The 57671-nt window shown below is 65.2% G+C and carries 47 protein-coding genes (1 of these 47 running past the window's edge); 18 read left to right on the top strand and 29 right to left on the bottom strand.

Annotation, left to right across the window (positions count from 1 at the left end):
* From ribA to ACVOLO_RS11130, 3 genes are all read left to right on the top strand, one after another.
* Positions 1 to 352, top strand: partial view of a GTP cyclohydrolase II RibA gene (gene ribA / locus ACVOLO_RS11140; protein ID WP_481570348.1) — the end only. Its footprint begins 779 nt before the window's first position; the window shows 352 of its 1131 coding nt (coding positions 780-1131); its start codon lies off the left edge, out of view; the stop codon is at positions 350 to 352.
* A 79-nt stretch (positions 353 to 431) separates the two neighbouring features.
* Complete coding sequence (locus ACVOLO_RS11135) at positions 432 to 938, top strand: PH domain-containing protein (RefSeq protein WP_481570347.1); 507 nt, start codon at positions 432 to 434, stop codon at positions 936 to 938.
* Complete coding sequence (locus ACVOLO_RS11130; RefSeq protein ID WP_481570345.1) at positions 935 to 2440, top strand: PH domain-containing protein; 1506 nt, start codon at positions 935 to 937, stop codon at positions 2438 to 2440. Before ACVOLO_RS11135 ends, ACVOLO_RS11130 begins: the two co-directional genes overlap by 4 nt.
* Positions 2441 to 2690: 250 nt before the next feature.
* On the opposite strand, the gene ACVOLO_RS11125 is transcribed toward ACVOLO_RS11130, so the two are convergent.
* Positions 2691 to 3722 carry a CDP-glycerol glycerophosphotransferase family protein gene (locus ACVOLO_RS11125; RefSeq protein WP_481570344.1) on the bottom strand — a complete coding sequence of 344 codons (1032 nt, stop codon included), beginning with the start codon at positions 3720 to 3722 and terminating at the stop codon, positions 2691 to 2693.
* A 104-nt stretch (positions 3723 to 3826) separates the two neighbouring features.
* On the opposite strand from ACVOLO_RS11125, the gene ACVOLO_RS11120 reads away from it, so the two are divergent.
* From ACVOLO_RS11120 to ACVOLO_RS11110, 3 genes are all read left to right on the top strand, one after another.
* Positions 3827 to 4624, top strand: a complete 798-nt coding sequence (locus ACVOLO_RS11120; RefSeq protein ID WP_481570343.1) for a glycosyltransferase family 2 protein — start codon at positions 3827 to 3829, stop codon at positions 4622 to 4624.
* A 231-nt stretch (positions 4625 to 4855) separates the two neighbouring features.
* Positions 4856 to 6145 carry an O-antigen ligase family protein gene (locus tag ACVOLO_RS11115; protein ID WP_481570342.1) on the top strand — a complete coding sequence of 430 codons (1290 nt, stop codon included), beginning with the start codon at positions 4856 to 4858 and terminating at the stop codon, positions 6143 to 6145.
* Positions 6142 to 7038, top strand: a complete 897-nt coding sequence (locus ACVOLO_RS11110) for a glycosyltransferase family 2 protein (RefSeq protein ID WP_481570341.1) — start codon at positions 6142 to 6144, stop codon at positions 7036 to 7038. The genes ACVOLO_RS11115 and ACVOLO_RS11110 overlap by 4 nt, the downstream gene beginning before the upstream one ends.
* Positions 7039 to 7043: 5 nt before the next feature.
* Here ACVOLO_RS11110 and ACVOLO_RS11105 read toward each other — a convergent pair whose 3' ends face one another.
* The 4 genes from ACVOLO_RS11105 to def all read right to left on the bottom strand — a co-directional run bounded on the left by ACVOLO_RS11105 (position 7044) and on the right by def (position 10933).
* Positions 7044 to 7811, bottom strand: a complete 768-nt coding sequence (locus tag ACVOLO_RS11105; protein WP_481570340.1) for a glycosyltransferase family 25 protein — start codon at positions 7809 to 7811, stop codon at positions 7044 to 7046.
* Between the two features lie 143 nt (positions 7812 to 7954).
* On the bottom strand, positions 7955 to 9304 hold the full coding sequence (gene rsmB, locus ACVOLO_RS11100) for a 16S rRNA (cytosine(967)-C(5))-methyltransferase RsmB (protein ID WP_481570339.1): 1350 nt from the start codon (positions 9302 to 9304) through the stop codon (positions 7955 to 7957).
* A 4-nt stretch (positions 9305 to 9308) separates the two neighbouring features.
* Positions 9309 to 10232 (bottom strand): methionyl-tRNA formyltransferase, encoded by a 924-nt coding sequence (gene fmt, locus ACVOLO_RS11095; protein ID WP_481570338.1) that lies wholly within the window; start codon positions 10230 to 10232, stop codon positions 9309 to 9311.
* Positions 10233 to 10417: 185 nt separating this feature from the next.
* Positions 10418 to 10933: a peptide deformylase gene (gene def / locus ACVOLO_RS11090; protein WP_481570337.1), complete on the bottom strand. Its 516-nt coding sequence runs from the start codon at positions 10931 to 10933 to the stop codon at positions 10418 to 10420.
* 131 nt (positions 10934 to 11064) lie between these two features.
* On the opposite strand from def, the gene ACVOLO_RS11085 reads away from it, so the two are divergent.
* The 7 genes from ACVOLO_RS11085 to tsaC all read left to right on the top strand — a co-directional run bounded on the left by ACVOLO_RS11085 (position 11065) and on the right by tsaC (position 19165).
* A complete protein-coding gene (locus ACVOLO_RS11085) occupies positions 11065 to 12189 on the top strand; it encodes a LysM peptidoglycan-binding domain-containing protein (protein ID WP_481570336.1) in 1125 nt (374 codons plus the stop codon).
* 83 nt (positions 12190 to 12272) lie between these two features.
* On the top strand, positions 12273 to 13421 hold the full coding sequence (gene dprA / locus ACVOLO_RS11080) for a DNA-processing protein DprA (protein ID WP_481570335.1): 1149 nt from the start codon (positions 12273 to 12275) through the stop codon (positions 13419 to 13421).
* Positions 13422 to 13465: 44 nt separating this feature from the next.
* The gene (locus ACVOLO_RS11075; RefSeq protein ID WP_481570334.1) at positions 13466 to 13939 is read left to right on the top strand and encodes a DUF494 family protein; all 474 of its coding nucleotides are present in this window, start codon (positions 13466 to 13468) and stop codon (positions 13937 to 13939) included.
* Positions 13940 to 13974: 35 nt separating this feature from the next.
* Positions 13975 to 14685, top strand: a complete 711-nt coding sequence (locus ACVOLO_RS11070) for a GYF domain-containing protein (protein WP_481570333.1) — start codon at positions 13975 to 13977, stop codon at positions 14683 to 14685.
* A 29-nt stretch (positions 14686 to 14714) separates the two neighbouring features.
* Positions 14715 to 15662 carry an RDD family protein gene (locus tag ACVOLO_RS11065; RefSeq protein WP_481570332.1) on the top strand — a complete coding sequence of 316 codons (948 nt, stop codon included), beginning with the start codon at positions 14715 to 14717 and terminating at the stop codon, positions 15660 to 15662.
* A gap of 189 nt (positions 15663 to 15851) precedes the next feature.
* On the top strand, positions 15852 to 18356 hold the full coding sequence (locus ACVOLO_RS11060) for a DNA topoisomerase I (protein WP_481570331.1): 2505 nt from the start codon (positions 15852 to 15854) through the stop codon (positions 18354 to 18356).
* 248 nt (positions 18357 to 18604) lie between these two features.
* Positions 18605 to 19165: an L-threonylcarbamoyladenylate synthase type 1 TsaC gene (tsaC, locus tag ACVOLO_RS11055; RefSeq protein ID WP_481570330.1), complete on the top strand. Its 561-nt coding sequence runs from the start codon at positions 18605 to 18607 to the stop codon at positions 19163 to 19165.
* Positions 19166 to 19195: 30 nt separating this feature from the next.
* Here tsaC and ACVOLO_RS11050 read toward each other — a convergent pair whose 3' ends face one another.
* Positions 19196 to 20113, bottom strand: a complete 918-nt coding sequence (locus ACVOLO_RS11050; protein ID WP_481570329.1) for a hypothetical protein — start codon at positions 20111 to 20113, stop codon at positions 19196 to 19198.
* A gap of 147 nt (positions 20114 to 20260) precedes the next feature.
* On the opposite strand from ACVOLO_RS11050, the gene ACVOLO_RS11045 reads away from it, so the two are divergent.
* A complete protein-coding gene (locus tag ACVOLO_RS11045; RefSeq protein WP_481570328.1) occupies positions 20261 to 20914 on the top strand; it encodes a DUF4124 domain-containing protein in 654 nt (217 codons plus the stop codon).
* Positions 20915 to 20933: 19 nt separating this feature from the next.
* On the opposite strand, the gene ACVOLO_RS11040 is transcribed toward ACVOLO_RS11045, so the two are convergent.
* The 4 genes from ACVOLO_RS11040 to ACVOLO_RS11025 all read right to left on the bottom strand — a co-directional run bounded on the left by ACVOLO_RS11040 (position 20934) and on the right by ACVOLO_RS11025 (position 24790).
* Positions 20934 to 22127 carry a sensor histidine kinase gene (locus tag ACVOLO_RS11040; protein ID WP_481570327.1) on the bottom strand — a complete coding sequence of 398 codons (1194 nt, stop codon included), beginning with the start codon at positions 22125 to 22127 and terminating at the stop codon, positions 20934 to 20936.
* Positions 22114 to 22824: a response regulator transcription factor gene (locus tag ACVOLO_RS11035; protein WP_481570326.1), complete on the bottom strand. Its 711-nt coding sequence runs from the start codon at positions 22822 to 22824 to the stop codon at positions 22114 to 22116. The genes ACVOLO_RS11040 and ACVOLO_RS11035 overlap by 14 nt, the downstream gene beginning before the upstream one ends.
* A 36-nt stretch (positions 22825 to 22860) precedes the next feature.
* On the bottom strand, positions 22861 to 23916 hold the full coding sequence (locus ACVOLO_RS11030) for a type 1 glutamine amidotransferase domain-containing protein (protein ID WP_481570325.1): 1056 nt from the start codon (positions 23914 to 23916) through the stop codon (positions 22861 to 22863).
* Positions 23917 to 24013: 97 nt separating this feature from the next.
* On the bottom strand, positions 24014 to 24790 hold the full coding sequence (locus ACVOLO_RS11025; RefSeq protein ID WP_057632186.1) for an SDR family oxidoreductase: 777 nt from the start codon (positions 24788 to 24790) through the stop codon (positions 24014 to 24016).
* A gap of 93 nt (positions 24791 to 24883) precedes the next feature.
* Here ACVOLO_RS11025 and ACVOLO_RS11020 point away from each other — a divergent pair, with 93 nt between their 5' ends.
* Positions 24884 to 25099, top strand: coding sequence for a hypothetical protein (locus tag ACVOLO_RS11020; RefSeq protein ID WP_481570324.1), 216 nt, complete (start codon positions 24884 to 24886; stop codon positions 25097 to 25099).
* Positions 25100 to 25566: 467 nt separating this feature from the next.
* Here the strand turns inward: ACVOLO_RS11020 and sppA are convergent, their stop codons facing one another.
* From sppA to ACVOLO_RS11000, 4 genes are all read right to left on the bottom strand, one after another.
* Positions 25567 to 27474 (bottom strand): signal peptide peptidase SppA, encoded by a 1908-nt coding sequence (gene sppA / locus ACVOLO_RS11015; protein WP_481570323.1) that lies wholly within the window; start codon positions 27472 to 27474, stop codon positions 25567 to 25569.
* A gap of 69 nt (positions 27475 to 27543) precedes the next feature.
* Positions 27544 to 28908: an MATE family efflux transporter gene (locus ACVOLO_RS11010; protein ID WP_481570322.1), complete on the bottom strand. Its 1365-nt coding sequence runs from the start codon at positions 28906 to 28908 to the stop codon at positions 27544 to 27546.
* A 128-nt stretch (positions 28909 to 29036) separates the two neighbouring features.
* The gene (locus tag ACVOLO_RS11005; protein ID WP_481570321.1) at positions 29037 to 29615 is read right to left on the bottom strand and encodes a DUF3106 domain-containing protein; all 579 of its coding nucleotides are present in this window, start codon (positions 29613 to 29615) and stop codon (positions 29037 to 29039) included.
* A complete protein-coding gene (locus ACVOLO_RS11000) occupies positions 29602 to 30609 on the bottom strand; it encodes a hypothetical protein (protein ID WP_481570320.1) in 1008 nt (335 codons plus the stop codon). Before ACVOLO_RS11000 ends, ACVOLO_RS11005 begins: the two co-directional genes overlap by 14 nt.
* A gap of 424 nt (positions 30610 to 31033) precedes the next feature.
* On the opposite strand from ACVOLO_RS11000, the gene ACVOLO_RS10995 reads away from it, so the two are divergent.
* Positions 31034 to 33229 carry a primosomal protein N' gene (locus ACVOLO_RS10995; RefSeq protein ID WP_481570370.1) on the top strand — a complete coding sequence of 732 codons (2196 nt, stop codon included), beginning with the start codon at positions 31034 to 31036 and terminating at the stop codon, positions 33227 to 33229.
* Between the two features lie 232 nt (positions 33230 to 33461).
* On the opposite strand, the gene ACVOLO_RS10990 is transcribed toward ACVOLO_RS10995, so the two are convergent.
* The 7 genes from ACVOLO_RS10990 to ACVOLO_RS10960 all read right to left on the bottom strand — a co-directional run bounded on the left by ACVOLO_RS10990 (position 33462) and on the right by ACVOLO_RS10960 (position 44985).
* Positions 33462 to 34892 carry a glycoside hydrolase family 47 protein gene (locus ACVOLO_RS10990; RefSeq protein WP_481570319.1) on the bottom strand — a complete coding sequence of 477 codons (1431 nt, stop codon included), beginning with the start codon at positions 34890 to 34892 and terminating at the stop codon, positions 33462 to 33464.
* On the bottom strand, positions 34892 to 37573 hold the full coding sequence (locus ACVOLO_RS10985) for a beta-mannosidase (protein WP_481570318.1): 2682 nt from the start codon (positions 37571 to 37573) through the stop codon (positions 34892 to 34894). Before ACVOLO_RS10985 ends, ACVOLO_RS10990 begins: the two co-directional genes overlap by 1 nt.
* Positions 37574 to 37776: 203 nt before the next feature.
* Positions 37777 to 39012, bottom strand: coding sequence for an AGE family epimerase/isomerase (locus tag ACVOLO_RS10980; RefSeq protein ID WP_481570317.1), 1236 nt, complete (start codon positions 39010 to 39012; stop codon positions 37777 to 37779).
* Positions 39009 to 40004 carry a carbohydrate kinase family protein gene (locus ACVOLO_RS10975; RefSeq protein WP_481570316.1) on the bottom strand — a complete coding sequence of 332 codons (996 nt, stop codon included), beginning with the start codon at positions 40002 to 40004 and terminating at the stop codon, positions 39009 to 39011. Before ACVOLO_RS10975 ends, ACVOLO_RS10980 begins: the two co-directional genes overlap by 4 nt.
* Positions 40005 to 40010: 6 nt before the next feature.
* A complete protein-coding gene (gene fucP, locus ACVOLO_RS10970) occupies positions 40011 to 41318 on the bottom strand; it encodes an L-fucose:H+ symporter permease (protein ID WP_481570315.1) in 1308 nt (435 codons plus the stop codon).
* Positions 41319 to 41362: 44 nt separating this feature from the next.
* Positions 41363 to 42424, bottom strand: coding sequence for a LacI family DNA-binding transcriptional regulator (locus tag ACVOLO_RS10965; RefSeq protein WP_481570314.1), 1062 nt, complete (start codon positions 42422 to 42424; stop codon positions 41363 to 41365).
* A 98-nt stretch (positions 42425 to 42522) separates the two neighbouring features.
* Complete coding sequence (locus tag ACVOLO_RS10960; protein WP_481570313.1) at positions 42523 to 44985, bottom strand: GH92 family glycosyl hydrolase; 2463 nt, start codon at positions 44983 to 44985, stop codon at positions 42523 to 42525.
* 882 nt (positions 44986 to 45867) lie between these two features.
* Here ACVOLO_RS10960 and ACVOLO_RS10955 point away from each other — a divergent pair.
* Positions 45868 to 48999: a TonB-dependent receptor gene (locus ACVOLO_RS10955; RefSeq protein ID WP_481570312.1), complete on the top strand. Its 3132-nt coding sequence runs from the start codon at positions 45868 to 45870 to the stop codon at positions 48997 to 48999.
* A 515-nt stretch (positions 49000 to 49514) separates the two neighbouring features.
* On the opposite strand, the gene ACVOLO_RS10950 is transcribed toward ACVOLO_RS10955, so the two are convergent.
* Together ACVOLO_RS10950 and ACVOLO_RS10945 are read right to left on the bottom strand one after the other, a co-directional pair.
* Complete coding sequence (locus ACVOLO_RS10950; protein WP_481570311.1) at positions 49515 to 50135, bottom strand: glutathione S-transferase family protein; 621 nt, start codon at positions 50133 to 50135, stop codon at positions 49515 to 49517.
* Positions 50136 to 50168: 33 nt separating this feature from the next.
* Complete coding sequence (locus ACVOLO_RS10945) at positions 50169 to 51008, bottom strand: NYN domain-containing protein (protein ID WP_481570310.1); 840 nt, start codon at positions 51006 to 51008, stop codon at positions 50169 to 50171.
* 113 nt (positions 51009 to 51121) lie between these two features.
* On the opposite strand from ACVOLO_RS10945, the gene ACVOLO_RS10940 reads away from it, so the two are divergent.
* Positions 51122 to 52417: an NAD(P)/FAD-dependent oxidoreductase gene (locus ACVOLO_RS10940; protein ID WP_481570309.1), complete on the top strand. Its 1296-nt coding sequence runs from the start codon at positions 51122 to 51124 to the stop codon at positions 52415 to 52417.
* Positions 52418 to 52452: 35 nt separating this feature from the next.
* Here ACVOLO_RS10940 and ACVOLO_RS10935 read toward each other — a convergent pair whose 3' ends face one another.
* The 6 genes from ACVOLO_RS10935 to ftsE form a co-directional block, all read right to left on the bottom strand.
* Positions 52453 to 52854, bottom strand: a complete 402-nt coding sequence (locus ACVOLO_RS10935) for a GFA family protein (RefSeq protein ID WP_481570308.1) — start codon at positions 52852 to 52854, stop codon at positions 52453 to 52455.
* Positions 52855 to 53257: 403 nt separating this feature from the next.
* Positions 53258 to 54133, bottom strand: coding sequence for an RNA polymerase sigma factor RpoH (gene rpoH / locus ACVOLO_RS10930; protein WP_481570307.1), 876 nt, complete (start codon positions 54131 to 54133; stop codon positions 53258 to 53260).
* Between the two features lie 181 nt (positions 54134 to 54314).
* Positions 54315 to 55031: a uracil-DNA glycosylase gene (gene ung / locus ACVOLO_RS10925; RefSeq protein WP_481570306.1), complete on the bottom strand. Its 717-nt coding sequence runs from the start codon at positions 55029 to 55031 to the stop codon at positions 54315 to 54317.
* The gene (locus ACVOLO_RS10920; RefSeq protein ID WP_481570305.1) at positions 55031 to 55873 is read right to left on the bottom strand and encodes a response regulator; all 843 of its coding nucleotides are present in this window, start codon (positions 55871 to 55873) and stop codon (positions 55031 to 55033) included. The genes ung and ACVOLO_RS10920 overlap by 1 nt, the downstream gene beginning before the upstream one ends.
* 7 nt (positions 55874 to 55880) lie before the next feature.
* Positions 55881 to 56828, bottom strand: a complete 948-nt coding sequence (gene ftsX, locus ACVOLO_RS10915) for a permease-like cell division protein FtsX (RefSeq protein ID WP_481570304.1) — start codon at positions 56826 to 56828, stop codon at positions 55881 to 55883.
* 9 nt (positions 56829 to 56837) lie between these two features.
* Positions 56838 to 57524, bottom strand: a complete 687-nt coding sequence (ftsE, locus tag ACVOLO_RS10910; protein WP_481570303.1) for a cell division ATP-binding protein FtsE — start codon at positions 57522 to 57524, stop codon at positions 56838 to 56840.
* Positions 57525 to 57671: the final 147 nt, after the last annotated feature.

Raw genomic sequence — 57671 nt, 5'->3', positions numbered from 1 at the left:
CCTGGACCAGGAAGGCCGCGGCACCGGCATCGCCGCCAAGATGCGCGCCTATGGCTATCAACACGAAGGCCTGGACACCATCGACGCCGATGCGCTGCTCGGTTTCGGCGCCGATGAGCGCCGCTACGGCAGCGCGGTGGCGATGCTGCGCGCCCTGGGCGTGGCACGCATCCAATTGCTGACCAACAACCCCACCAAGGTGCAGCGCCTGCGCAATGCCGGTATCGAAGTGGTCGGCTGCATCCCGGTGACCGGCGACATCACCACCGAGAACGAGCAATACCTGCGCACCAAGGCAGCGCGCGCCGGCCACCACCTGGACGTGGATGCGTTGATCATGGCCGCGCAATAGCGCGGCTGTAAGTGAACCCGGTAGCGCGACCAGACTCCCTCCCCTTCACTCGCTCCTGCGCGGAAGCTATCGTCGGCAGATGACTGAGCCTGCTGAACTCCCCGAACCTGTCGCCGCCGACGCCTCCTGGCACCCACTACCGCCGCGTGGCGCACTGTTTGCTGCCGTTGGCTCCGGGCTGGCCACTGCGCTTCCCTTCGCCGTCGCTGGCGCTGTACTGGCCCACCTCCTGGACTACCCGCACTGGCTGCTTGCTGCAGTAGCCAGCACTGCGGCGGGCCTGTTGCTGGGCGCCTGGCTGGGCTGGCGCCGACACCGGCTGACCTTCTGGCAGTTGGACAGCCAGGCGCTGGGCGTCCGCCGTGGCCATATGTGGCAGAACGAAAGCCACGTACCGATTTCGCGCGTACAGCACCTGGATCTGCAGCGCGGCCCGCTGCAACGCATGGCCGGCCTGTCCACGCTGATCGTGCATACCGCCGGCACCCGCATGAATACCGTCTCCATCGCCGGCCTGGACCAGGCCGATGCGGAACGCCTGCGTGACCAGCTGGCCAACCAGCTCGACCATGATGACGCGCTGTGAGCAGCCCGCTTCCCGACCCCGGCGACAACGAACAGCGGCTGCATCCCTGGTCATGGCTGTTCGTGCTGCAGCAACAGGTCCAGCAACTGCTGCTGCCACTGGTGGCGCTGCTGATCTTCGGCAGCCGCCGCCAGGAAGAGAGCCATTTCTACCAATGGGTGCCGTGGCTTGTGGTGGTTGCGCTGGTCGCCGCTGCGCTGCTGCAGTATCTGACCTACCGCTACCGCATCGGCACTGACCGGCTGGTCATCCGCAGCGGCGTGTTCGAGCGCACCCGTCGCGAAATCCCCTTCGCCCGCATCCACAACGTGGCGGTCCACCAGAGCCTGCTGCATCGCTTGTTCGGCGTGGCCGAGCTGCGCCTGGAATCCGCGGCAGGCGACAAGCCTGAAGCACAGATGCGCGTGCTCAAACTTGCGCAGGCGCTGGAACTGGAGCAGCTGATCCGTCACCGCGGCGATGTCATGGCCGCCGAAAGCGACAGCGCGCCGGCTGCCGATCAACTGCTCGCGTTGCGCCTGCCCGAACTGGTACGGCTTGGTTTGATCTCCAATCGCGCGATGGTCGTGGTCGCGGCGGCCATCGGCGCGCTCTACCAGATGCTGCCGCGTGACATCACCGAGAATTTCATCAAGCAGCAGGGCAAGCAGGCGGTTGGTTATGCCAGCCAGCTGCATCTGGAAACCTCCACCCTGGTCGCCAGCGGCGTCGTATTGCTGGTGACCGTCTTGCTGTTGATGTGGCTGCTGTCCGTTGGCCTGGCGATCATGCAGTACCACGGCTTCCGGCTGAGCGAAGCGGACAGGCGCCTCACCGTCGAACGCGGCCTGCTGACACGCTTGCGCAGCAGCGTCGCGCGTCGTCGCATCCAGGCATGGACGCTGCGCGAAGGCGCGCTGCACCGCCTCTTTGGCCGCCGGCAACTTCGCGTGGATATTGCCAGCGGCGGCGGCAACGAGGAGAAACAAGGCCGCGCACTGAAGGAGCTGGCGCCTCTGGCAACACCGGCAACCTGTGATGGATTGCTGCAACACCTGCTGCCGCAGCTGCAGTGGCCGCCAACACACTGGCAGGCAGTGTCCACACGCGGCTGGTGGCGGCTGTGCCTGCCGGCACTGGTCGTGACATCCATGCTGGCTGCCGCCCTCACTTACAACACCGGGCCCTGGGGTCTGTTGCTGCTGCTGTGGTTGCCGTGGTCGGCGTTCAAGGCCCACCGGCAGGTCACGCGCATGGGCTACAGCATCGATGCACAGCGCGTGGCGGTGCGTGGCGGTTGGTGGAACCGCTGGTGGCGCATCGCCGAGCTGGACAAGCTGCAGGCATTGCGACTGGACCGCTCGCCGCTGGATCGCCGCTTCGGCACCGCCACGCTTACCCTGGATACCGCCGGTGCGTTCGGCGCGCCCGCGCTGCAGCTGCGCTTCCTGGAAGAACAGCGCGCGCGGGAACTGATGGAGCAGCTTGGCCGGGAGATGGCGCGGCGCAAATTGCGCTGGTGAGGGTTGCCTGTTTGTCTCCCCTCTCCCCAACCCCTCTCCCGCAAGGGGAGAGGGGCTCGGACCGCGTCAAGTTGAGGCATTCCATGCAACTGCAGCTTTCAAGCCCCTCTCCCCTTGCGGGAGAGGGGTTGGGGAGAGGGGGAGAGCGAAAGCACTCACCAACAGCGCATCAAGAAATGCGCGCCACATCCCTTCATTGCACACCCCACAGACTCAACAAAGAGCGGCTCAGTCAGCAGCCAAAAAACACTTACGTCCGCGCTGGCCCCCAATAGCCAATGCGCTTGCGCAGCTTGATCTTGCGCCATAGGTTCATCGGCTTGGGCTTGCGGTTGCGTGCGCCCTTGGCGACAAAAGCATCAATGGCGTCGAGGATGCGCTCGCTGGACTTGCCGTCGCGGTACGGGTGCAACTGATCGGCGAACTCGCGCACCGCGGCCATCAGCTCCGGCGGACGCGACAACGCGGTACGGATCGCCCCTTCAAATTGCGCCGGGTCGTCGATGTCGATCAGCTGCGGGCCCGGGCGGCGGTTCTTGAAGGTAACCACCGGCTTGTAGGTCAGCAGGAACTCATTGAGCGCCGATGAAGTGTCCGAGCACATCATGTCCACCTGCGGGAACAGGTCCAGGATGTTGTCGTCATCGGCAAAGCGCAGGTACGGGCCTTCCAGCGCGCGGTACTTGGCCACCACTTCCGGGTCCATCTTCGGATGGAAAGTCACGATCCAGCGCCACTCGCCGGTCTGTGACAGGCGCTTGATCTCGTCATGCAGAATGCCGGCAGCACTCCACGACGGCGAAAACGTGGAGTGGTACAGGATCACCGGCGGCTCGCGGACCGGGTCCGGCGCATCGCGCAGTTGGCTCATGAACGGGTCAATCTTCGGAAAGCCGGTTTCCACCACCGAGAAGTGGCCCTGCTCGCTGGCCAGTGCCGAGAACGCGGCGGTGTCGCGCGGGCCGGTGGTGCAGTACAGGTCGAAGAAGCCACGGATGTAGATGTGGCGCGGCTTGCCGGCATCGAACCCGTGGAAGGTCTCGACCTTCACGCCGGGAAAGAAATGCGGCACGGCATTGGAGGAGGTGATCACCGCATACGGGTTCCAGGCACGCACCTGCTCCACCGTCAGCAGGGTTTCATCCTCGGTCATGTCCTCGGCCCCAGGGCCGTCGAAGAACCATGCCGCCTCGTCACCACGCGCCCGGATTGCCGCCTGCACCGGCCGGAGAATGGCCAGCGCGTAACGCTCGGAGCCGTACAACAGATAGTGGCGTGGCACGGTACAAACTCCTGAATAACCGGGATATGCCGGCGATTATCGCATCGCCAGCCAGCAGCGTCGCTGCTAGGCTTTGGCCCCGGTTCCCACCGCGTACCCTCTGCATGCCCCACTCTTCGTCCAGCTCCCCGAGCAGCCGCCCTCGCGTATCGGCCTGCATCATCGCCTTCAACGAAGCCGACCGGATTGGCGACTGCCTGGCCTCGTTGGCGTTCTGCGACGAGATCGTGGTGGTGGATTCGTTCTCCACCGACGCCACCGTGCCGGTGGCCGAAGCGGCCGGGGCGCGGGTACTGCAGCGTGCCTTTGATGGCTTCCGCAGCCAGAAGGCGTTCTGCGTGGAGCAGGCCCGCAACGACTGGGTACTGTGCCTGGACGCCGACGAGCGGGTCGACCCGGCGCTGCGTGCGGCCATCGAAGCCGAACGCGATGCAGGCTTCCCACGGGCCAAGGGTTACCGCTTTGCCCGCTGCTCGGAGTATTTCGGCCGCTTCCTGCGCCATGGCACCGCCTACCCTGACCGGGTGCTGCGCCTGTTCGACCGCCGCCACGGCGGCTGGCGCGGTGACCGTGAGATCCACGAGGCCGTCTCGGTCGATGGTCCCGTCGCCCTGCTCAAGGGGGACCTGCTGCACCATCCCTATCGCAGCTTCCTGCAGTTGCTGGACAAGAAGCAGAAGTACGCGCGAATGATGGCCGAATACGAATTCAGCCGCGGCAAACGCGCCAGCCTGGGCAAGCTGATCATCTCCCCCTCGTGGCGTTTTTTCCGCAGTTATGTGTTCAAACGCGGCTTCCTGGACGGCTGGCCCGGCCTGATCGAGGCTTTCGTCAGTGCCAACTATGTGCGCCAGAAGGCCATCATGCTGTGGCTGCTGCAGAACAGGCAGCCGTTGGCATGAAGCCCTGCCGTGGCAGATAGATGGTCCGTAGGATACGGGCCTCTTTCCCGGAACACGGCCTGTATGGGGCGTTTGATCAACCGCCTGCCGCATTGAAGACGGCTGGGGCCATCGCTAGAATCCGCAAGCGCCGTGATTCAGAGTCAGACTGGCTGTCGGGTGGCCACTGTTTGGTATCGCTGCCCCCCTTCCAGCGACGCCCTGAGCGTCTTTCCGGTGTAATCCCATCACGTGAATGACCTCCCTGCGCTTTCCCCGACCCCGGCATTGCGGCGATTCCGCGCTGGCCTGCTGACCGCCGGGCAATGGTGCGCCGCCCTCAGCCTGTTTGCTGCCCCCATCAACAAGCCGGCCACCACCGCGCTGATCATTCTCAGCCTGCTTTTTTCGCTGCTGGGTACCGATGTCCGCAGTCGCTGGCAGGCTGCCCTGCGGGAGCCGGTGGTCATCGGCTTTCTGGTCTGGTTTGTCGTGCTGTTCGCGAGCGCAACGCATGCAACCCTTGTCCATGGCAGCGACGCTTACCGCGAATCGTCCCTATGGAGTTGCATCTACCCGGCCTTGATGGCCAGCCTGCTGCACGATTCGCGCTGGCGCTGGCGGGCCCTGTTGGCCTTTGCCATCGCCGCAGGCGTGGTGGTGGTGATTTCGTACCTGATGCAGTTTGGGGTGATTCCCCAGCGCGCGGTCGCCGAGACCCTACCGACGATGCGCAATACGGTTTTCAAGGAATACACCCAGCAGGGTCTGGCAAGCCTGATCCTGACGTCGATGCTGGTGGCCGTCGCATTGCAGAGCCCTTCCCGGCGGCTGCGCGCGACCCTGCTGATGCTGGCGGCCGTCGTGCTGTGCAACGTGGTGCTGCTCATCCAGAGCCGGACCACCTACCTGGTGCTGCTGCCGCTGCTGCTGTACTGGATCTACCGCCTGGTCACCCACTACATCAGTGGTTGGCGCACCCTTGCCGTCAGCACGCTGCTGGCCGTGCTGACCATCTCGGCCCTGTGGTCGACACCCGGCATCCGCGAACGCATGGTCAGCGCCGTCACTGCAGAAGTCGATGGCTACCTGGATACCCAGGAGGCGACCTCCAGCGGCATCCGGCTTTGGCTGTGGGAGCACACGCTGCCGATCATTGCCGACGCCCCCGTGTTCGGGCATGGCCTGAACCAGTGGGAGCCCATCTATCTGGAGCAGATGCGTGCCATCCCGGATTCGGCCCCGTTCATCACCGGCCATCCGCACCAGGAGTTTCTGCTCATCCTGGCCGAGGAAGGTATCGCCGGGCTGCTCGTCTTCACCTTGCTGCTGGCTGGCCTTGCCTACCATGCGTCAACATTGGGTAATCCTCAGAAGGGTATCCTCGCCAGCATCGTGATCATCTATGTCGCTGCGGGCATGGCCAACGGACTGTGGAGCAACTTCACCCATCGACATGTCTTCATCCTGCTGGTGGCCTGCATACCAACAGGTGCGTTCCCCTGGTATCGCAGCGTCAGAGCGAAAGTAACCACGGCATGAGTTCCGGCCCCCACCTCGACGACGTCACTGTTGTATGCGTTACCTACAACAGCGCTGCCATCCTGGAGGCCATGGCCAGCACCCTGGCGCCGTTTCACAACGTCACCATCATCGACAATGCCAGTACCGACGGCACTGTCACGCATGCTGCGCGGCTGATTCCTCATGCCAAGGTCATCGCGCGCACGTCCAATGCGGGGTTTGGCAGCGCCAACAACCAGGCGATGGCCACCGTCCAGACACCTTTCGCACTGCTGCTCAATCCGGACTGCGCCATCGCTCCAGCCGATGTACAACGTCTGCTGGAATGCATGCAGCACCATCCGAATGCCGGCCTGGTCGGGCCACAGAACTGGCGCAGCGACACCGTGCCGCAGATATCCCACCGCGACGCGTTCTTCAAATCCCACAACTGCAACGTCCGCGACATCCCCGATCGTGTCATCCAGGCCGATTGGATCCACGGCTGCTGCCAATTGGTCCGGGTCAGCGCCTTCCGCCAGATCGGAGGCTTCGACGAAATCTTCTTCCTGTATTACGAAGACGACGACCTGTGCCTGCGCATGGCCAAGGCCGGCTATACCTGCCTGCTGGAGCCGGCCGCGCGAAGCCTCCACAAGGGCGGCGCCTCATCCACGTCCAGCCTGCGGACTGAGTTCATCAAGCGCTTCCACTATGCGCGGTCACGGCAGATTGCCATTGGCCGTTATGTGGGAGCCAGCGCCGCCCGCTGGCACCTGGCCAAGCTTCTGACAGCCTCTGTCCCCGCAATGCTGCTGTACAGCCTGCTGCTGCGCCGCAGGCATGCGGTCAAATGGGCCGCATGGGGATGCGCGGCATGGGCAGCGCTGCTCTCCCTCGACTGGATGCCGGGGCGCGATACGCGCGCCTGAAAGCACTACTTGCCGTCGGCGGCAAGAGGCCTTCGCAGGCGGTGGGGCAGATTGTGCAAGAACCATCGCACGCTCAGGGTGGCCCGGTAGAGCTCTCGACTCACCCAACCACGCAGGCCTAGCGATGGCTTCCGTTTGCCCTCCGCGCGGATGGTGGAGTCAAACACGCCTCCCGTGCTGACCACGCCAGGTTTCAGGCCCAGGCAGTCCACGCCGTGCAGCCAGGCCAGATCCATGTAGTCATCCACCGGCAGTATCCAATCCCCTGCATGGCGCAGGAATTTCTCCGCCGCAGAGGGCGCCAGATAGTAACCAAACGCACCAAGCGGGCTACGCCAATAGCGGTGCAGAACAAACTCACCGAACCGCCACCACGGAGTGCTGGGGCGGTTCTTGGCATTCAAGCGGAAATACTCCACTTCCTTCGGTAGCTGAGGCAATGCCCGCAGTATTTCCACCACGACGGAAGCAAGGACGGTGTCGTCCTCCAGCACGATGATCGGCCGGCCGATTTCCACGCAACGCTGCCACAACTGATAGTGGCTGGCCCAACACCCCACCTCACCCGGCCGAAACGCCCGGCCCTTGCAGGCCAGGCGCTTTTTTTCATCGACATGCGAAAACAAGGGATGTGGCTGATGCCCGTTCACCGCCTCGGAGAAATGCATCTCCAGGCCCAACGCTTCCGCCTGGCGCTGCATTGATGCGCGACGATCAATCGATGCGGGCAGGTTGATGACGTAAAACGACAGGTCAGACGAAGGCCGGGACATTCATTCGCTCTAGGGAAAAGGCGAGATGGAGCTATAAAACGCTCCGATCATTCTGGCAGTTGTTTTTAGTACGGCGTCTCCATACAGGATAACGACACACCACAATCACCCTGCAGCCAATCAAAAAAGCAACTACATAAAACTCAGGTTACAAACGACTTCACCAGCCGCGCATAAAAGAACCCATCACCCTCACGCTCACCGGGCAGGCGCTGGCGGCAGCCACCATCTTCATGGCCCAGCACCTCGGCGAGCGGCTCCAGCCGCGCATCCGGCGTACGTGCGAGAAATTCTGAAACCTGTTGTGCGTTTTCACGACGCAGGATCGAGCAGGTCGAGTACAGCAGCACGCCGCCAGGACGCAGCACCTGCCACAGCGCATCAAGCAGACGTGCCTGGAGAGCGGCCAGCGCGGTGATGTCTTCGGCACGCCGGTGCAACAGCACGTCAGGCTGGCGGCGGATGATGCCGGTGGCCGAACAGGGAGCATCCAACAGCACTGCGTCAAACACCTCGCCATCCCACCAGGCGGCGATATCCGCCGCATCGGCGGCCTGCACCTGTGCCTGGGCGCCCACGCCGGTGCGCGCGAAGGTTTCGCGGATGCGCTGCAGGCGGCGCGCATCCACATCCAGTGCCACCAGGCGCAACGCAGGGTCGCGCTCAAGCAGATGGGCCGCTTTGCCACCTGGCGCTGCGCAGGCATCTAGCACGCGCGCGCCCGCGGCAGGCGACAAGGCATCGGCCACCTGCTGCGCGGACAGATCCTGTACCGACACCGCACCCTGCGCGAAACCCGGCAGGCTGGCGACCGGCACCGCAACCGGCAAACGAATCGCATCAGCCGATGCCGGTTCGGCGACTGCTTCGATACCCGCTTCATGCAGACGTGCCAGATAGGCATCACGACTGTGCTGCTGGCGGTTTACCCGCAGCCACAAGGGCGCCGGCTGCAGGCTGTTGGCGAAGATCGCATCGGCATGCTGCGGCCAATCGTGCCGCACCCGTTTCAGCAGCCACTGCGGCCAGGCGTCTTCAGCGCGTGCTTCGGCAAAGCCTTCGCGCTGGGCACGGCGCAGCACCGCGTTGACCAGCCCGGCCTGACGCTCGCGCCCCAGCGCACGCGCCGCATCCACCGTTGCCGACAACGCCGCATGCGCCGGCAGCTGCAGCACGTCCAACTGCGCGAAGCCCGCCATCAACAGGCCACGCAGATCCGCTTCGCGTGGGCCCAGCGGCTTCTGCAGCCATTGCCCAAGAGCTTTGTCGTAGGCGGCACGGCGCCGCAGTGCGGCGAAACAGATGGCTTCCAGCAACGCGCGGTCGCGGCTGTCGTCGAGTTTGGGCAGCGCCGTGGACAGCTCGGCCTTCAGCGAACGGCCACGCCCAAGCACCGCCGCCAGCACCTTGGCCGCCAGCGCGCGGGTCTGCACGCCCGGCGCTTGTGCCGCCCCCCTGTTGCCCCACGGTGTAGACGTTGTTGCAGCAGCCATCCGCTCAGCCCTCGACCTTCAGGTCGCGCCGGGCATTGAGATAATCGGCCGCCGTAATCGCCTTGCCGCCCTCACGCTGCACCACGCGCAGGCGCAGGGCATCCTGGCCGCAGGCGATATCGATGCCTTCGCGCGAAGCGGCAATCACCGTACCCGGTGCCATGCCGGCCTTACCTTCAACGGCGATGGCGCCGTGGATACGGACACGCTCACCGGCCAGGGTCGCCTCGGCGACCGGCCAGGGATTGAACGCGCGCACCTTGCGCGCCAGCGCCGCTGCGTCCTGGCTCCAGTCCAGGCGAGCCTCGGCCTTGTCCAGCTTGTGCGCATAAGTGACGCCCGCTTCCGGCTGCGGACGCGCAATCGGCTTGATACCGGCCCGCAGCAGGCCCAGGCCATCGGACAGCACCTGCGCACCCAGTTCGGCCAGGCGGTCATGCAACTGGCCGCCGGTGTCGCTGTCACTGATCGGCGTGCTCTGGTGCAACAGCACCGGGCCAGTATCCAGGCCCGCTTCCATCTGCATCAGGCACACCCCGGTTTCGGCATCGCCGGCCTCGATCGCACGCTGGATGGGCGCCGCACCACGCCAACGCGGCAGCAGCGAAGCGTGCACGTTCCAGCACCCATGGGTGGGAATGGCCAGCACTGCCTTGGGCAGGATCAGGCCGTAGGCCACCACGATCATCAGGTCCGGCTGCAGGTCGCGCAATTGCTGCTGGGCTTCAGGCGTCTTCAGCGATTCGGGCTGGAACACCGGAATGCCGCGGGCAATGGCATCAAGCTTGACCGGCGAAGGCATCAGCCCACGGCCACGGCCTGCCGGACGGTCCGGCTGCGTATAAACGGCCACCACTTCGTGATGGCGGGCGGCTGCGGCCAGCGAGGCGACGGCGAATTCCGGTGTACCGGCGAAGACGATTTTCATTGAGCAGGGATTCGGGATTCGGGATTCGGGACTGGCAAAAGCACCGCACCGGCGCCGGATGCCAGTCTCGAATCAAAGAAAACAACATGCAGATCAGGGATACAGGACGGAACATCGGAACTGGAAAAGACGCAGCAATGCGCGCCTTCACCCATCCCCAATCCCGGCCTCCCCAATCCCGGCACTCAGGCTACGTGCTTGCGCTGCTTGGCCAGCTTCTTGCGCACCATCTCGCGCTTGAGCGGCGAGAGGTAGTCGATGAACAACTTACCGTCCAGGTGGTCCATTTCGTGCTGGATGCAGGTAGCCAGCAGGCCATCGGCGGCCAGCTCCTGCTCCTTGCCGGCACGGTCGAGGAAACGCACCACGATGGAATCGGCGCGGGTCACGTCGGCATAGATGCCAGGCACGGACAGGCAGCCTTCCTGATAGACACGCCCGCCATCACTGGCGCTGACGATCTGCGGATTGATGAAAACCATCGGAACGTCGTGTTCTTCACTGACGTCGATGACCATGAAGCGCTGATGCACATCCACCTGGCTGGCAGCCAGGCCGATGCCGGGGGCGTCGTACATGGTCTGGAACATGTCATCAATCAGTTGCTGGAAGGCCGGAGTGGTCACTTCGGCAGTCTCGACCAGCGCAGCCTTGGTGCGCAGCCGCGGGTCCGGGAATTCGAGAATGGGCAGGAGGGCCATGGGGAGTACCAATAGACGGGATGCCGCTTATTTCGGCAAGACGTCCCAATTCTACCGCTTGCGCTTGCCCGGCGCCCCGCTTTCTGGAATATAGTGCGCCAACCTGTTGGGGAATCAGGCAGATCGCAATCATGTTGAAACAATTCCGTACGGTCGCCGCCGCGGCGCTGCTGACCGTCACGACCTATGCCGTCGCCGTGGAAATGAACGGCACCCACCCTGACACCTACGTGGTGCGCAAGGGTGACACTTTGTGGGACATTTCGGCCCGTTTCCTGAAAAAGCCGTGGCTTTGGCCGGAAATCTGGCAGGCAAACCCGCAGGTGAAGAATCCACACCTGATCTATCCGGGTGACGTACTGAGCCTTGCCTACCTGGACCGGGTAACCGCCCAGCCCGGCCCGCGCCAGGAAGCACCAATCAACGCCATTCCGTTGTCGGACGTTGAACCCTTCCTGAAGAATCTGACCGTCATGGACAGCTTCAAGCACCTTCCTTATGTGGTCGGGCTGGAAGACAACCGCATGCGCGCCAGTGCCGGGCATCAGGCGTATGTGGTCGGCCTGCAGGACGCACAGCCGGGCCAGCGCTTCCTGGTGGTGCGCCCAACCTTCCGTTACGGCCAATCCAAGCCCAGCGATGACCTGGACGCACGTGGCAACACCACGCCCGGCCTGGGCAGCCTGTGGAAGGACTACGAGGCCACCAACGGCCGCGGTGAATTCCTTGGCTACGAACTGGCACAGGTCAACATCGGCACCGTGACCCATTTGGCCGGCGGCGACACCGAAGCGTCGACCCTGCGCCTGGAAGACAGCGGCCGTGAAGTCCGTGCCGGTGACCGGCTGATGCCGTTGCAGGCCCAGCCCTACGACCTGCAGTTCATCCCGCACGCCCCAGCCACCCCGGTGGCCGATGGCCAGCTGCGCGTCCTGGCGATCAGCGACACGTTCACGTCCGGAGGCCCGCGCGATGTGATCGCCATTTCCGGCGGCGCACGCGAGGGCATCGACAACGGCACTGTGTTCTCGATCTGGCGCAGCGGCAGCCACATCAACGACCGCGTCGCCCGCATGGACACCTCGCGCGCCGATGACGGACTGCGCAAGGGTGCCGGCCGCGTTTCGTTGCCGGATGAATATGCCGGGCATGCAATGGTGTTCCGCACGTTCGACAAGGTCAGCTACGCGCTGATCATGGAAGGCACCAAGCCGACCCGCCTGGGCTACGAGCTGAAGCATCCCGACGCACAGTAAGAAGCACAAAGGGGGGAAACCCCGATGTTGTGAAACGACGGCGCCCGAGGGCGCCGTCGTTGTTTGCGCCAGACCCTGAGCGGATGTCTTCACCCGCCCATGCCAGCACCGCCGCCGCGCACCACACCGCCCTGCTCTCCCTCGTGCTTGTCGGCGGAGCGCTGTCACCCCTGCGCAAACTTCTGGAACAGTTCGACCATCCAGCCGCGGCACTTGCCGCAGGCGTGGACGCCTGGCGCACCGCCGGCTGCTCTGCCGAGCAATGCCACGCCCTTGCCCATCCCGATCAGGCAGCACTGGAAACCGCGCTGACCTGGCTTGCCGCACCCGGCCATCACCTGCTTGGCTGGGCCGACCCGGACTACCCGCCGCTGCTGCGTGACAGCCCGAATCCGCCCCTGGCCCTGTTCATCGCCGGCAACCCCACCTGCCTGTGGACGCCGGCCATCGCCGTCGTTGGCAGCCGCGCCCCCAGCCCTGGCGGCCGCGACAACGCCCGTGATTTCGCTGCCGAACTGGCCCAGGGCGGGCTCACCATCGCCAGCGGGCTGGCAGCCGGCATTGATGCCGCTGCGCATCGCGCCGCGCTGGCCTGCGGCGGGCTCACCTACGCCGTGGTCGGCACCGGCCCGGACGTGATCTATCCACGCCATCACCGGGAACTGCAGGCGCAGGTCGCCACGCAGGGAGCGGTGGTCAGTGAGTACCTGCCCGGCACTCCACCGCGCAGCGGCCAGTTCCCGGCGCGCAACCGGCTGCTGGCGGCTCTCAGCCTGGGAACGGTGGTGATCGAGGCCGCCGAGCGCTCCGGCGCCCTGATCACCGCGCGGCTGGCCTGCGAGGCCGGCCGGGAAGTCTTCGCCCTGCCCGGCTCCATCCACAACCCGATGGCTCTGGGCTGTCATCGCCTGATCCGCGAAGGTGCCTCCCTGGTCGGACGCCCGGCCGACATTCTTGAAGGTGTCGCCAACCTGGCCGGGGAATTGGGCAGTGCCTTGCAAAGCCGCCTGCAAGGCCCCACCTCCTGTGCGTCGGCCGGTTCCCGCCCGACGCCCGCCCTGCCGGATGCCGACTACCAGCGCTTGTGGAATGCACTGGGCTTCGACCCCACCGGTATGGATTCATTGATCGAACGCACTGGATTGACGGCCGCCAGCCTGTCCTCCATGCTGCTGGTCATGGAACTTGAAGGAAGCGTGTCGTCCCTGCACGGTCGTTACACTCGCAACTAAAGTTTCTTCACCTCCACAGCGCCGATGGCGCAGGCCGAGGGGCAATGAAAGAGAGCATTCTGGACGTCCTGCTTTACCTGTTTGAACACTATTTCAGCGAGGACGCCGACCTCATCCGGGACCGCGACTCGCTACAGAATGGCCTGATCCAGGCCGGCTTCAGTCCCACCGAAATCAGCAAGGCATTCGACTGGCTCGACGCCCTGGCCGAACACCGTCCGGCCGTGGCCCAGGGCCGGGTCGATGGGCCGGTGCGCGTGTTCCATGGCCCCGAGCTGGACAAGCTGGACATGGAATGCCGCGGTTTCCTGCTGTTTCTGGAGCAGCAGGGCATCCTGGACGCCGATCAACGCGAGCTGGTGCTCGACCGCGCCATGGCGCTGGATCAGGACGAGCTGGATCTGGACGACCTGAAATGGGTTGTACTGATGGTGCTGTTCAACCAGCCAGGTGCCGAAGCGGCCTACGCCTGGATGGAAACCCAGATGTTCCTTGACGAACCCGAACCCCTGCACTGAGCCTCACGCCATGCATGGACGCATGAGGAAGACCCGTGAGCCAATGGTTCTACGCTGAGGGCAACAGCGAGCGTCGCGGTCCCGTAGCGGCTGACGACTTGCTTGCCCTGTTCCGTGAAGGCCGCATCTCCATTGACACGCTGGTCTGGCGCGAAGGCGCCGCCGGCTGGCAACCACTGCGCGATTTCGCCAGCGAACTCGGGCTGCCCGGCCTGAAGCCGCTGGCCATCCCGGCCACCATGCCGCCGCTGCCACCGCCGTTGCAGGGCCACGCGCCGGCCCAGCCCACGCAAGCACGCAAGCCGGCCAACTCCGGCTGGGTCGTGGTCGGTGTCATTGCCGCAGTGATCGGCCTGGCGGTGCTGACCATCGGCGGGTTGCTGGCCGCCATCGCATTCCCCGCCTATCAGCAGTATGTGCTGCGCTCACGGATTACAGCCGTGGAGGCCCAGCTGCTTCCGTTGAAAATCCAGGTGGCGCAGTTTGTCGCCGACAACGCGCGATGCCCGAACAACCGGGATGAAGGCTTTGACAGCCCGGACAGCTACGCGGGCGAAGGCATTTCGCAGGTCTATTTCGGCGATTTCGTCGGCGGCCATTGCGGGCTGGAAGCCCGCCTGCACATGCCCGACAAGAAAATGCTTGACGGAAAATCCATCTGGCTCGACTACGATACGCAGTCCGCCACCTGGAGGTGCACCTCCGATGTGGCCGACGAACACCTACCTTACGGCTGCCGGGGCTGAGCCGGGCCAGAACTTCTACGGGGACTGAAATGACTGAGTGGTACTACGCCGACGCCCAGCGCGAACGGCACGGGCCGGTGGATGCCGGCGCAATCCGCGAGAAATTCCGCCAGGGCGAACTTGATCTGACCACGCTGGCATGGCGTGAAGGCATGTCGCAATGGCAGCCGCTGTCGGCCGTGGCCGAGGAACTGCAGCTGTTGGTACAGGCGACGACCGGCATTGACCTGCGTGGCGATTACGCCGCCATCGAAAACGGCACCGCGCCGGAGCCGGCAATCCTGTCAGCGCCTACCGCGCACTCCCCGTATGCCGCGCCGGGCAGCATCACCCTGGATACGAGCCATGTGGTGGCCGGTGGCGACATCGTCCATGCCGGCTTCCTGCGCCGCTTCGCCGCTTCGACCATCGACAGCCTGGTCACCGGCGTACTTTCCTACGCACTGCTGATTCCGTTGGCGCTGGTGATGGGCGTGAGCCTGATCAACATGGCCGGCTCGGAAATGGCCAGCGTCAGCGCGATGCTGGTCTTCTACGCACTCTATTACGCCATCTGCATCCTGGTGCCGGCGATCTATTTCGGCTGGATGCAGTCGTCCACCAACATGGCCAGCCTTGGCAAGTTGGCGGTGGGGGCCAAGGTGGTGCGCGCCAATGGCGAACGCATCAGCTTCTGGCGCGCGTTCCTGCGCTACATCGCCATGGCCGGCCTGGCGCTGGTCACCTGCGGTATCGCCATGCTGGTGTCGGCGATCATGGTGGGCGTCACCGAGCGCAAGCAGGGCCTGCATGACATGATCTGCGACACCGTCGTGGTGGACAAATGGGCCTTCACCGAGCACCCGGAGTGGCAGGAGCGCGGCCTGGGCACGGTGACCATCGTGGTGCTGTCGCTGGTCGGCCTGCTGCTGGCGGCCTCGGTGGTGCTGATGATCGTTGCCATCGCCGTCGGCGCCTCCTCCGGCTACAACGCCTGAGCGAAAACGCCGGGCGGCGCTTGACAGCAGCCGCCCCGGCGTGATTCCTCTATAGCCACAAGCTGAACGCCCGGGCCCCTGCCCGGGCGTTGATCTATGCATATCGGCGACACCGGCTTCACTATCGTGCCGGTTTACGCCACCCTAGCGCCCCCACAGGGGCGCTTTCCGCCCCAAGAAAGTACTGACATGCCCAAGCACCTGCTCATCGTCGAATCGCCGGCCAAGGCCAAGACGATCAACAAATACCTCGGCAAGGACTTCACCGTCCTGGCCTCGTATGGGCACGTGCGTGATCTGGTTCCCAAGGAAGGCGCGGTCGATCCGGACAACGGTTTCGCCATGCGCTACGACCTTATTGAAAAGAACGAGAAGCATGTCGAGGCCATCGCGAAAGCCGCAAAGGGCGCCGACGACATCTTCCTGGCGACCGACCCGGACCGCGAGGGTGAGGCGATCAGCTGGCATATTGCCGAGATCCTGAAAGAACGCGGCTTGGCCGACGGCAAGCCGATGCAGCGCGTGGTGTTCACCGAAATCACCCCGCGCGCGATCAAGGAAGCCATGACCCAGCCGCGCGCCATCGCCGGTGACCTGGTCGATGCGCAGCAGGCACGACGTGCGCTGGACTACCTGGTCGGCTTCAACCTCTCGCCGGTGCTGTGGCGCAAGGTGCAGCGCGGCCTGTCCGCCGGCCGCGTGCAGAGCCCGGCATTGCGCATGATCGTCGAGCGCGAGGAGGAGATTGAAGCCTTCATCTCGCGCGAATACTGGAGCATCGAGGCCGCCTGCGCGCATCCCTCGCAGCACTTCAATGCCCGCCTGATCAAGCTGGACGGGCAGAAATTCGAGCAGTTCACGGTGACCGACGGCGACACCGCCGAGGCCGCGCGCCTGCGTATCCAGCAGGCCGCGCAGGGCGCGCTGCACGTCACCGATGTGGCCAGCAAGGAGCGCAAGCGCCGCCCGGCCGCGCCGTTCACCACCTCCACGCTGCAGCAGGAAGCCTCGCGCAAGCTCGGCTTCACCACCCGCAAGACCATGCAGGTGGCGCAGAAGCTCTATGAAGGCGTGAACATCGGCGATGAAGGCACGGTTGGCCTGATCTCGTACATGCGTACCGACTCGGTGAGCCTGTCGCAGGACGCGCTGGCCGAAATCCGTGACGTGATCGCCCGCGATTACGGCATCAGTTCGCTGCCGGACAAGCCCAACACCTACACCACCAAATCCAAGAACGCGCAGGAAGCCCACGAAGCCGTGCGCCCGACCTCCGCGCTGCGCACCCCGGCGCAGGTGGGCAAGTACCTCACCGACGACGAGCGCAAGTTGTATGAGCTGATCTGGAAGCGCGCCGTCGCCTGCCAGATGATCCCGGCCACCTTGAACACCGTCAGCGTTGATCTGTCGGCCGGCAGCGAGCATGTGTTCCGTGCCAGCGGCACCACCGTGGTCGTGCCCGGCTTCCTGGCCGTGTACGAGGAAGGCAAGGACACCAAGAACGCCGAGGACGATGACGAAGGCCGCAAGCTGCCGGCGATGAAGCCCGGCGACCGCGTGCCGCTGGACCGCATCCTGGCCGAGCAGCACTTCACCCAGCCGCCGCCGCGTTACACCGAAGCGGCACTGGTGAAGGCGCTGGAGGAATACGGCATCGGCCGTCCGTCCACCTATGCCTCGATCATCCAGACCCTGCTGTTCCGCAAATACACCGAGATGGAAGGCCGCAGCTTCAAGCCCACCGACGTGGGCCGCGCGGTGAGCAAGTTCCTGTCCAGCCACTTCACCCAGTACGTCGATTACGACTTCACCGCCAAGCTCGAAGACGAGCTGGATGCGGTGTCGCGTGGCGAAGAAGAGTGGGTGCCGCTGATGGAGCGCTTCTGGGGGCCGTTCAAGGAACTGGTCACCGACAAGAGCGAATCACTGGACCGCACCGACGCCGGCAGCGCGCGCGTGCTGGGCCCGGACCCGGTCAGCGGCAAGGATGTCACCGCACGCATCGGCCGCTTCGGCCCGATGGTGCAGATCGGCAGCGTTGAAGACGAGGACAAGCCCAAGTTCGCCTCGCTGCAGCCGGGCCAGAGCATCTTCTCGATCTCGCTGGAGGAGGCGCTGAAGCTGTTCGACATGCCGCGCAAGCTCGGTGCCGACGCCAATGGCGAGGAAGTCACCGTGGGCATCGGCCGCTTTGGTCCGTTTGCCAAGCGCGGCAGCACCTATGCCTCGCTGACCAAGGAAGACGACCCGTACAAGATCGACCTGGCCCGCGCTATTTTCCTGGTCGAGCAGAAGGAAGAAATTGCCCGCAACCGCATCATCAAGGAGTTCGAGGGTTCGGACATCCAGGTGTTGAACGGTCGCTTCGGCCCGTACATCAGTGACGGCAAGCTCAACGGCAAGATTCCCAAGGACCGCGAGCCGGCCTCGCTGACCTTGGCCGAAGTCGAGCAGCTGATGGCCGAGACCGGCAAGCCGGTGCGCAAGGGTTTCGGCAAGAAGGCCGCTGCCAAGAAGACCACGGTGAAGAAAGAAGCCGCGCCGAAAAAGGCTGCCGCCAAGAAGGCACCGGCAAAGAAGGCCGCGACCAAGAAAACGGCAACCAAGAAGGCGACTGCGAAAAAAGCCACCAAGAAGACCGTTGCCAAGAAGGCCGTGAAGAATACGGCCGCCGACGACGCACCGCCGTTCTGATCCAGCGCATCTTCTCCCTCCGGGAGAAGGTGCCCGAAGAGCCTGCCCCCGCGAAGGCGGGGGACGGATGAGGGTTGGCCCAGCTCCCCAGGGCAAGATGCACGGCCACTGCCTTCATCGCCCTTCTCCGCCAACAAGCGGATAATCCGCAGCACCCGCAGCAAGCCGCCCACCGGGCGGCCTTTGCTTTGCGTCCCTTTCGCGGGCCGGTGCGTACCGAACGTATTGGCCCCCCACTGGTTCCGACCATGCTCGAACTCGACCTGCACAGCGTCGTCCCTGCCCTGACGGCCGGCGGCGTGATCGCCTACCCGACCGAAGCCGTCTGGGGGCTGGGCTGTGACCCGGCCAACGAGGCAGCAGTGATGAAGCTGCTGGCGCTGAAGCAGCGGCCAATCGAGAAGGGCATGATTCTGGTGGCCGCCAGCCCGGCGCAATTGGCCGGCTGGGTGCAATTGGATGCACTGGCCGACGAGCGCTACAAGGCCGTGCTGGAAAGCTGGCCCGGCGCCAACACCTGGATCGTGCCGGCCGGCGAACGCGCGCCATGCTGGATCACCGGCAAGCACAGCGGCATCGCGGTAAGGGTCAGCGCGCACCCGCTGGTACAGGCGCTGTGCAATGCCTGGGGCGGCCCTCTGGTGTCGACCAGCGCCAACCTGGCCGGCCAGCCGCCGGCACGCCAGCGTGAGGAACTGGACCCGACGCTGCTGGCCCTGCTGGATGGGTTGGTTGATGGCGCCACCGGCGGCCTGGCCCAGCCCACCCGCATCCGCGTGGCCGCAACCGGGCAGGTACTGCGGGACTGAGTCCCCACGCCCGGGCGGGCGCCGGAACACTCACGCAGACGGCTGCCGCTGCCAACGGTGCCAGAGCAGGACGCCCGTCAACAGCAGCAGGCTGGCCAGCAGCGTGGCCAGTGGCAAGGTCGGCAAGGCGGTTGCTGGCAGCACAAAGGCGAGAAACGGAAAGGCATACGCCGCCGGCACCCGCATCCTGAAAACCGCCAGCAGGGCATGCACCAGCAGCAGGTCCAGCACGGCGATCAGCAACCACGCATCCAACCATGACGGCAGCAGCACGCCGATGCCCGCCGCCAGGGTGAGCACGGCGACCTGCTTGGCCAGCAGGCGCGGCGAATACTGCTTCATGTGCAGCGATTCGTAGACCACCACGGCCAGCGGTGGAATGACCATCAGCTGCGCCTGCCCGACCAGCATTGCCAGGCCCATGCCGATGCCGGTGAGCAGCGCATAGAAAGCCAGCAACGGCAGCCGGGGAGCCGCTGCCTGGCGGCTGTGGTCGCTGGGCAGGCGCCAGGCCACGGCAATGGCCAGTACGGCCGTGGTGAGCAGGATCGCCACCACGAAGAACCAATGCGTGGCGTTGGTCACGATGGGCAGAAAGCCGGTCGCCAGTGCCGGCGCCAGGCTGTAACGCAGCACCAGGAACAGGGCCAGCATGCCCACCAGCACCGTGGCCAGCTTCGCGCCGAGCGGCAGGGACGTCAGGTTGATCGCAAACCCCAGCAGTGCGGTGAGACTGGGCCAGAGAAAGATCTTCTCCGGATGCCGCATCCATTGCGGATCGCGCCAGGCCAGCAACGCCACCGCCATCGCCGCCAGCTCCGGCAGGATGATCTCCCGGTCGTTGAACAGCACCGCCGCTGCAACCATCAACAGGACGAATGCGAATGCAGGCAGATAGGCCTGCAACGGCAGCACGGCGGGCGTGGCGCGGGTCTGTGGTGGGGGCATGTGAACGCAATCGACGGCGTGGGGACGCAGCCGATGCTGGGGCTTGCCACCGTGTCAGGGTCAAGCCGGCGAAGCGACGCCCACCGTTTGTTGGAGCCACCGCCTGGGCCACTTGCGCCCTCACCGTGCAGGGGCAACCATGGCGCCATGTCACACCAAATGCGCCTGCTGTGCCTGCTGACCGCCCTGCCCCTGGCAGCCATGGCGGCAGAACCCGCACCGACGGACAACGTCCGCATCTACCGCTGCGTGGGCGCCAATGGCGCGGTGTCACTGCAGGATGCACCCTGCAAGGGCGACCATCGGCAGCAGGTGCTGGACATGGTCCGTCCCAAGGATGCACCACGGCCTCCGGCGCCAGCCCCGGTCACAGCACCGGCACCTGTGATCGAGCGCGAGGTGCGCATCGTCACCGTGCAGCCACCACAACCCATGTACGAATGCGTGTCGCCCGAAGGCGAGCGCTATATCAGCGACAGTGACGAAGGCAGACCGCGCTGGGTGCCGACCTGGGGATTGGGCTATGCATCCCCGCATCACGGCCATGGCCCACGCCCGCCGCGTCCGCCCGGCGCCGGGGGCGTTCCCTGGCGCCCCGGCATTGCGGTTCCCATGGGCTCGGTGCTGGTGCGCGACGCCTGCCATGCCCTGCCGCCACAGGAAGTCTGTGCACGCTTGAAGGACCAACGCTGGGAGCTGATCCGCCGCTACAACAGCGCGCTGCAGAGCGAGCGCCAGGTGCTGCAACGCGAGCAACGTGGCATCGAGGCGCGGCTGAACCAGGATTGCGGCGGCTACTGAGCCAACCCCCGGCCGGATATCACGCCGGCCAGTGCAGGGTGCTGCGGATGCCCGTGGGCGACTGCTCCATCTCCAGCCGCCAGCCGATGCGCGCAGCAAGCCGGTGGGCGATGTCCAGGCCCAGGCCAAAGCCCGGTGCGTCGGCCAGCGCGGGCTGGTTGCACAGCCGCAACTGCGAGAGATCGGCCTCCAGCGTGATCACTCCCGCGTCGCCGTGCTGGATTGCATTGAGCAGCAGGTTGGCGAGCAGTGTCTCGATCACTTCCCACGGCGCGTGCCAGTACAACTCCGGTGCGATACGCAGAACAAACTGCTGCATGCGTGCCGAAGCCAGCGGCTGAAGTTCATCGACCAGCACCTGCACCGCCGATGCGGCATGGGTATGCGGAACAGCGGCCAGTGCAGCATCGCTGGAGAGCCACAGGATGGCGTTGCCCGCGCGCTCCAACCGTGACAGCGCACGCTGCAGGCGCAGTTGCGCCGGCGATGTCGGCTTCGATTCTTCCATCAGCGCCAGGCTGGTGCGTGCCGATTGCAGCGGCGTGCGCAGTTCATGCGCGAGGAAGGACAGGGTCTGTCGCTCACGCTCAACCGCTTCATGACGACCGCGCCAGACCTCGGCGTGCAGGTGCAGCACGTCAGCAAGTTCGGCGACCGGCTCGGCGTGTGCCAACGCCTCCAGGCTGACCGGATCCGGTGCGGCTCGCACCTGTGCCAACAGGCGCCGTGCATGTCGCTCGGCATTGCCGACAAAGGCGTTGGCCAGCAGCCAGGCGCAGAGCAGGGTCAATGCGAATACCGCGCCGGCATAGGCCAGGCCCACGGGCAGGCCTGCGTTGACGGTGAGTTCGCCGGTCACGTCGTACACCAGCAACGCACGCTGGTCCCCGGCCTGCGGCACCAGCATGGCATGGACGTAGCGGCCATCGTCGCGACGGAATTCAGCCATTGCACCGAGGCGTCGGCCGGCGAACCGCTGCTGCTCCGGCGCGGGCAAACTGGCCACCGGAAACAGTTGGAAATGCTCGGGCAGAATCGCGGCCTGGGCGTTGGCAGGCAACGTCGCGGCCACCGTCCGCAGGCGCCGGTCGATGAAGCTGTCTTCCAGGAGGAACAGCAGCAACAACGTGACCCCTGCGAACAACAGCGACAACAGTGCAGCGAACATCATCCAGCGCCGCACCAGCATCTGCCGCAGGCTACGCCGCCGCATCGGCACCCTCCTCGCAGAAGCGGTAGCCCACGCCACGCACGGTGGCGATCAACGGTACGGCAAAGACCCGCATGCAGTGCTGGCGCAGCTGATAGACATGCATGCGCAGCGGATCGCTGTCGGGTGGCTCGCCCTGCCACAGGCGCTCGCACAGGGCCTGGCGCGATACGAAACCGGGGCTGGCTTCCATCAGTGCGCGCATCAGTGTGAAGCCGCTGGCATGCAACGACAGCGAGCATTCCTGTCGTTGCAGCAGATGACGCTGAAGGTCCAGCACGTAACCGCCCACACGCAGCTGCATGCCACCGCTGGCGGTGGCATGCGCGCTGATCGCCCGCACCCGCGCCAACAGTTCCGCCGGTGCGAATGGCTTGACCATGTAATCCACCGCTCCGGCGGCGAAGGCGGCCAGCTTGTCATCCAGCGCGCCCCGCGCGGTGAGGAACAACACCGGCGAACGCAACCCGCTCTCCTGCTTCAACGCCTGACACAGTGCCAGGCCGTTCTGGCCCGGCAGGTTCACGTCCAGCACCACCACATCGAAACACTGCGCCTGCAGGCGTACATGCGCCTGGACCGCGTTGTAGGCGAAATCAACCACGACGCCATGGCTGCCCAGGTAGTCACCAATGCCGGCGGCGATATCGATGTCGTCCTCCACCAGCAACACTCGCAATGTGGGTGCGTACAGCGTCATCGCATGCCGTTCCGTCAGGTTCCCGAACGAGTGTAATCACCCGTGCGCCAAGCGTTGCAAGTGCCACGCGTCGCCCCAGCGGCCCTGCATCGAAGCCACCAGTGCATGCATCAGCAGCAGGCGTTTGTCGGCATCCGGAGCAGATTGACGGGCGGCCAGTGCGGCCTTGATCCCGCCGGTGCGGTACGCCTCCATCACCTGCACCGCCTGCTCCTCGCCGGAGGCTTCGCGCGCTACCGGCGCATGCCCCAGCGCCCTCACCATCGCCTCGGCCACCGACCAGGTCGACCATGGGTTCTGCCCGGTTACCAGACGAGCGTCGGTCACGGTGTTGTCCAGGTACAGGCCGCCTTCAACGAAACGCGCACCGCGCTGCACCAGTGCGTCCTGCAGCAGCACATCGAAACGCTGACGTGCGTCCTTCATCAGGAACAGCTCCTCGGCGTTGCTGAAGCCGGTGACCTTGCGCCCCTGCAACAGTGCGGTGCCGTCATCGAGGGTGATATCCAGCAGTGCGGCAGGGCCGTGGCAGACCGCCCCGATCACACCACCGCTGCCATGGATGCCACGCACGATCCGCGCGACGGCCGCATTGCCGGGAAAGTCGAACATCGCGCCCTTGCCGCCGACGAAGTACACCGCCGCATAGCGCGACGCATCCACCTGCTCCAGCGGCACGCTGGCAGCGAGCAATGCGCGTGCCTGCGTGTCATTGAGGAACGCGTGATCGGCCGCGACCATGTCCTCCTCGTCCAGCCGCATCGGCGGCGGGCCGCCCTGCGGGCTGGCGATATCCACCGCGTACCCGTTGGCGATGAAGGTGTAGTACGCGCGCGACAGCTCGGTCAGCTCGAAGCCGGCACGCTTGTCGGTGCCGGGGAAGTACTCGGCACTGCTGACCACGGCAAGAATGCGCCCACGCGTCGGTGCGGGTGCGTCGCGCAGGAAGGCCAGATCAGCCGCGCGGCTGCGCGGATCGGCCGCTGGCTGGCTGCCCAGGTCCAGGCTGTACAAGTACAGGCCAATGCCTGCCGCCAGCACCACCAGGGCAACCACGGCCCCCAGCGCCAACCGTTTGATCCAATGCCACATGCGTTGCTCCCCGGTTCACGCCCACGTTCAGGACGTGACCACGGTGAGGCTGCAATGTAGAACCAGGATCAACCCGCACCGGCAACTTACATGCCGCTCAGAACCCGTAGCGCAGGAAGCCCCCGTCCACGGCGATGCACTCGCCGGTGATGTAGCTGGATGCAGGCAGGCACAGGAAGCCCACTGCGGCGGCCACTTCCTCCGGCTCACCAATGCGGCGCATCGGCGTGCGGGCAATCACTTCATCGTAGTAATCCGGGTCGGACAGCGGCCCGGAGGTGCGGCGCGTGCGGATGTACCACGGCGCCACCGAGTTGACACGGATGCCGTCCTCGGCCCATTCGCAGGCCAGGTTGCGGGTCATCTGCTGCATCGCCGCCTTGGTCATGCCGTAGACCACGCCGCTGCGCACATGGGTGATGCCCGAAACACTGCCAACGTTGACGATGGCCGAGGACGCATGCCGGGTGAGCAACGGATAGGCGTAACGCGACAACTCGAAGGCGGAGAACAGATTGCCCTCGAAGATGCCGCGCCATTCGTCTTCGGAATAGTCATTGGCCGGCTTGCTGATGTTGCCGCCGGCATTGTTGATGAGCAGGTTGAGGCCATCGCAGTGGTCTTCAACCCAGTCCAGGATGGCATGGCGGTCTTCGTCATCGGAGACATCGGCGGACAGGCCGTGGATTTCGCGTTCGGGGAAGGCATCGGCCAGTTCATCGCGCGCAATTTCCAGCGCATCGGCGTCGCGGCCGACGATCAGCAGGTCGGCGCCGAAGCCCAGCAGTTCGCGTGCGATCGCCAAACCGATACCGGCACTGGCCCCGGTCACCAGGGCAGTCTGCCCATCCAATCGCCAACGCTGCGGGTTCATTGCGGCTCCTCGTCAAAACCAGAATGCGGCGTCGCACAGGGACGCTGCGGGGGATGGGACTAGGATAGCGCCTGAGTCCCGTGGAGCATGCCGATGATGCGTTATCCCTGTTTGATGCTGTTGGCGCTGCCGTTGCTGGCTGCGTGTGGCAAGCCACAACCACCGGAAACCGAACGGCGCCCGGAACCGCAGGCCGCGGCAATGACGGAGGCCGTTGCCGAGCCGTTGAAGCAGGCCAAGGCTGCAGCGGCGGCCACTGAGGATGCTGCGAAAGCGGAGAAGGCGGCGCTGGATGCGGCCGGGCAGTAGCGAAGAGCGACCCCTCCCCGGCCCTCCCCTTCGCCGTTGGCGAAAGGGAGGGAGCTTGAAAAACAGCCCTTCCCTGTGCGATGCGCAAGGGAGGGAGCTGATCGCCTGATCATCAAACAGCACCAGGTGCTGCCGTTACCCCCTCCCTTGCGCATCGCGCAGGGGAGGGTTGGGGAGGGGTGGCTTTGGATGTTGGCTTGAGGTTTGAGCCCTGCACTTATGGGCTTCGCCCCTGCCCTCACCCCAACCCCTCTCCCGCCAGCGGGAGAGGGGCTTTTGGTTCTGCCTGCCTGAGGGGCTTTTGGTTCTGCCTGCCTGAGGGGCTTTTGGTTCTGCCTGCCTGAGGGGCTTTTGATTCTGCTTGCAGGAAAGGAGCTGTTGGCTTTGCCTGCCGGAATCGGCTTTCCTCGCGCAAACAACAACGCCGCCCGAAGGCGGCGTTGTCTGTCGCGGAAACCGCGGCGCGCTTAGAAACCGCAGAAGCAATACGCCAGCGACTTCACCGGGGCGCCGTTGCGGTCCTTCACGGCGTCTTCGACAAAGCGCAGCTGGGTGTCCAGCTCCGGCATCGAACGGGCCAGCACCATGCGTGCCACGCCCGAGTCGGCCAGCATCCAGGCGCCCATGCGGCTGCCGGCAAAGCCGGTCATGAACTGCGAGAACGGGGTGGCGCCCTTCTCGATGTAACGCACGCGGAACTTGTCGGCGTCACCCAGCTTGGCGCGGTTGGCGGCGTCGGCCACGGCAGCCTTGATGCCGCCAAACTCGTCCACCAGCCCACGCTCCTTGGCCTGTGCACCGCTCCAGACGCGGCCACGGGCCACTTCATCCACCGCTTCGACCGGCTTGTTGCGGGCCTGGGCAACCTTGCCGGTGAAATCGGCATAGCCCTTGTTGATGATCGACTGGATCACCTGGCCCACGGCCGGGTCCATCGGCCGGGTGACGTCAAAGGCGCCGGCAAAACGCGTGGTGCCCACGCCATCGGTGTGCACGCCGATCTTGTCCAGGCTGCGGGCGAAGTTCGGAATCATGCCGAAGATGCCGATCGAGCCGGTGATGGTGGATTCGTCGGCATAGATGCGGTCGGCATTCATGCTGATCCAGTAACCACCGGATGCCGCCATGTCGCCCATCGACACCACCACCGGCTTGCCGGCGGCCTTGAGCGCGTCCACTTCGCGGCGGATCTGCTCGGAGGCGAAGACTTCACCGCCCGGCGAATCCACGCGCAGCACCACCGCCTTGACGTCGTCGTCGTCGCGGGCGGCACGCAGCAGCGCCGAGGTCGATTCACCACCGATGCGGCCGGCCGGCAGGTCGCCGCCGGCGATCTCGCCTTCGGCCACCACCACCGCCACCTGCGGACGCGAATCCACCGGCGAGCGGCGGGCATCCACCTGCATCAGATAGTCGTTGAGTGCGATCTGGCGGAAGCCGCCGTCGGCATCGCTGTCGGCTTCGCCGCGCTCGGTGAGCAGCGCCTGCACTTCCTCGCGGGTCTTCAGCCCGTCCACCAGCTTCTGCTGCAGGGCAAAGCGGGCCAGGTCGCCTTCGACCGCGGCAATGCCTTCGGGCAGGGTGTCGATGCCGGCCGCCAGCTGTGCGGGGTCAAGCTTGCGCGCCTTGGCAATGTCGCCCAGGTAGCGCTGCCACACGTCGTTCATCCAGAACAGGTCCGCTTCCTTGGCCTGCGGCGAAGCGGCGTCGAGCACGTACGGTTCGGCGGCGGACTTGAACTCACCCACCTTGAACAGGTGCACGTCCACGCCCAGCTTTTCCTGCAGGCCGGTACGGAAGTACTGGCGATAGCGGCCCAGGCCCTCCAGCAGCAGGCTGCCCATCGGGTCCAGATAGACCTCATCGGCCTGCGCGGCCAGCAGGTACTGCGACTGGTTGAGGTTGTCGCTGTAGGCAACCACCTGCTTCTTGGCCGCGCGCAGCTCCTGCAGTGCGCTGGCCACTTCGCGCATCGAGGCGAAGCCGCTGGGCTGGAGCTTGTCCAGGTTCAGCACCACGCGCTCGATCTTCTTGTCGTCCTTGGCCGCCTCGATCGCACGGATCAGGTCACGCAGCTGCAGTTCCTCGGCATTGGTGTCACCCAGTGCCTTGGCCAGCGCGCGGCTGACCGGGTCGGTGCTGAACTGTTCGACCAACCGGCCCTGCGGCGCGATGACCAGGGTGGTGCGGTCCTGCAGCACCTTGGTCGACGAGGCGCTCATGCCCATCGCGGCTACGAACACCATCAACAACAGCAGCAACAGGCCGAAAAACACCAGGTTGAGGATCAACCGGCGGGTGAAGTTCATCACGTCCCACAGGCCGATGAAGAAGCTGGCGATGGGGTTGCGGCGTGGCAGCGGTGGGGGGGTCATGGACGCTCCGGAAGGGGCTTGGTGCAAGGCAGGATAACCATAACCGGCAAGGCCGGCATGGCCTTTAAGTCAGGGTGAAGCCTGGAGTATCAAGCGCTGGCTGCTCACCCGCAGGCGCCAGCCCAGCAGGACCGCAGCCACGGTCAGGCCCATGATCAGCCCCACCCACATACCCTGCGGCCCCCAGCCCAGGCCCAGGCCGAAGCTGGCACCCAGCGGCATGCCAACGCCCCAGTACGCAAACATGGCGATGAACATCGGCACCCGCGTGTCCTTGAGCCCGCGCAGCGCACCGGCCGACAGCACCTGGATGCCGTCCGGGATCTGGAAGGTAGCCGCATACAACAGCAGCGTGGACGCCAATGCGGCCACCGCCAGGTCGTCGGTATACAGACGCACCACGGCGTTGTGGCCCAGCAGCAGGCCGGTGATGGACACCACCTGGGTGACCAGGACGATGGCGTAACCAGCCCAGGTGGCGCGGCGCACGCCCAGCGGATCGTTGCTGCCCACGGCATGGCCCACGCGCACGGTGGTGGCCTCGGCCACGCCCATCGGGATCATGAAACACAGCTGCGCCACGTTGATGGCGATCTGGTGGGCGCTGGCTTCGGTCGCACCAATGCGGCCAATCAGCAGTGCGGTGATGATGAACAAACCGCCTTCCATCAGCACGGTGATGCCGATTGGCAGGCCGGTGCGCAGCAGGTCCCAGATGGCACGCCAGCGCGGCAGCTCGAAATGGCTGAACAACTGCAGGTGGGCGAAGCGCTTGGTCGTCCACAGGTAGGTGGCAAAGGCGATCGCCTGCACCCACATGGTCACCGACGAGGCAATGCCCAGGCCTTCGGCGCCCATTTCCGGGAAGCCGAACTTGCCGTTGCACAGCGCGTAGCCCAATGGCCCGAGTACCAGCAACCCGCCGAAGCCGATCAGCATGGTTGGCAAGGTCCAATGCATGCCTTCGCTGAGATAGCGCATGCAGAAATACAGCGTCAGCGCGGGCACGCCCCAGCGGATGGCGTGCAGGAAGCTGGTGGCGCCGGGCACGATTTCCGGGGCGATGCCGAAGGCCGGCAGGAACGCCGGCACCACGCTCAGGAACAGGAACATCAACGCGCTCAAACCGATGCCCAGCCACAATGCCTGGCGGAACAACGGGCCGATTTCACGCTCGCGGCCGGCACCGTGCAGCTGTGACACCGAGGCGGTAAGCGAGATCAACGTGCCGATCGGCACCAGCATGGGCAGCCACAGCAGTGCCGTGCCGATGCTGACCGCAGCAAAGGTATCGGTGCCGTGGTGGCCGGCGATGGTGTTGTCGACGAAAGCGATCAGACCTGTCGAGACGTGGCCAAGCACCAGCGGCAAGGCGAGCAGACCAGTCGTCCGCACTTCCTGCATGAAGCGCGGCGTAGCGGGAGAAGTAGACATAGAACAGAGGGGACGCAGACTGCGGCCGGCGCGGAAAGCGCAGCGATGCCGGGTTGCGGAGCCGCGCATTCTAACGTGGTCAAGCTTCCGCTACGCTGCCCCGTCGATGAACGGCCGGCACGGCCGGGTCAACGCGCCACGTTCTGCTGCAGCCACGCACCGCGCTGGGCGGGCGCCAGCGCCAGCAGTTGGTCGCGCAGGGCAGCCCGGTCCTGCGGCGGCGTGCGCTGCGAGATCAGGCTCAGCTGTTCCAGCTGCGCGGGGTCGAGTTGATGCAGCAGGGCGAGCATCGGCTGCCGCTGCTCGGCAGGCAGGAAACCCAGCAGCGGCTGCAAGCGGGCGTACAGCGCCCCCAGGCGCGGGCCCAGCAGCCAGCCATCACGGTGCATCTGGTCCATGCCCTGGAAGTGCGCCTGCAGGGTGTCGCGTTGCGAAGCGGGCAGTGCCGCCAGCGCGGCAGCGGCCTGCCGGAGCTGCTGACGCTCGGCTTCGGGCAATGCCTGCCAGGCGGCATAGCGGGCACGCAGCTCACGCTTGCGCTGCGGCGTCATCCCTGCCCAGTTCGCCTGCGGTGCCTGCATGCCTGCCGCGGGGGCCGCCGGTTCGACAGGCACCGGCAAGCGCGTCGTCGGCGCGGCGGCATGCGCCGCCAGCGTGGCGGCCAGCAGCAGTGGCAAGGCCAAGCAGCGCAGATCAATTCTCGGCATCGACCGTCTCCAGTGCAGCACCGGCCGGTTCCGGCCGGCTGGGCTGGGGCTGCGATTCGTCCACCGGCAACGGGCCGCCGGCGGCGTACCAGGCCAGGAAATCCGCATCGCGCGCCAGGGCCAGTTCGGCGTCCGCCAACATGGCCGCATCGGCCACGGCATGGGCGTCTTCACCCGGGGCCGGCGGTGTGCCGTCATCGGGCAATTCCTCCACCTGCACCGGCCCGGTATCTGCCAGTCCATTGCCGGTGTTGCTGCCATCGGTGGCAGCCATCGTCTGCGAGCGCCACCACCACACCGCGACCACGGCCAGCAGCAGCAACGGCACACACAGCAGCAGCCAGGTGCGCAGGCTCCAGGGTTGGCGCTGACGACGCCGTGGCGCGGGTTTGCGGCGGTCGTCCCTGAAGGTCAACGCGGGCGCCGGGGTAGGCTTGGCAGGCAGCGCGCCGGTGATCACCGACTCACGCAGTTGCTCCAACTGCTGCAGGCGCGGCTGCGAAAGATCCCGGATGCGGGCCTGAACATCCTCAGCCAGCTGCCGCCAACGGCCTGCATCGGGATACCCCTCGTCATCGCGTGGGCAGGCGCCGGTCAATGCCTGGCGATATGCGTCGGCTTCGACCCCGAGCACCGCCGCAGCGGCCGGCTCGTCCAGGCCGGCGCCGATGCGCAGCAGCATTGCCAGCCGCTCGGCCGGCGCAAGCACCTGCAGGTGCGCCACCGACTCGGGCCAGTGCCCGCCGGCCGGCGGGGCCAGCACATGCGGGGTGCTGCACAGCAGGCCCCAGAAGCGGGCCGGCCAGTCAGCCATCAACAGGTCGGCAGCGTGGCCGGCGAAAGCCCGCATCGCCACCGCTACCGCACGTTCAGCCAGCGCGGCGTCGCCGGTCTGCAATTCGGCCACCACCAGTGCGCGTCGCTCGACGCCCCGCAGGAAGGCGGCCAGTGCATTGGCGGCGGCCGGGGACAGGGGGGCGGTTGCGGCCATCATGTGAACTCCATCATCGTGAGAATGATACCCAGCACATCCTTGGCTGCCGATGCCTGCACATGCCCTTCACACCCCGCCGCTGGGCCTCTGCCGCAAGTTGTGCACAGCGTCAATACCGTGTAACAGCACCCGTGCATGGAGCGCGACGCGCTGACATTTCGTTTTTGTTTCACGGCCAAGTCATTGATTAAGTTGAATTATTCAATGTGGCTATTTTTTGTCCAAGTTGACCCCAAGGCTTGAACCATCGTCCTAAGCGCGTGGAGCACATTGCTCACCCACAGAGTTATCCACAGGAAATGTGGATAAGCCAAAATCCCCAACCGGGGCCTGCGTTTACACGCCATTTATATGCGCGTTCACAACAACACAACGCAAGCCGATGAGCGCTGGCAACCCGTCCGCTGACGCTACACTGCCCGCCATGCCTGCCTGCCCCACCCTGCGCATCGCCCTGCCGGTGCCGCTGCCGCAACTGTTTGATTACCTGCCCCCCGACGGCAGCCCCGCACCGGCACCCGGTGACGTGGGCCGACGCCTGCGGGTGCCGTTTGGCCCCCGTGAACTGGTGGGCGTGGTGGAAGGCATTGGCCAGGTCGAGGACCCTGCCCCGCTGCGTGCGGCACTGGAGTGGCTGGACCCGGCGGCGCTGATCGATGGGGAGCTGGCCAGTTCCCTGCATTGGCTGGCGCGCTACACCCACGCCCCGCTGGGCGAGGTGATCGCCACCGCGCTGCCGGCCCCGCTGCGCCGTGGCGAGGCCTTGCCTGATACCCACGGCTGGGCCTGGCAGCTGACCACCGCCGGCCGCGACGGCCTGGCCAAACTGCGCGCCGGCACCCGCCCGCAACGGCTGGCAGCGTTGCTGGGGGCCGGTGCAGTCAATGAAGACCTGCTGGACGACCAGCTTGAAGACTGGCGCAGCGCGGCGCGTGCGCTGGCCAAGCGTGGCTTCGCCGAGCGGGTGGATGTACCGGCGCTGGTTCCGCAGGCCAAGTTGCAGCCCGGGCCAACGCCCAATCCGCAGCAGCAGACCGCCATTGATGCGATCAACGGCTGCGACGGCTTCCAGCCGTTCCTGCTGGACGGCGTCACCGGCAGCGGCAAGACCGAGGTCTACCTGCAGGCCATCAGCCATTGCCTGCAGCAGGGCCGGCAGGCGCTGGTGCTGGTGCCGGAGATCGGCCTGACCCCGCAGATGCTGAGCCGCTTCCGCAGCCGCCTGGGCATTCCGGTGCATGCGCTGCATTCGGGCTTGAACGACAACGAACGCGCGCGGGTGTGGGCTGCTGCCTCGCGCGGCGAAGCGCGGGTGATCGTCGGCACACGCTCGGCGATCTTCACCCCGCTGCCGCAGGCCGGCTTGATCGTCATCGACGAAGAACACGACGGCAGTTACAAGCAGCACGATGGCATCCGCTATCACGCACGTGATTTTGCGCTGGTGCGCGGCAAGGCGTTGAACGTGCCGGTGGTGCTGGGCAGTGCCACGCCGTCGCTGGAATCACTGCACAACGCACGCAGCACTCGCTACACGCACCTGCGCCTGCAACAACGCGCCGGCGATGCGAAGCCGCCGGGCGTGCGCGTGTTCGATGTGCGCAAGCGGCCGCTGCAGGACGGCTTGTCGCCGGAAGTATTGGCCGGCATTGCGCAGCATTTGAACGCAGGCAACCAGGTGTTGGTATTCAAGAACCGGCGCGGTTATGCGCCGGTGCTGTTGTGCCACGACTGCGGCTGGACCGCGCCGTGCAAACGTTGCAGCACACCGCTGCATACCACACCGATGACCGTGCACGGCGGCGGCCGGCGCCTGCAATGCCACCACTGCGGCGCGCGCCAGCCGGTGCCGCTGGCCTGCCCGGATTGCGCCAGCCTCGCCCTGCAGCCGCAGGGCATCGGCACCGAGCGATTGGAAGAACGCCTGCTGCAGTTGTTTCCGGATTTCCCGGTGCTGCGCATCGACCGTGGCACCACCACGCGCCGCGATGCGCTGGAGCAGACCTTGGCCACGCTCGGCGACCAGCCCGGCATCCTGGTCGGCACGCAGATCCTGGCCAAAGGCCACGACCTGCCGAAGCTGACCCTGGTGGTGGTGGTGGGTATCGACGAAGGCCTGTTTTCTGCGGACTTCCGTGCCAGTGAAAAACTCGCGCAGCAACTGATCCAGGTGGCTGGCCGCGCCGGTCGTGCCGAACGCCCTGGCGAGGTCTGGTTACAGACGCATCATCCGGACAACGCGCTGCTGCACACCTTGGTCAATGGTGGTTACCACGCCTTTGCCGAAGCCGAGCTGGTGCAGCGTGAAGCGGCAGGATTTCCTCCCTTCGCGCACATGGCCTTGTTCCGCGCCGAAGCCAAGCAGGTGGAACAGGCCAATGAGTTCCTGGCGGCGATAAAGCAGTGGGTGCCGGCGCACGGCAACGTCGAGTGCTATGGGCCGATGCCGGCCCCGATGCCGCGTCGGGCCGGATTCCAGCGTACGCAGTTGTTGTTGTCTGCCGAACAACGGCGGCCGTTGCATGGTGTGCTGATGCAGCTGATGGCGCAGGTGTACGCACTGCCGCAGGCAAGACGCGTGCGTTGGTCGCTGGATGTGGATCCGATGGATCTGTATTGAGGTCGAGGCTTCAAGAGCGCCCTCTCCCCAACCCCTCTCCCGTAAAGGGAGAGGGGCTTTGAAGCTGCAGTTGCGAATACTGCTTCAACGTTCCTTGCACCGGGCTCCTCTCCCGTAAAGGAGAGGGGCTTTGAAGCTGCAGTTGCGAATACTGCCTCAGCGCTCCGTGCACCTGGCCCCTCTCCCTTTACGGGAGAGGGGTTGGGGGAGAGGGCGCCTTTTCCGCAACTACTTACCAGGTCTTCCGCAGCGGATGCGCTTCGGTGTTGAACACCACGCCGTTGAAGTCCAGGGTGTTGGCCGGGGCAAACAGCAGGTAGTAGTACTTGAACGTCTCGGCGAACAGGAAACTCTCCATCGAGTCGTCCTTCTCCTTGCTGCGCACATCCTTCAGCGCGGCAAAGCCATGCTCGGTGCGGGTGTGCTTGACGAAGTCCTCGAAGAACTCCTTGCCCATGCCGCGGTAGCGCGCATCGCCGGTGTAGTGGTGCAGGTAATAGGCCGACTCCAGGATTTCAGGGCGCAGGGCATAGCTCGGCGAGCGCACTTCCATCGCGGCGTAGTCCAGCGACTCCGGCTCGATGCCGTGCAGGCGCCACATCTTCAGGTTCGACTCCTGCAGGCGCTTGGCGCGATCAAGATCACCGCCCAGGGCCAACAGGCCCGGCATGAAGGCATCCAACGCACCGTAGGTCGTTGAAGTGCGCTTGCCGGTGTCCATGTCGGCGTGGCCGTACCACAGCTCACCCTCGCGCACTTCGTCGGCCAGGTACTGGTTGACCGGGCCGATGTTCTCGTCCCACATGCGCTTGCAGTCTTCGTCGCCGAACAAGTTCCAGCACTTGAGCAGGTACTCGTAGTACGAGTCGATGCCGCCGGCGATCGAGGCATCCTTGTTGGTCCACTCGCCGGTTTCGACATTGATGTTCAAGCCGACCAGGCCAATCTTGGAGCGACGGTTGTGGGTTTCCACCAGCGCACGCTTGGCCTTGTCGTAATACGCCTGCTTGCCGGTGAGCTTGGCCAGGGTGCCGAATTCCAGCAGCAGCGTGCCGGTCTCGGCCGGGTTGCTGATGATGCCGCTGGTCTTGCCGGTGCGCAGGTTGACGTGCGTGTACGGCAGGCCGGTGGGGCTGTCGAACACCGGCGACAAACGCGTGCCCAGGTCATCGGCGAGCTTGAGCAGGCGCTCGTCGTTGGTCATCTGGTAGGCCGACAACAGCCCGCCCAGCAGGCGGATGGTGACCTCGAAGTTCTGCACCTCGATGTCCTGGTCGAACGAAAGCTGGCTGACGATCAGCTCACGCGCTTCGTTGGCTTCCTTGTCCAGGCCCAGCAGCAACAGCGTGTCCAGCGCATCCACCGGCGACATCAGCAGCGGCACCGGATACCAGTCGCGCGGCTTGCCGCTGATCGGCTTCAGGTCATCGTGGCCTTTGGCGAACTGCATGTAACCCTGCCAAGCGTGGCGGGTGGCTTCACGCACCTGCTCGGCCATGCGCGCGGCTTCGGCATCGTCCACCGCAGGCACGGCGGCATTGGCCGGTACGGCAGCAACGGGCGCCGCCGGCGTGGCTGCCGGGGCGGTAGCCTGCTCGCTGCAGGCGGAAAGCGCCAACATCAGCGCGGCAACAAGGGGGGCGGTACGCAGGGAACGGGTCATCAGTGAATCCTCTCGACGGAAGCGTTGTCTTGCGATGCAACGGGACGGAACTGCAGGGTGTCGCCCAGCGTCTGCAACTGCAGCGCTGTGCGCAGGGTGGAAAGCGGGGTGTCACTGCGCACGGTCAGCGTGCGGGTCTGGCCGGGCAGCAGGTCAAAGGCGTTGTCTTCGAGCGTAGCAGCGGCATTGTTGAAGCCGATCCAGATGCCCCGCACCAGCGTGTCGGCGTGCAGCTGGAGAACGTAGTGGTCGCCCTCGGCGTGCAGCTCGGCGTGCAGCTGTGCCGGCTCCAGGGCCTGCTGTTTGGCAGGCACGAAATAGACCAGCCGCTGCGCAAGAACCGCATCCTCCCGCAGCAGCTCAAACACCGCAACGCTGCGCCGCGGGTCCGCGCCCTGCAGCAGTTCGGCATCACTGAAGCGCGCAACCTCGCTCGCCGACAGCGCAGGCAGGGTGACAGCCTTGTTTTGTTGCTGCAGTGTGCGCCCATCAAAATCCAGCAGCCGCATGCGCCACTGTGCATTCAGTGCATCGCGACCATCATTGAGCAGGCTCAAGCGCGTAACCCCTTCGTCGCGCAACGCGGCCACGGCCACATCGGCGAAGAAGCGGCGGGCATGGAAGTTCAGCGCCTTCCAGTTTCCGAAGTAGTCCATGCTCGACCACGACGCACCCGGCCATACATCGTTGAGCTGCCAGTACAGCGAACCCATGGTGTACGGACGCGAGGCGCGGTGATGCAGCGCGGCCAGTGCGATGCCTTCGGCCTGCATCATCTGGCTCAGGTAGACGAAATCCGGGAACGAACGCGGCGTGCCGAATTCCATTTCGATGTAATGCAGCAGCCGCTCGTTGCCCTTGCCGGCCAGGAACTTCTGGTGCGCCTGGATCACCGGGCCATCGATCCGCTGTTCGTCCGGCGCGGCAAACGCATTGATGGTGGACAGCTGTGGCCAGGCCTGCAGGCCGTACTCGGACATGAAGCGCGGTGTTTCCTTCAGGTACGCGGTGGGCGGCAATGCCGGGTTGCCCCAGACTTCCCAGTAATGCTTGTCACCGCGGCGCGAGTCGTTGGCCTTGCTGTCCAGGTCATTACTGGGCGAGCTGGACCAGTACGGCACGCCCAGCCCTTCTTCGGCGACAACCTTGCGCAAGTCGTTGCCGAACAACTCCACATAGCCCTGCCAGACCTTGGCGGCAAACGCGGGATCCGCCTCCTGCAGCGTCTTGCCGTGGCCCCAGTCCTTCCACGCGGTTTCTTCTTCGTTGTTGCCACACCACAGCACGATGCTGGGGTGATGGCGCAGGCGGCGAATGTTGTCGCGCGCCTCGGCCACCACGCTTGCACGGAACGCCGGATCGTAGCCCGGCTGCATGCCACCGCCGAACATGAAATCCTGCCAGACCAGCAGGCCGAGTTCGTCGGCAATATCGAAGAACGCATCGTCTTCGTAATAACCGCCGCCCCAGTTGCGCAGCATGTTCATGTTGGCGTCGCGCGCGCCTTGCAGATCGCGGCGCAGGCGTTCGCGGGTTACCCGCGCCGGGAACGCATCGAACGGAATCACGTTCGCGCCCTTGGCGAATACCGGCACGCCGTTGATGACGAAGCCAAAGCCCTGCCCGCCGTCGGTGTCCTCTTCGCGTTGCAGCTGCACCGTGCGCAGGCCGATGCGGATGCGCGACTCCAATGCCTCCTGCCTGCCCTCACCCAAGCGTGCGTGCACGGTGTAACGATCCTGCGCACCATAACCCACCGGCCACCAACGGCGCGGCTTGTCGATCTGCAACGGCAGCGACAGATTGTTCTGGCCCGGCACCAGCGCAATGTCGCGCGTGATCTGCGCAACCGGCTTGCCTTCCGGGTCACGCACATCGATGACGACCTGCCGGGTCGCATTGCCTTCGGCCTGTTCCACCTGCAACAGCACGTTCAAGCGTGCCTTGTCCGCATCCAGCGCCTCGGTGTGCACGGCAAGGTCGGTGATGCGCTGCTGCTCCCAGCTGTCCAGGTGCACCTGCCGCCACACGCCTGCGGTGACATAACGCGGGCCCCAGTCCCAGCCGAAGTGATAGGCCGGCTTGCGCGCGAAGTTGCCGACCATCGCATCCCTGGGTTCATCACCGTAGGGCGAAGGATAGTTGCCGGCGATCTTGTGCGGCATGGCCTGCACCTGCGGCAGCAAGCTGCGGATCGGCGAGCGGAACACGATCTGCAGCTCGTTGCCGGCCGCTTTCAGGCGGCCATCCACGCGTGCACGCCAGGTGCGGTGTGCGTTGTCGGCCTTCAACAGCGGCTGGCCGTTGAGGTGGACCTCGGCGAAGGTGTCCAGGCCATCGAAGCGCAGCTCCGCATGCGGGCGCGCCAGGGTCTGCGCATCAACATCAAAGCGCGCGCGGTATTCCCAGTCGGCCAGGCCAATCCACTGCAGCCCGGCCTCGGCCGCACCCACATACGGATCGCCAATCACACCGGCCGCCATCAGGTCGGTATGCACGCTGCCCGGCACCGTTGCGTGTTTCCAGGCATCCAGGCCCGGATGCGCCTGCAGCTGCGCATCGCCCGGAAGCAGGCGGAAACTCCACTGCGCCTGCAGCGGTGCGGCCAGTGCTGCACTGGAAGTCAGCCACAACGCGCACAGCAGGAGACCGCGGAAAGCGCGTCCAGCGTGAATTTGCATCGATCCAAATTTAGGCTTCGCGTGCTGCATGCTGTTCCCTCCTGCTTGCTGTATCCAACCTGTTGTTACCGCGTGCCAGTGGTCATGCAACCACCCAGGTAAAACAGAACTCAATAGGCGCTGATCTGCGCTGCTCAGGCGGAGAGCCCGAGCAATCCCCGCCTTCGCGGGGATGACGACTGAAACAACACGAACGCTGTTGCTCAGCCCGCGCGCACCACGTTCAACACTTCGTGGCAGGCGCCCATGGTGTGATAGTCGGTCTTGCCGGCCGGGCTCTTTTCGTCGCTGTACTTGCGGTTGTCCGCGTCAAGGATGCGGAACCAGGCGCCATGGGTGTGATCGACCATGTGCGCCCACGAGTAGGCCCACAGCCGCTCGTACCACTGCCAGTAGCTGTCATCGCCGGTGCGCTTGGCCAGCAGCGCGGCGGCGGCCAGCGATTCGGCCTGCACCCAGAAATACTTGTCGTCATCACAGACAAAGCTGTCGTCGCCGATGGCCGCGCCGTCCATGCCGGGCTGACGACGTGCTTCCGGCGCAAAGCCGTAATACAGGCCGCCGCGTGCGTCGTCCCAGGAATTGGCCATCGCCGTGTCGAACAGGTGGCGCGCGGTCGGCACCAGCCAGTCGGCCTGCACGTGGCGGTCCAGGATCATCAGCAGCTTGGCCCACTCGGTCTGGTGGCCGGGCTGGAAACCCCACGGGCGGAACAGATGCTTGGGATTGTCCAGGTTGTAATCCCAATCGATGTTCCAGTCGGTGTCGTAATGCTCCCACACCAGGCCGCCGGCCTTGGCCGCCTGACCACGGGTCATGTTGTCGGCCAGCTGCAGCGCGCGCTCCAGGTAGCGTTGTTCACCACTGGCCTCGAATGCGGCCAGCATTGCCTCGCACATGTGCATGTTGGCGTTCTGGCCGCGGTAGCCGGTGAAGTTCCACTGTGCGTCGGCTTCGTCGCGGTACAGGCCGTGCTGCGGTTCCCAGAAATGGCGCTCCAGCAACTGCCAGGTTTCGTCCATCCACTCGCGGCCCTGCGCGATGCCGGCCTTCAATGCGCAGCTGTAGGCCAGCAGCACGAAGGCCACGCCGTAGCAGTGGTTCATGTCGTCCTCGACCTTGCCATCGCGCAGCGTCCACGCATACCCGCCGGTGGCTGGATTGCGATGCACATTGCGCAGGTAGTCCACGCCGTGCTTCACCGCTTCCAGGTACTCGGCATTGCCATACTCGCGGTAGGCCATGGCGTAGTTGAAGACGAAGCGAGTGCTGCTGACCAGGTGACGATGGCTGCGGTCGTAGATGCTGCCGTCGTCCCGGTAGTAATGGAAAAAGCCGCCTTCGGCGTCGATGCAATGCGGGTGGTAGAAGGCCATCGTGTCGGCGATATGCGCGCGCAGGAAGGCCGGGGAGCGGAAATCGGGAGCGGTGGTGTTCATGCGATGGCCTCCTGTTGCAGCAGCAGTTGTTGCACTTCGTGCGGGCTGGGCATGGCCGCAAACGCGCCCTTGCGGGTGACGGCCAGCGCACCCACGGCTGCGGCAAAGCGCAGCGTGTCGGCAATGGCCTGCGGGTTTTCGCAGAACGCGGCAAAGCCCGCGCCAGCACCGCCGCGCTCGCTGAGCCCCACCAGCACCCCACCGACAAACGCATCGCCGGCAGCGGTGGTATCGACAGCCTCGACGCGGAAGCTGGGCACCTGACCGTTGGCCTGGCGGGTGTACCAGCGCAGCGTGCCGGCGCCGTCGGTGACGATCACCCAACGCGCGCGTGCGCCCAGCAGACGCATCAGCACCTGCACTTCGCCATCCTCGCCCAACGGCTGGGCCAGGTAATCCAATTCTTCGCGCGAGAGCTTGACCAGATCGGCACGTTCCAGTGCCTGCCACAGCCAGGGCGTTGGATCGACATCGGCCGGCCACAGCGCCGGGCGCAGGTTCAGATCAAGGCTGACCACCGCGCCTGCAGCGCGCGCGCGATCCATGCCGGCAAACGTGGCCTGGGCAATGGCCGGCTCGGTCAGGCTGTTGGAACAGACATGGAAGCAGGCGGTGTCGTCGAAACACGCCGGCTGGAAATGCTCGCTGCGGAACAGCAGGTCGGCTGCGGGCGGTCGATAAAAGCTGAAGCTGCGCTCACCGCTGGCATCCAGCGCCACGAAGGCCAGCGCGGTCTTGGCCGCATCGGTGCGCACGATGCAGTCGGTGGCCACGCCGGCCTCTTCCAGGCTTTCCAGCAGGAAGTCACCAAACATGTCACGGCCCAGCATGCCGGCGAAATGGCTGCTTGCACCCAACCGTGCGGCGGCCACGGCGACGTTGGCCGGCGCACCGCCTGCGTACTGCAGGAACGCGCGTGGCGTATCCGGCGTGGCCGGCGGCTGCGCTAGTAGATCGATCAAAATTTCGCCGAAACAAACAATCTTGCCCATCTGGCCTCAGCCCCCCTGGCCGTTGCCGGTACGGGGGCGCGAGCCCACCAGTCCGTAGAAAATGACGTAGCCGTAGCACAGCAGCGGCACGATGAAGGAGTGATGCAGGCCGATGCTGTCCGCCAGCACGCCCTGCAACAGCGGGATCAAGGCACCGCCGACGATGGCCATGATCAGCAGGCTGGAGGCCTTGTTGGTCAGCGGCCCGAGGCGCTCGATGCCCAGCGCGAAGATGGTCGGGAACATGATCGAGTTGAACAGGCCGGTGGCGACGATGCAGTACAGCGCGGTCTGCCCGGATGACATCAGCGTCAAGGTCAGCAACACCACGTTCGCCACAGCAAACCCAGCCAGCAATCTACGCGGCGAAAAGCGCACCAGCAGTGCCGAGCCTGCGAAGCGGCCAACCATCGCCCCGCCCCAGTACAACGAGACATAGTGGGTGGCCTGCTGCTCGGTCAGCCCGCCGATTTCCGGCATCGACAGATAGTTGACCAGGAAGCTGCCGATGGACACTTCCGCGCCCACATAGAAGAAGATCGCCAGCACGCCGAACAGCACATGCGGTTGACGCAGTGCATCCATCAAGGTGTGGTGGCCCGTGTCCGCCTGCTCGGTGGCTTCGGACAACGGCGGCAGACGGAACAGATAAACAAACACCGCCAGCAACACCAGCGCGATGGCCAGGCCAACATACGGGCCCTGCACCGACTGCGCTTCAGCAGCGCGGTACGCCAACTGCTCGGCCGCCGGCAGTGCATTGATCTGCTCGCTGCTCTTGACCGTGGTACCGAGGATCAGCAAACCACCAAACAACGGCGCCAAGGTAGTGCCCAGCGAGTTCAGCGCCTGCGCCAAGGTCAGTCGGCTGGACGCAGTCTGCTCCGGCCCAAGCAAGGCGACGTAGGGATTGGCGGCGACCTGCAACACGGTGATGCCGGTGGCCAACACGAACAACGAGGCGAGGAAGCCTTCGTACACGCGCAGGGTCGACGCAGGCCAGAAGCCCAGCGCGCCGATACCGGCGATCACCAGCCCGGCGACGATGCCATTCTTGTAACCGAGCCGTGCCACCAGCCGACCGGCCGGCAGCGACATCAGGAAGTACGCGCCGAAGAAGGTGAACTGCACCAGCATCGCGCGGGTGTAGTTCAGCTCGAACACGGCCTTCAGGTGCGGAATCAGCACATCGTTGAGGCTGGTCAAAAAGCCCCACATGAAGAAGATGGTGGTGGCCACCGCCAGGGCCATCCGGGGGTTGACCACCGAGGCGGACGAGCCGGTCGTTTTCAGCGGGGTTGATGGTATCGCCATGCGCGTTGCGCCTCAGTGCGGTGTGGTGTGAAAAGGAAAGGAAATCAGGCAGGCCGTGCAGCGCTGCTTTCACGGATACGCAGCTGCACCGGCGCGACAGTGCGCATCGGTGCGGCATCGGGGTTTTCCAAACGCTGCAGCAGCAATGCAGCGGCCTGGCGGCCACGCTCGCGCGGGTCAGCGGTCAAGGTGGTCAACGGCGGCACCGCGACGGCCGCTTCGGAGATATCGTCGAAGCCGGTGACGGCAAAATCGCCGCCCGGGCGGATGCCGCGCGAGGTCAGGCCCAGCATCAGGCCGAGCGCGACGGTGTCGTTGTAGCAGACCGCTGCGCTGGGGCGTTGCGTGGTGCTGAACAACTCACCCGTACGTGCGGCCGCTTCCAGGCGATTGGGCGCCGATTCGATCAGCCAGTCCGCATGCAGCGGCAAGCCCGCCTCACTCATCGCCTGCTGGTAGCCCAGGCGGCGTTGCGCGCAGGAGCTGGACGCCGTATGTCCGCCGAAGAACGCGATGTCACGGTGGCCACGCTCGATCAGGTGCCGCGTGGCCATGTAGGCGCCGTGCTGGTTGTCCAGGGTGAGGAAATCCCATTCCGCGCCCACCAGTTCGCGGTTGAACAGCAGCACGTTGGCATGCGCGCCGAGCACCTGGGTCAACGCCTGCGCGTCACTGCCTTCGGCCGGGGAAAGAATGAAGCCGGTGGGCGTGTGCTCCATCAACGTGGACAACACCGCCTGCTGGCGTTCGGGCGATTCGCCGGTGCTGCCCAGCAGGGTCACATAGCCCTTGCTGCCCAGCGCCTCGTCCACACCGGAGGCAAACTCGGCGAAGAACGGGTTGGAAAGGTCATTGATCACCAGCGCAATCGAGGACGACGTACGACGCCGCAGGTTGGCCGCGGTGCGGTTGTAGACATACCGCTGGCGGCGCAGCTCGGCCTCGACCCTGGCCCGCGTGTCGACGTTGACCAGGGGGCTGCCACGCAGCACCAGCGACACGGTCGCCCGCGACACGCCCACCGCCTGCGCGATATCGGTGACGGTGACGGCCTGCTTGCCGGCCCTGCGCACGCCCTTGCCGGCGCCTGGAGATTTCTCGTTCATCGCTTCCGCTGGTCTGTCTGGATGCGCCAAGCCTAATGGATCACCGGGGCGCGCATCGGCGCCCGGCGGTGTCGTAGCAGGCGTGGCGCGCCTGTTGCTCACTGCAGCGCACTGCCCGGGGTGGCGCAGTACGACACCGGCAGGTCCGACACCGCGGTGCCCCAGCCCTGCTCCGGCGCCTGCGCACCCAGCGCGAAACGCAGCGTGCCGCCCTGGCGCAGCTGCTCCCAGTCCAGCCATACCTTCTGCTGCGGCTTGCCGTTGAACTGCACGCCCTGGATGTACTGCAGGCTGCGGCCATCGGCACCGGGCGCCTGCAACGTCAACGTGCGGCCATTGCCCAGCTTGATGTCGGCGCGGGCGAAACGCGGGGCGTGCAGCAGCAGCTCACCGCTGCCCGGCACCGCGGGGTACAGGCCCAGCGCACTGAACAGGTACCAGGCCGACATCGTGCCCAGGTCGTCATTGCCGGTTACGCCGTTGGGCGCATTGGTGAACAGCTGTTGCGCGGCGCGCACCACGGTGGCGGTCTTCCACGGCTGGCCGATCAGCGTGTACATCCACGGCGCGTGCAGGTCCGGCTCGTTGTTCGGGTTGTAGCGGTACTGGTTGTAATAGCTGTACGGGCCAACCACCCATTCCTTGCGTGCAGCGGTGAGCGGTGCCTTGAGCAGGTCCTCGTAGGCGAAGAATGCATCCAGACGTTCGCCGGCCTTTTCACGGCCATGCATCGCCGCGACCAAGCCCGGTACGTCCTGCTGCGCCAGCCACTGGTACTGCCAGCCGGTGCCTTCGTGGAAGCCGTGCTGCGAGCGCGGGCTGTAATGGCCATCGGCCGGCGTGTACCACTTGCCATGCTCATCGCGCGGGCGCGGGAAACCGCTGAAGCCGGTCTCGGCATCGCGCACGTCCACATCCCACAGCTTGTGCCAGTTGCCGCCGCGTTCGCGCAGCACCTTTGCGTCATCGGCGTGACCCAGGCCATCGGCCATCTGTGCCAGCGCGCAGTCGGCCAGTGCGTATTCCAGCGTGGCCGAGCCACCATGGTGCGGGTCCACGTCCATGCCCTTGGAGGGGAAAGCGCGGTCGTAGGCGACATAACCGTTGGCCAGGTAACTGGCATTGCCCGAGCGGCCGGCAAAGCGCGAGTTCATCGGCGGCATCGAGAACGCATTGCGACGCAGCGCATTCCACGCATCGGCTTCACGGCCGGTCAATGCACCAAAGCGCCACAGGTCCACCAGGAACGGCGTCACCGGGTCGCCGGTCATGATGTTGGTTTCAAAATTCGCATAGCCCCAGCGCGGCAGCCAGCCACCCTGTTCGTCGATGGCCAGCACGCTGCGGCCGATATCGCGCGCCACGTCCGGGCGGGTCATCGCCAGCCATTGGTTCTGCGTGCGGTAGGTGTCCCACAGCGAGAAATATTCGTAGTACGTCCAGCCATCAGCGCGATGGATGGCATCGTCATAGCCACGGTAACGACCATCGGCATCACTGCCGGTCATCGGCTGCAACAACGCGTGGTACAGCGCGGTGTACAGCACGGTGCGGTCGTCGGCATTGCCGCCCTGCACCTGCACCGCGTCCAGCTCCTTGCGCCAGGCCTGTTGCGCCAGCGTGCGCATGCGATCAAAGCCCAGCAGCGCATTGCCCTGCATGCCATCGGCGCGCAGGTTGTTGCGCGCACCTTCGGCATCGACGTGCGAGATGGCGCTGGTGGCGGTTACCGCGCGGCCATCGGCCAGGTCAAAACTCAGCCATGCACCGTTGGGCTTGGCTTCGCCTTCCATGCTGTGACGCGCATTGGGCAGGCCGCCGGCTTCACCCCAGGTGCCATGCGCCTTGAACGGACGGTCGAACTCGATGCGGAACCAGGTGGTGTACTGGTGGCCGCCGCAGAAGCTCTTGGTCACCAGCTTGCCTTCCACCGCGCGGTCGCCGACCACGTCAACCACGCTGCCGATCACCGAATGCCGCTCGTTGGCCTGGCCGACGTTGACCAGCACGTGGCCCTGGCCGCTGCTGGCACTGAAGGTGTAACGCTCGCTGGCCGCGCGGGTGCGCGCGGTGGTTTCCACGTCGATGCCGCCGTAGTTGGTCAGGCGCACCTTGTAGTAACCGGCCTGCCCCACTTCACCGTCGTGGCTGTAGCTGGAGGCGTAATTCTTGTGGTCGAAATGCTTGGCATTGGCCGTGTCGAAATCACCGCCCGGGCCAATGCTGCCGGTCACCGGCAACACCGAGACCTGGCCGCCCTGCTCCCAGCAGCCGGCGCCGGAAATGAAGGAATGCCCGAAGCCCCGGATCTTCTCGTCGTCATAGCGCCAGCCGGCGTAGTGGCTGCCGATGGGGCTGACCTGGATCAGCCCGAACGGTGCCGACGCACCCGGGAAGGTGTTGCCGTCGTCCTTGCTGCCAATGAAGGTGTTGACCTCGCGTTCCAACCCGGCCGGCGCAGCCTGCAGCAGCGGCGCGAATGACAGCGCCAGCAGGCAGGCCAGGCCCGCCAACGGGCGGCGCGCGGGGGGATGGGCGGTAGCGGACGGCATGCGGCTCATGTGCTGGATCCTGTGGGTCGATGTCGATGAGGGCAAAAGGGTGGCCCGGCCGAAGCCGGGCCGCTGATCCCGGCCCATCCCATCGGGATGGGGAGAGAACGCCGGGATCAGAAAAACAACACGCATTCCCCGTACAGGTAGTCAACAGCGTCGATCTGCTTGCAAATGCAGCGCATCACAACGCCATCTCCTTGATCAGAAAGCCTGCAAGGCGCCTCTGGCGGCGCCCCGGACTCCCCTCCCCGGGAATTTAGATCGATTTAAGTAAAGCATGGGTTTTTCCGCAGATGCATTCTGCGGCGCAGCATCGGGGCCGCCGAAAGGCGAATTTCAAGCCGAAGAAGCCGCAGCGATGGGGCGGAGCCATGCCGCGCGGAAGCTTTTTTGGTAACGCCCCTGCCGAGCACGGCTCGGCACTACACGCGGCTCCTACAGCGCAGATCCGCCCCCTCCCTTTCACCAAAGGTGAAGGGGAGGGCCGGGGAGGGGTGCCGTTTCCCCTGGCCCGGATACTCAACGCCAAGCACAAGCGAAAGCTCCCCTCCCCGGCCCTCCCCTGCGCGTTGCACAAGGGAGGGGGGCAAAACCTGCGCCTTACGGCCTGGCCCAAGCCACCACCGACGGCCGCACACCCGCCACAAACCTGGCCATATTGCGTAGCAGCATGCGTCAGCGCCCCCGGCTGTGTTAAAAATTCCCCGCCAATCGTTTAGATCGATCCAAACTGGAAGATCGCGATTGCCGGGAATAATGGAAGACAAAGGGGCTTGGTCGTGACCGGAAGGTCACCTGTCAGGCACCCTGCGCCCACTGAAGTCGGCTTCAAAAATTAGATCGATTCAAGTTTCCGTACCAGCCACGTATTCAATCCAGGAGAGGGGAATGAAACAGAACGCACGCATGCATGGCCGCGACACGCTGTACGCCGCCATCGCCGTTGCACTGTCCGCAGCGATGCTGCCGGCTAGCGCTTTCGCACAACAAGCCAGCACCGCAACGCCGTCGCCCAGCGCCACCACGCTGGACAGCGTCAATGTCACCGGCTACCGCTATGCCATCGAGAAAAGCCTTGAGCAGAAGCGCGATGCCAACGCCGTGGTGGAAGTAATCACCGCCGAAGACGTGGGCAAGTTCCCCGACAAGAACGTGGCCGACGCGCTGCAGCGCGTGCCCGGTGTGATCATCACCCGCAGCGGTGGTGAAGGTAAGTCGGTGAGCGTGCGCGGCCTCGCCCCCGACCTCACCCTCACCCAGTTGAACGGCAACTACGTCGCCTCCTCGGAAACCAACAACGAAGCCACACGCTCGTTCAACTACACGCTGCTGCCGGCCAACATGCTGTCCAGCGCCGAGCTGTACAAGACGCCGGAAGCGCGCATCGACGAAGGCGGCATCGGCGGCACAGTCATTCTGCGCACGCGTCGCCCGCTGGACATGGAAGCCAACTCCGGTTTCGCCTCGATCGAGTACACCGCCTCCGATACCAGCAGTGGCATCGATCCGCAGGCCTCGGCGATGTACTCCTGGCACAGCAAGGACGAGCGCTTCGGCCTGCTGGTTGGCGCAACCCGGCAGAACCGCAACAGCCGCACCATGGAAACCAGCACTGAGGACTGGCAGTGGTACAGCGACCGCGTGGACGCCAACGGCAACATCATCAACGACTACGTCTGGAACCAGGCCGGCACTCCCAGCCACCGGCCGGTGGATGTCCACGGCAATTCGCTGCCGGGCGTCAACAAGTTCTGGGGTGCCTCGGGCATCTACGACCAGAACGGTGGCCACTACTCCGGCTTCTTCATGCCCACCTCGGTGAACTTCGCGGTGAAGGATGAAAAGCGCGAACGCAGCGGCGGCCAGCTGACCTTCCAGTTCAAGCCGGTCGACAACGTCACCATGACCGCCAACTACTTCCGCTTCGAGCTGGAAGGCAATTACACGCAGAACATGCTGAAGGTTCCGGAATGGAACCTGGCGCGCGTGGCCGGCGACGGCAACTGGGAACCGGGACGCCTGCTCAACGGCTTCACCATGGACCACAGCGGCACCATCGTCACCGGCGCCGAATACGAAAAGCTGGCCGGCAAGACCTATATCTGTGACGAAGACCAGGCCAGCGCCGCCGGCTTGCCGGGCGGCGGCTGGGGCCCGGACGACTGCACCATCCCGACCCCGCAGATGACCGGCACCTACAGCCGCGAAAAGGCACTGTCGCAGACCGCCGACCTGAGCGTGGACTGGGACATCAGCCCGCTGTGGAAGGCCTCGTTCAACGGTGGCCGCACCTGGTCCGAAGGTGGCCCGTCGATGAGCTTCCGCACCGCCGCCAAGCCGCGCCGCAAGGTCGGCAGCGACTGGGAAGCCGGCAACCTGTACACCGCGTGGGACATCACCGGCACGCCGTCGGTCACGTTCTCGCCGGACCTGCAGGAAAAGCTGAAGGCAGGCATCGCCGAAATCGATACCGGCTCGACCGATTCGTCCTGGACCCAGACCACCGCCGAGCAGAACCACTTCCAGGCCGATTTCACCAAGCTGTTTGAAGCTGGCTGGCTGGATTCGATCCAGTTCGGCGCCAAGTACAGCGACAGCAAGATCCATCGCAACACCGGCAACACCTACTGGGTGTGCCCGGGTACCGATCCGGCCAACTATGACGACAACCGTTACCAGGCCGGTTGCGACCCCAACGCCAGCGTCGCCCAGCCCGGCTTCTTCCTGTCCAAGCCCGTGGGCAACATCGCCGGTGGCTTCAATGCCAACGTGTTCCCGGGCATCGACTACCCGGCCTACATCCGCTACTTGAATGATCGCTACGGCGGCATGCACAACCGCCGCGAGAGCGACTTCGTCTACAACGTCGAAGAGAAGGTCAACTCCGGCTACATCCAGGCCAACTTCCGCACCGAGCGCCTGCGCGGCAACGTGGGCATCCGCGTGGCACGTACCAAGCAGCATGCGGAATCGAGCGATTCGGTCGAGCGCTTCAACGACTACTTCGCCGACAACGCCAGCGGCGCGCCAATGCTCTGCACCGACCCGGCCGCCGCCGCCCTGGTCGGCCACACCTGCGATGGTGGCTTCGTGCGTCTGCCCGACGCATTGGCTCGCGAAAAGAGCTACGAGCTGGCCTCGCTGGACAAGACCTATACCGACGTCCTGCCCAGCTTCAACATCGCCTGGGACATCACCGACAACCTGGTCCTGCGCGGTGCCGCCTCCAAGGTCATCGCACGCCCCAGCTACACCGACATCGCCTACCCGGGCGGCCTGAGCTACTACTCCGAGGAGTACAGCAATGACCGTCGTGTTGCCGGCGGCGCGCCCAATCCGGGCTGGTACGGCTCGGGCAGCAACAAGGGCCTGGATCCGTTCGAGGCGCTGCAGTACGACCTGAGCCTGGAGTGGTACTTCCAGCCGGGTGCCGTGGCCGGTGTTGGCGTGTTCCGCAAGGACGTGAAGAACTTCATCGTGCCGGTGGTGCGTGACCTGCAGATGGACGTCGGCGGCCAGACGGTCACCGTGCAGAACTACTCGACCGACGCCAACGGCCGCGATGGCGTGTCGCAGGGCGTGGAAGTCTACGGCCAGTACACCTTCGATTTCGGCCTGGGCTTCCAGGCCAACTACACCTACAACGACACCAACATGGCGTCGGTTGAAATCGACGGTGAGAAGATCGGCGAATCACCGCTGGTCGGCAGTGCCAAGAACCAGGCCAATTTCACCGTGTTCTACGAGAACAGCAGGTTCCTGGCGCGTGCTTCGTACAACCGTCGTGGCGAGATTGTCGGCGGCCTGAACAATGGCTTCACCGCCTACACCGAACCCTACGACCAGCTGGATCTCAACGCGGCCTTCAACATCCGCGAGGACCTGACCCTGAGCGCTTCGGTGCTGAACGCTACCAAGTCCGAGCAGCGCGTGCACCTGGGCAACGACACCAAGGCGCGTCTGCTGTCCAACGTGTATTCCGGTCGCCAGTTGTACATGGGCCTGACCTGGAAGTTCTAAGCCTCACCGCCCCGCGCTGAACGCACGGGGCAATCCTCCACGGCAGTCGCGCTGGTATCAGGCGGCTGCCGTTTCTTTTGGCGAACAACCCAACAACAAGCAGACCCAATCCCCTCCCCAGCCTGCGGGGGACGGATGGGGGGCGCCGTTGCTGTTTGCTGTTGGCTGTTAGATTTTTGCTTTGGGCTTTTTGCTTTGGGCTGTGGGCTACAGGCTTCAGCTGACACCCGCATTTGATTGTCCCTTCTCCCGCCTGCGGGAGAAGGTGCCCGAAGGGCGGATGAGGGGCGCTGTTGTCGTTGCTGTTGTCGTTGCTGCTATTGCGAGTGCTCTTTAGCCAAAGCCAAAGCTACCCTCACCCCAACCCCCGCTCCGCGCCCCGGCCCTTGCGTTAACGCAAGGGCGTTCGACGGACACTGAACCAGTGGTTCAAAACCTGTCCGCCTCACCCCGCAAGCGGGAGAGGAGCTTCAAGCAAAGTCCCAAGCAAACTACCAAGCTCGCCCCACGCCCTCTCACGTCAGCGCGGTCATCACACCCTTGCGGTACGCCGGCCGCTGCTTCAGCCGCGCATACCACGCGGCAAGATGCGGCAATTCCGGCCGCTGGATCGGCATTTCAAACCACGCATAGGCAAACGCGCCCAGCGGAATATCACCCATCGCAAACGCCTCGCCCGACAACCAGGGCTGCTGCTCCAACGCGGCATCGGCCAGCGCCAACAGTTCGCCACAACGTTGCAGGGAAGCGGCAATGCGTACTTCATCGCGGTCGGCCGGCGCGGTACGCACGGTGCCCCAGAACACATCACGGAATGCCACGGCAAACGTCGAAGCGGTCCAATCCATCCACTTCTCGCTCTGTGCGCGTTGCACCACCTCTTCCGGATACAGCGTACCCAGCGCGTAACGTGCGCTGAGGTAACGCACGATCGCGTTGGACTCCCACAACGGCAGGCCGTGATCCTCGATCACCGGCACCAGCCCGTTCGGGTTCATCGCGCGATATTGCGGCGTCTGCGTGCCGCCAAACGCACCGCCCACTTCAATCGACTCATACGGCAGCCCAATTTCCTCCGCGCACCACAACACCTTGCGCACGTTGCTGGAGTTATGGCGTCCCCAGATTTTCAGCATCAGTCCTGCTCCTGGATCAATCGTTCACACAGTCTACTGGCGCTCGCTGCGCGCACCCTTGCGTGGCAACGCACGCACGTGCTGCACCTTGCCCACCTTCTTCAACTCGAACAGGCCAATGGCGGTGATCAGGTCACTCAGTTTGCGATAGCCGTAGTTACGCGAGTCGAACGATGCACGGTTGGCAATCTGGTTGCCCACCGCACTGAGCATCGCCCAGCCCTGCTCATCGGCAGCGGCTTCCACCGCACCACGCAACAGGTTGACCAGGCGCGCGTCGCCCCGCAGGTCATTGCCCGAACGCGGCTTGATCGGCTCCGCTGCTGGCGAAGCTGCTGCACTTTCCGCGCCAGCCACCACAGCAGGCACGGCGGCAGGCGTCGCTGCCGGCAATGCAGCCGCCTCCGGCAGGTCCGGCTCGGTATTCCCCAATGCTTCCAGGTAGATGAACTTCGAGCATGCGTTGACGAATGCCAGCGGCGTTTTCTGCTCGCCAAACCCGTACACCTTCAGACCGTCGGTCAACAGCCGCATCACCAGCGGGGTGAAATCCGCATCGCTGGAGACAATGGCAAAGCCGTCCAGGTTGCGCGCGTACAACAGGTCCATCGCATCCACCACCATCGCCATGTCGGAGGCGTTCTTGCCCTTGGAATAGGCGAACTGCTGGATGGGCCGGATCGCGAATTCGTGCAGCACGCTTTCCCATCCCTTCAGGCGTGGATTCTTCCAGTCGCCATAGGCGCGGCGCACATTGGCCACGCCATAGCCGGCCACTTCCACCAGGATCTCGTCGATCTTCGACGCCGGCGCGTTGTCGGCATCAATCAACAGGGCAATTCGCTTCTCGGGCTCGGACACGTGGTGCTCCATGGCAAATGGCTGAACACCAGTATCGCCAATTCGTGTTCACGCCATGTCACATGCAATCATCTCCAGCGCCCGTTGTTGCCATTGGCCGCCTCGTCGGCCCCCAAGGAGAGTCCATGCCACACGACCCAGTTCCCCACCTGGTCATCGTCGGCGGCGGTTTTGCCGGCTTGTGGGCCACCCGCGCCCTCGCCGGTGCCCCGCTGCGCATCACCTTGATCGACCGTCGCAACCACCACCTGTTCCAGCCCCTGCTGTACCAGGTCGCCACGGCCGGGCTGTCATCGCCGGATATCGCCGCCCCGCTGCGGCACATCCTCCGCAAACAGGGCAATGTCGATGTCCGGCTGGGTGAAGTGGTCGCCATCGACAAGCAGCAGCGCCGGGTGCTGCTGGGCGATGCCACATCGGTGGACTACGACCTGCTGCTGGTCGCCAGCGGTGCCACCCACGCGTATTTCGGCCACGACGAATGGGCCAAGGATGCGCCCGGCCTGAAAACCCTGGACGATGCCCTGCTCCTGCGCCGCAAGCTGCTGCTGGCATTCGAGCGCGCCGAGGCCGAATCCGACCCGGACAAGAAAGCCGCCTGGCTCAGCTTTGCCGTGGTCGGCGGCGGCCCCACCGGCGTGGAGCTGGCCGGCACCCTGGCCGAGATCGCCCGCCACACCTTGAAGAATGAGTTCCGCCACATTGATCCAGCCTCGGCCAAGGTAAGGCTGGTCGAGGCCGGCCCGCGCGTGCTGTCCTCGTTCCCCGAAGCGCTCTCGCTCAAGGCCCGCCAGCAGTTGGAAAAGCTGGGCGTGGAAGTACTCACCGGCACGCCGGTGAACAACATCGACGCGCAGGGCTTCCAACTGGGCGATACCTTCGTGCCCACGCGCACCGTGGTCTGGGCGGCCGGTGTCGCCGCCTCACCGCTGGGCCGCACCCTGGACGTGCCGCTGGACCGCGCCGGCCGCGTGCAGGTGCAACCGGATCTCACCATTCCCGGCCACCCGGAGATCTTCGTCGCCGGCGATCTCGCCGCGCTGATGCAGGAAGACGGCCGCCCGGTTCCCGGCGTGGCACCGGCCGCCAAGCAGATGGGCAGCTACATCGCCGAACACATCCGCGCGCGCCTGCACAACAAACCCGTGCCACCGCCGTTCCGCTATCGCGACCAGGGCAACCTGGCCACCATCGGCCGCATGGCCGCCATCGTCCACATGGGCAAGCTGCAGCTGTCCGGCCTGCTGGCCTGGTGGTTCTGGCTGGCCGCGCACGTGTTCTTCCTGATCGGCTTCCGCAACCGGCTGGTGGTGCTGCTCAACTGGGGCGTGGCGTACTGGAGCTACCAGCGCAGCGCGCGCATCATCCTCGGCAGCCCTTACGAGTCGCGCCGGCCGGTTGCTCCCGAATCAACCCAGTGACAGCCGTGCAATGACCGCAATGCCGTCGGCGCGGCTCAGTTCCCGCCGGCGGCAAACTGCTCGAACACCTGCTTGCCGGTCAGCATCGGCGTTTCATTGGCGAGCGTGTAGAACGCCGGCTTTTCGTCGATGAATATCTGGCTGGCCAGCTCGAACGCACTTTCCTGGAACAACCCCGCCGACACGAAGTACTCGCCATCAGGCACCAGCCGGTAATAGAGCGTGCTGCCGCAGGTATCGCAGAACGCACGCTCGGCCCATTCCGAAGAGCGGAACGTCTTCAGCGTACTGCCGGTGAACTGCACCTTGTCATCGCAATGCACCGCAAAGAACGGCCCGCCGGTCCAACGACGGCACATGCTGCAGTGACACAGCCCGATCTCACGGGATGCATTGGCTACCACTTCAACCGCGCCGCACAGGCAATGTCCTTTCATCGTCGTCTCCGCTGGTGGATGCAGGGGCAAAATCTAACCCAATCGTGGCGCAGGAACCGGGAGTTCCCCCGTTGAGCCCCTCACCCACCGGGATCTGATTAGCGTCGAGTCTCAGCTGAGAGCCCCTCTCCCGCGTGCGGGGTGAGGCGGACAGGTTTTGAACCACTGGTTCACTGTCCGTCGAACGCCCTTGCGTTAACGCAAGGGCCGGGGCGCGGAGCGGGGGTTGGGGTGAGGGTCGGGCCCGCCTGCAGTCATCGCCTGCATTCACATACGTGCTTCGGCCAATTTTTCGCGGGAAAGAAGGAGGATGCGAATCCCCTGCTCCGGCCCTCGCCCTTTCAACAACAAAAAGGCCCGGGTTTCCCCGGGCCTTTCATTTATTGCCGCTGTCGCGCCTTCATCAGGCGGCGAACAACGCCTTCATCTTCTTCAGCGCATTGGCCTCGATCTGGCGGATGCGCTCGGCCGACACACCGTACTCATCGGCCAGCTCCTGCAGCGTCACCTTGCTGTCGGCATCCAGCCAACGGCGGGCGATGATGTCGCGCGAACGCTGGTCAAGCTTGGCCAGGCCTTCACGCAGCAGGCTCAACTGGTTGTCTTCGCTGTCCTCGCGCTCATAGGCCTGCGACGGGTCTTCATCGCGCGCCACCAGGTAGGCAGCCGGTGACGGCGGCGCATGATCGTCGTCTTCGTCCGACGGCGCGTCAAAGCCGATATCGCGGCCGGACAGACGTGACTCCATCTCCATCACTTCACGCTCGGAGACGTTCAGGTCCTTGGCAACGGCGCTGACCTCGGCGGCGTTCATCCAGCCCAGGCGGGTCTTGGACTTGCGCAGGTTGAAGAACAGCTTGCGCTGCGCCTTGGTCGTGGCGACCTTGACGATGCGCCAGTTCTTGAGGATGAACTCATGCATCTCGGCGCGGATCCAATGCACCGCGAAGGACACCAGGCGCACGCCCATTTCCGGGTCGAAGCGCTTCACCGCCTTCATCAGGCCGATGTTGCCTTCCTGGATCAGGTCGCCCAGTTGCAGGCCGTAGCCGTTGTAGCCGCGGGCCACATGCACGACGAAGCGCAGGTGCGAATGCACCAGTTCACGGGCGGCGTCCAGATCCAGTTCATCGCGGAATCGACGCGCCAGCTCCTGCTCCTCATCGACCGACAGCACCGGGATCTGGTGCACGGCACCGATATAGGCGTCCAGCGAGCCAAGCGCGCTGGGAATCGGGAGATTGTTTGCCACAAGGGCAGTAGAGGTGTTCAGGTTCATAGGATCTCATCTTAGCAGTCCGGGCTATTGGACTGGCCAGTACAGAAAAAGTTCCAGCGTTCTGTTTTTGTCGAAAAACGCACTTTAAAACATGAATGGGCGACAAAAACGGAGCCGCTCAACCAAGGCGTTTAACCTAGCAAACCTTGTCGCCCACGCATATGACAGCGATCAACCCGATTCAGCCGGCGCTGTCCAATGCCGCCCGTGCCGGCAGGCGCCAGTCGATGGGCGTTTGCCCGCGGCGCTGCAGGTAGTCATTGGCCTGGGAGAAATGACGGCAGCCCAGGAAGCCCCGGTGTGCCGACAACGGCGAGGGATGCGGCGCCTTCAGCACGCGGTGACGGCGGGTGTCGATGACCTTGCCCTTCTGCTGGGCATAAGCGCCCCACAGCAGGAACACCAGGCCTTCGCGCTCGCGGTTGAGCACATCCACCACATGGTCGGTGAAGCCTTCCCAGCCACGGCCCTGATGGGCACCGGCCTTGCTTTCTTCCACGGTCAGCACCGCATTGAGCAGCAGTACGCCCTGTTGCGCCCAAGGGATCAGGCAACCATGGTCCGGGCGCGGAATCCCCAGGTCGGCCTCGATCTCCTTATAGATATTGAGCAGCGACGGCGGCACCGGCACGCCCGGCGGCACCGAAAAACTCAGCCCATGCGCCTGGCCGTAGCCGTGGTACGGGTCCTGGCCAAGAATGACCACCTTGGCCTGCTCGAACGGGGTGGCGTCGAACGCGGCGAAGATCTGCGGGCCCGGCGGGAACACATGCGCGCCGGCCGCCTTGCGCTGGCGCAGGAACGCCGACAACTCACGCATCTCCGGGCGCAGCAGCCAATCGCCGATACGCGCTTTCCAGCTGGGTTCCAGCTGGATCTGCGGTGCCTCCTCGGCCATCACAGGGTGACGGCCGGCTGTGCCAGGCGCGCCAGCCGCAGCTGGAACAACACCTTGGTCACCAGCAGGCGTTCTTCGATGGGTTTCTGCACCAGGTCATTGGCACCGGCCTGCAGCAACGCCGACTGATTGTGCGGGTTGCCGTCGCCGGTCATCACCAGCACCGGCAGGCGGCGCTTGCCGTAGCCGAAATCGATGCGGATGCGCTCGACCACATCGCGCCCGCTCAGCTCGCCCTTGAGCGTCACGTCGGTCAGCACCAGATCCACCTCGCGCGTGGTACGGCCCAGCGACTCGGCGGTGAGCAGCGAGAAGGCATCCTCGGCCGTCAGCACGTGCACCACGTGCAGGTTGTGCCGCTCCAGCATGCGCTTGGTGGCTTCGGCGACCACGCGGCTGTCCTCGACATACAACACCGTGGCATCAGCCATCGGCTCAGGCTGCACATAGCCGCGAATGAAGGCGGCCAAGGCTTCATGGCCCAGCGCCTTGTCGAAATAGTCGGTGACGTATTCGGTGAAGCGGCGCTGCTCCAGGTGCTGCTGGGCATCGCCGGAAACCACAATCACCGGCACGTACGCCTGCCCGGCCGCTTCACGCACGCTGCGCGCCAGCGCCAGGCCATCACCGTCGGGCAGCGCCAGCGAGGTGGTGACCAGGTGCACCGGGCCGGCGGCCAGCGCTTCACGGGCTTCGGCGATGCTGGCGCAGCCGACCACTTCCACGTCGGGCAGTTCGCGCTTGAGTACGTCATTGATAAGGCGACGCACCAGTTTGGAGCCATCGACCACCATTACCCGCGGTGCGTCGCTGATCAGATGCTTGAGCTCTTGCGTGGACATGCCGGCCTCAGGTTTCGGTCGGGCGAGTCTGCCGGAGGAAATGGCCGGTCACCAGCCATGCCCCCAACCAACCCAGGATTGTCGTGGCGACCAGCACCATCGAAGAATGGAACAGGTCCAGCCCGTGCAATACGAACGGGCTGCCATAACTCTGCGACAGCGTGGCCAGCGGCGGCCGCAAGGCCAGCCCGCAGAGGCCGATCAAGCCCAGCGCCAATGCGCCGGCGGCCAGGCCGTACCACGCGCCCAGATAGATGAAGGGACGGCGGATGAAACCGTCGCTGGCGCCCAGCAGCTGCAGCACGCCGATCTCTTCGCGACGGGCCTGGATGTCCAGGCGCACGGTGTTGCCGACCACCAGCGCCGCGCCAAGGCCAAGCAGCACCGACAGCACCTGCACCAGCCGTGCGCCGAACGCCAACCAGCCATCCAGCCGTTGCCGCCACAGCGCGTCGTGCTGCACCAGGTCGGCCTGCGGCAACGCTTCCAGCGATTTGGCCAGCGCGGCATCGTTGCCGTCGGCCGGGGTGACGATCAGCAGCGTCGGCAGCGGGTTGTCGCCGAGTGCGTCGATGGCTTCGCCCAGCTGGGCGCTCTGGCGCAGCTCGGCCAGGCCTTCGTCCGGCGTGCGCAACAGCACCTCGGCCACATCAACGCGGGCACGCAGGGTTTTGGCGATGTCCTGCGCGGCGGCGGCATCCAGCTCGGGCTTCAGGAACAGATTGATGTCGCGCGACTGCTGCACGCTGCCGGCGAAGTGCTTGAGGTTGTCCAGCGCGATCGACAGGCCCAGCGGCAAGGCCAGCGCCAGCGCCATCACCGCCACGGTCAGCACGGTCGCCCACGGCTTGCGCAGCGCGCGGCCCAGGCTGAAGACCACGCTGTGCAGGTGATGGTTGATCCAGGTGCCCACGCGCGACGGCGCGGCCGCTTCGGTGTTTGCAGGTTTACTCATCGGGTTCGCTCACTCCGCCAGTTCGTCCGGCGAGATGTCATCGGCCAGCTTGCCGTGATCCAGGATCAGCACGCGTTTGCGCATCTGCTTGATCAACGCCAGGTCGTGGCTGACCACCAGCACGCTGGTCCCGCGCGAAGGCAGCTCGGCGAACAACGACATGATTTCCGCTGCCAGCGTGGGATCAAGGTTGCCTGTGGGCTCGTCGGCCACCAGCAGCCTGGGCTCGGCAATGATGGCGCGAGCGATGCCCACGCGCTGCTGTTCACCGGCTGACAGTTCGGTGGGCAGGGCTTTCTCGCGATGCCCCAGGCCGACACGCTCCAGTACCGAGCGCACCCGCTTGCCGGTCTCGGCACGGCGATCACCCCGCAGGATCAGCGGCAACGCGACGTTCTCGCCGATGCTGCGGTCCACCAGCAGGCGGTGATCCTGATAGACGGCGCCAACCTCGCGGCGATGCAGGGCGACCTTGCCACCACGCACCTTGAGCAGATTGCGCTCACCGAACATGACCGCGCCGCGCGTGGGGCGCTCGCTCAGGTGGATCAGTTTCAGCAGCGTGCTCTTGCCCGCCCCCGAGTGGCCGGTGACGAACAACATCTCGCCGGCCGCGACCTCGAAGCTGACATCCACCAGCGCCTGATGGCCGCCGGAATACTGTTTGCTGACATTGTCAAAACGCAGGACGCTCATGCTGCCGATTATGCCGGAGCGCGGGCGGACTGCGGGGAATGCAGGTCACGTGTAGGGCCTGGCGATGCTCGGCGACCGGGCATTGCAACCTGTAGTGCCGAGCCATGCTCGGCATGGGGCACTACCGGTACAGCCTCTGCCGAGCAT

It is taken from the genome of Stenotrophomonas sp. STEN056 (assembly GCF_056759635.1).
The sequence above is the reverse complement of the archived record's forward strand: the minus strand, read 5'-3'. Positions and strand labels throughout refer to the sequence as shown.

Excerpts from the sequence above, each read along its gene's own strand:
- ACVOLO_RS11135 (WP_481570347.1), top strand. The coding sequence starts at position 432 with ATGACTGAGCCTGCTGAACTCCCCGAACCTGTCGCCGCCGACGCCTCC.
- ACVOLO_RS11120 (WP_481570343.1), top strand. The coding sequence starts at position 3,827 with ATGCCCCACTCTTCGTCCAGCTCCCCGAGCAGCCGCCCTCGCGTATCG.
- ACVOLO_RS11110 (WP_481570341.1), top strand. The coding sequence starts at position 6,142 with ATGAGTTCCGGCCCCCACCTCGACGACGTCACTGTTGTATGCGTTACC.
- ACVOLO_RS11105 (WP_481570340.1), bottom strand. The coding sequence starts at position 7,811 with ATGTCCCGGCCTTCGTCTGACCTGTCGTTTTACGTCATCAACCTGCCC.
- rsmB (WP_481570339.1), bottom strand. The coding sequence starts at position 9,304 with ATGGCTGCTGCAACAACGTCTACACCGTGGGGCAACAGGGGGGCGGCA.
- fmt (WP_481570338.1), bottom strand. The coding sequence starts at position 10,232 with ATGAAAATCGTCTTCGCCGGTACACCGGAATTCGCCGTCGCCTCGCTG.
- def (WP_481570337.1), bottom strand. The coding sequence starts at position 10,933 with ATGGCCCTCCTGCCCATTCTCGAATTCCCGGACCCGCGGCTGCGCACC.
- ACVOLO_RS11085 (WP_481570336.1), top strand. The coding sequence starts at position 11,065 with ATGTTGAAACAATTCCGTACGGTCGCCGCCGCGGCGCTGCTGACCGTC.
- dprA (WP_481570335.1), top strand. The coding sequence starts at position 12,273 with ATGTCTTCACCCGCCCATGCCAGCACCGCCGCCGCGCACCACACCGCC.
- ACVOLO_RS11075 (WP_481570334.1), top strand. The coding sequence starts at position 13,466 with ATGAAAGAGAGCATTCTGGACGTCCTGCTTTACCTGTTTGAACACTAT.
- ACVOLO_RS11065 (WP_481570332.1), top strand. The coding sequence starts at position 14,715 with ATGACTGAGTGGTACTACGCCGACGCCCAGCGCGAACGGCACGGGCCG.
- ACVOLO_RS11060 (WP_481570331.1), top strand. The coding sequence starts at position 15,852 with ATGCCCAAGCACCTGCTCATCGTCGAATCGCCGGCCAAGGCCAAGACG.
- tsaC (WP_481570330.1), top strand. The coding sequence starts at position 18,605 with ATGCTCGAACTCGACCTGCACAGCGTCGTCCCTGCCCTGACGGCCGGC.
- ACVOLO_RS11050 (WP_481570329.1), bottom strand. The coding sequence starts at position 20,113 with ATGCCCCCACCACAGACCCGCGCCACGCCCGCCGTGCTGCCGTTGCAG.
- ACVOLO_RS11045 (WP_481570328.1), top strand. The coding sequence starts at position 20,261 with ATGTCACACCAAATGCGCCTGCTGTGCCTGCTGACCGCCCTGCCCCTG.
- ACVOLO_RS11040 (WP_481570327.1), bottom strand. The coding sequence starts at position 22,127 with ATGCGGCGGCGTAGCCTGCGGCAGATGCTGGTGCGGCGCTGGATGATG.
- ACVOLO_RS11035 (WP_481570326.1), bottom strand. The coding sequence starts at position 22,824 with ATGACGCTGTACGCACCCACATTGCGAGTGTTGCTGGTGGAGGACGAC.
- ACVOLO_RS11030 (WP_481570325.1), bottom strand. The coding sequence starts at position 23,916 with ATGTGGCATTGGATCAAACGGTTGGCGCTGGGGGCCGTGGTTGCCCTG.
- ACVOLO_RS11025 (WP_057632186.1), bottom strand. The coding sequence starts at position 24,790 with ATGAACCCGCAGCGTTGGCGATTGGATGGGCAGACTGCCCTGGTGACC.
- ACVOLO_RS11020 (WP_481570324.1), top strand. The coding sequence starts at position 24,884 with ATGATGCGTTATCCCTGTTTGATGCTGTTGGCGCTGCCGTTGCTGGCT.
- sppA (WP_481570323.1), bottom strand. The coding sequence starts at position 27,474 with ATGACCCCCCCACCGCTGCCACGCCGCAACCCCATCGCCAGCTTCTTC.
- ACVOLO_RS11010 (WP_481570322.1), bottom strand. The coding sequence starts at position 28,908 with ATGTCTACTTCTCCCGCTACGCCGCGCTTCATGCAGGAAGTGCGGACG.
- ACVOLO_RS11005 (WP_481570321.1), bottom strand. The coding sequence starts at position 29,615 with ATGCCGAGAATTGATCTGCGCTGCTTGGCCTTGCCACTGCTGCTGGCC.
- ACVOLO_RS11000 (WP_481570320.1), bottom strand. The coding sequence starts at position 30,609 with ATGATGGCCGCAACCGCCCCCCTGTCCCCGGCCGCCGCCAATGCACTG.
- ACVOLO_RS10995 (WP_481570370.1), top strand. The coding sequence starts at position 31,034 with ATGCCTGCCTGCCCCACCCTGCGCATCGCCCTGCCGGTGCCGCTGCCG.
- ACVOLO_RS10990 (WP_481570319.1), bottom strand. The coding sequence starts at position 34,892 with ATGACCCGTTCCCTGCGTACCGCCCCCCTTGTTGCCGCGCTGATGTTG.
- ACVOLO_RS10985 (WP_481570318.1), bottom strand. The coding sequence starts at position 37,573 with ATGCAAATTCACGCTGGACGCGCTTTCCGCGGTCTCCTGCTGTGCGCG.
- ACVOLO_RS10980 (WP_481570317.1), bottom strand. The coding sequence starts at position 39,012 with ATGAACACCACCGCTCCCGATTTCCGCTCCCCGGCCTTCCTGCGCGCG.
- ACVOLO_RS10975 (WP_481570316.1), bottom strand. The coding sequence starts at position 40,004 with ATGGGCAAGATTGTTTGTTTCGGCGAAATTTTGATCGATCTACTAGCG.
- fucP (WP_481570315.1), bottom strand. The coding sequence starts at position 41,318 with ATGGCGATACCATCAACCCCGCTGAAAACGACCGGCTCGTCCGCCTCG.
- ACVOLO_RS10965 (WP_481570314.1), bottom strand. The coding sequence starts at position 42,424 with ATGAACGAGAAATCTCCAGGCGCCGGCAAGGGCGTGCGCAGGGCCGGC.
- ACVOLO_RS10960 (WP_481570313.1), bottom strand. The coding sequence starts at position 44,985 with ATGAGCCGCATGCCGTCCGCTACCGCCCATCCCCCCGCGCGCCGCCCG.
- ACVOLO_RS10955 (WP_481570312.1), top strand. The coding sequence starts at position 45,868 with ATGAAACAGAACGCACGCATGCATGGCCGCGACACGCTGTACGCCGCC.
- ACVOLO_RS10950 (WP_481570311.1), bottom strand. The coding sequence starts at position 50,135 with ATGCTGAAAATCTGGGGACGCCATAACTCCAGCAACGTGCGCAAGGTG.
- ACVOLO_RS10945 (WP_481570310.1), bottom strand. The coding sequence starts at position 51,008 with ATGGAGCACCACGTGTCCGAGCCCGAGAAGCGAATTGCCCTGTTGATT.
- ACVOLO_RS10940 (WP_481570309.1), top strand. The coding sequence starts at position 51,122 with ATGCCACACGACCCAGTTCCCCACCTGGTCATCGTCGGCGGCGGTTTT.
- ACVOLO_RS10935 (WP_481570308.1), bottom strand. The coding sequence starts at position 52,854 with ATGAAAGGACATTGCCTGTGCGGCGCGGTTGAAGTGGTAGCCAATGCA.
- rpoH (WP_481570307.1), bottom strand. The coding sequence starts at position 54,133 with ATGAACCTGAACACCTCTACTGCCCTTGTGGCAAACAATCTCCCGATT.
- ung (WP_481570306.1), bottom strand. The coding sequence starts at position 55,031 with ATGGCCGAGGAGGCACCGCAGATCCAGCTGGAACCCAGCTGGAAAGCG.
- ACVOLO_RS10920 (WP_481570305.1), bottom strand. The coding sequence starts at position 55,873 with ATGTCCACGCAAGAGCTCAAGCATCTGATCAGCGACGCACCGCGGGTA.
- ftsX (WP_481570304.1), bottom strand. The coding sequence starts at position 56,828 with ATGAGTAAACCTGCAAACACCGAAGCGGCCGCGCCGTCGCGCGTGGGC.
- ftsE (WP_481570303.1), bottom strand. The coding sequence starts at position 57,524 with ATGAGCGTCCTGCGTTTTGACAATGTCAGCAAACAGTATTCCGGCGGC.